The sequence below is a fragment of the Sphingomonas sp. CFBP 13733 genome, from assembly GCF_014841795.1.
Taxonomy (GTDB): Bacteria; Pseudomonadota; Alphaproteobacteria; order Sphingomonadales; family Sphingomonadaceae; genus Sphingomonas; species Sphingomonas aerolata.
The window spans coordinates 1-57671 of record NZ_JACYUP010000003.1; the positions used below are offsets into that span (position 1 = coordinate 1).

The 57671-nt window shown below is 67.5% G+C and carries 51 protein-coding genes, 1 tRNA gene and 1 pseudogene (1 of these 53 running past the window's edge); 27 read left to right on the plus strand and 26 right to left on the minus strand.

Going from position 1 to position 57671, the window contains the following annotated elements; all coding sequences use genetic code 11:
- Window positions 1-174: 174 nt before the first annotated feature.
- The 5 genes from mqo to IFT71_RS08495 all read right to left on the minus strand — a co-directional run bounded on the left by mqo (window position 175) and on the right by IFT71_RS08495 (window position 4527).
- The gene (mqo, locus tag IFT71_RS08475) at window positions 175-1908 is read right to left on the minus strand and encodes a malate dehydrogenase (quinone) (protein ID WP_192140296.1); all 1734 of its coding nucleotides are present in this window, start codon (window positions 1906-1908) and stop codon (window positions 175-177) included.
- A gap of 404 nt (window positions 1909-2312) precedes the next feature.
- Window positions 2313-2705 (minus strand): hypothetical protein, encoded by a 393-nt coding sequence (locus tag IFT71_RS08480; protein ID WP_042467029.1) that lies wholly within the window; start codon window positions 2703-2705, stop codon window positions 2313-2315.
- Window positions 2706-2746: 41 nt separating this feature from the next.
- Window positions 2747-3205, minus strand: a complete 459-nt coding sequence (locus tag IFT71_RS08485) for a hypothetical protein (RefSeq protein ID WP_042467030.1) — start codon at window positions 3203-3205, stop codon at window positions 2747-2749.
- A 33-nt stretch (window positions 3206-3238) separates the two neighbouring features.
- Window positions 3239-4252: a sigma factor-like helix-turn-helix DNA-binding protein gene (locus IFT71_RS08490; protein ID WP_192140298.1), complete on the minus strand. Its 1014-nt coding sequence runs from the start codon at window positions 4250-4252 to the stop codon at window positions 3239-3241.
- Window positions 4253-4440: 188 nt separating this feature from the next.
- Window positions 4441-4527 (minus strand) — tRNA-Tyr (locus IFT71_RS08495).
- Between the two features lie 126 nt (window positions 4528-4653).
- Between IFT71_RS08495 and IFT71_RS08500 the strand changes: the two genes are divergently transcribed.
- Window positions 4654-6303: a M20/M25/M40 family metallo-hydrolase gene (locus tag IFT71_RS08500; protein WP_192140300.1), complete on the plus strand. Its 1650-nt coding sequence runs from the start codon at window positions 4654-4656 to the stop codon at window positions 6301-6303.
- Window positions 6304-6324: 21 nt separating this feature from the next.
- Complete coding sequence (rlmB, locus tag IFT71_RS08505; protein WP_166746262.1) at window positions 6325-7071, plus strand: 23S rRNA (guanosine(2251)-2'-O)-methyltransferase RlmB; 747 nt, start codon at window positions 6325-6327, stop codon at window positions 7069-7071.
- A 36-nt stretch (window positions 7072-7107) separates the two neighbouring features.
- On the opposite strand, the gene IFT71_RS08510 is transcribed toward rlmB, so the two are convergent.
- On the minus strand, window positions 7108-7425 hold the full coding sequence (locus IFT71_RS08510; RefSeq protein ID WP_031396278.1) for a 2Fe-2S iron-sulfur cluster-binding protein: 318 nt from the start codon (window positions 7423-7425) through the stop codon (window positions 7108-7110).
- A 72-nt stretch (window positions 7426-7497) separates the two neighbouring features.
- Here IFT71_RS08510 and IFT71_RS08515 point away from each other — a divergent pair, with 72 nt between their 5' ends.
- From IFT71_RS08515 to IFT71_RS08550, 8 genes are all read left to right on the plus strand, one after another.
- Window positions 7498-8121: a DNA-3-methyladenine glycosylase family protein gene (locus IFT71_RS08515; protein WP_192140302.1), complete on the plus strand. Its 624-nt coding sequence runs from the start codon at window positions 7498-7500 to the stop codon at window positions 8119-8121.
- Window positions 8122-8327: 206 nt separating this feature from the next.
- Window positions 8328-9635 carry an Nramp family divalent metal transporter gene (locus IFT71_RS08520; RefSeq protein ID WP_192140304.1) on the plus strand — a complete coding sequence of 436 codons (1308 nt, stop codon included), beginning with the start codon at window positions 8328-8330 and terminating at the stop codon, window positions 9633-9635.
- Between the two features lie 130 nt (window positions 9636-9765).
- Window positions 9766-12192, plus strand: a complete 2427-nt coding sequence (locus tag IFT71_RS08525) for a glycogen/starch/alpha-glucan phosphorylase (protein WP_342212622.1) — start codon at window positions 9766-9768, stop codon at window positions 12190-12192.
- On the plus strand, window positions 12189-14351 hold the full coding sequence (glgB, locus tag IFT71_RS08530; protein ID WP_192140306.1) for a 1,4-alpha-glucan branching protein GlgB: 2163 nt from the start codon (window positions 12189-12191) through the stop codon (window positions 14349-14351). The genes IFT71_RS08525 and glgB overlap by 4 nt, the downstream gene beginning before the upstream one ends.
- A 59-nt stretch (window positions 14352-14410) precedes the next feature.
- Entirely contained in the window at window positions 14411-15673 is a 1263-nt protein-coding gene (glgC, locus tag IFT71_RS08535) for a glucose-1-phosphate adenylyltransferase (protein ID WP_031396272.1), read from the plus strand.
- Between the two features lie 43 nt (window positions 15674-15716).
- Entirely contained in the window at window positions 15717-17162 is a 1446-nt protein-coding gene (glgA, locus tag IFT71_RS08540) for a glycogen synthase GlgA (RefSeq protein WP_192140308.1), read from the plus strand.
- On the plus strand, window positions 17159-18778 hold the full coding sequence (locus IFT71_RS08545) for an alpha-D-glucose phosphate-specific phosphoglucomutase (RefSeq protein WP_192140310.1): 1620 nt from the start codon (window positions 17159-17161) through the stop codon (window positions 18776-18778). Before glgA ends, IFT71_RS08545 begins: the two co-directional genes overlap by 4 nt.
- Window positions 18779-18843: 65 nt before the next feature.
- Complete coding sequence (locus IFT71_RS08550; RefSeq protein ID WP_192140312.1) at window positions 18844-19698, plus strand: HpcH/HpaI aldolase/citrate lyase family protein; 855 nt, start codon at window positions 18844-18846, stop codon at window positions 19696-19698.
- Between the two features lie 7 nt (window positions 19699-19705).
- On the opposite strand, the gene IFT71_RS08555 is transcribed toward IFT71_RS08550, so the two are convergent.
- The 4 genes from IFT71_RS08555 to IFT71_RS08570 are packed head-to-tail and all read right to left on the minus strand — an operon-like array spanning window position 19706 to window position 23272.
- On the minus strand, window positions 19706-20296 hold the full coding sequence (locus IFT71_RS08555) for an ABC-type transport auxiliary lipoprotein family protein (RefSeq protein ID WP_446740760.1): 591 nt from the start codon (window positions 20294-20296) through the stop codon (window positions 19706-19708).
- An 8-nt stretch (window positions 20297-20304) separates the two neighbouring features.
- Window positions 20305-21267 (minus strand): MlaD family protein, encoded by a 963-nt coding sequence (locus tag IFT71_RS08560; RefSeq protein WP_031396265.1) that lies wholly within the window; start codon window positions 21265-21267, stop codon window positions 20305-20307.
- Window positions 21267-22163, minus strand: a complete 897-nt coding sequence (locus IFT71_RS08565; RefSeq protein ID WP_031396264.1) for an ABC transporter ATP-binding protein — start codon at window positions 22161-22163, stop codon at window positions 21267-21269. The genes IFT71_RS08560 and IFT71_RS08565 overlap by 1 nt, the downstream gene beginning before the upstream one ends.
- Window positions 22163-23272, minus strand: a complete 1110-nt coding sequence (locus tag IFT71_RS08570) for an ABC transporter permease (RefSeq protein ID WP_031396263.1) — start codon at window positions 23270-23272, stop codon at window positions 22163-22165. The genes IFT71_RS08565 and IFT71_RS08570 overlap by 1 nt, the downstream gene beginning before the upstream one ends.
- Window positions 23273-23334: 62 nt before the next feature.
- Between IFT71_RS08570 and IFT71_RS08575 the strand changes: the two genes are divergently transcribed.
- Window positions 23335-24015 (plus strand): HAD family hydrolase, encoded by a 681-nt coding sequence (locus IFT71_RS08575; RefSeq protein ID WP_192140316.1) that lies wholly within the window; start codon window positions 23335-23337, stop codon window positions 24013-24015.
- 9 nt (window positions 24016-24024) lie between these two features.
- On the opposite strand, the gene IFT71_RS08580 is transcribed toward IFT71_RS08575, so the two are convergent.
- Genes IFT71_RS08580 through IFT71_RS08590 form a run of 3 tightly spaced genes read right to left on the minus strand, consistent with a single transcriptional unit; the run spans window position 24025 to window position 29727 of the window.
- A complete protein-coding gene (locus IFT71_RS08580) occupies window positions 24025-25293 on the minus strand; it encodes a DUF445 domain-containing protein (RefSeq protein WP_192140318.1) in 1269 nt (422 codons plus the stop codon).
- Window positions 25294-25350: 57 nt separating this feature from the next.
- The gene (locus IFT71_RS08585; RefSeq protein WP_031440559.1) at window positions 25351-28506 is read right to left on the minus strand and encodes an efflux RND transporter permease subunit; all 3156 of its coding nucleotides are present in this window, start codon (window positions 28504-28506) and stop codon (window positions 25351-25353) included.
- A 6-nt stretch (window positions 28507-28512) separates the two neighbouring features.
- The gene (locus IFT71_RS08590; protein WP_031440560.1) at window positions 28513-29727 is read right to left on the minus strand and encodes an efflux RND transporter periplasmic adaptor subunit; all 1215 of its coding nucleotides are present in this window, start codon (window positions 29725-29727) and stop codon (window positions 28513-28515) included.
- A 217-nt stretch (window positions 29728-29944) separates the two neighbouring features.
- On the opposite strand from IFT71_RS08590, the gene IFT71_RS08595 reads away from it, so the two are divergent.
- Window positions 29945-30685 (plus strand): SIMPL domain-containing protein, encoded by a 741-nt coding sequence (locus IFT71_RS08595; RefSeq protein ID WP_192069628.1) that lies wholly within the window; start codon window positions 29945-29947, stop codon window positions 30683-30685.
- Window positions 30686-30751: 66 nt separating this feature from the next.
- Here the strand turns inward: IFT71_RS08595 and IFT71_RS08600 are convergent, their stop codons facing one another.
- The 3 genes from IFT71_RS08600 to IFT71_RS08610 form a co-directional block, all read right to left on the minus strand.
- Window positions 30752-31009 carry a GlsB/YeaQ/YmgE family stress response membrane protein gene (locus IFT71_RS08600; protein ID WP_031393003.1) on the minus strand — a complete coding sequence of 86 codons (258 nt, stop codon included), beginning with the start codon at window positions 31007-31009 and terminating at the stop codon, window positions 30752-30754.
- Between the two features lie 102 nt (window positions 31010-31111).
- Window positions 31112-31411 (minus strand): CtrA inhibitor SciP, encoded by a 300-nt coding sequence (sciP, locus tag IFT71_RS08605; RefSeq protein WP_031393004.1) that lies wholly within the window; start codon window positions 31409-31411, stop codon window positions 31112-31114.
- A gap of 102 nt (window positions 31412-31513) precedes the next feature.
- Window positions 31514-31741, minus strand: a complete 228-nt coding sequence (locus IFT71_RS08610) for a hypothetical protein (protein WP_031393005.1) — start codon at window positions 31739-31741, stop codon at window positions 31514-31516.
- A 136-nt stretch (window positions 31742-31877) separates the two neighbouring features.
- On the opposite strand from IFT71_RS08610, the gene mnmA reads away from it, so the two are divergent.
- Together mnmA and IFT71_RS08620 are read left to right on the plus strand one after the other, a co-directional pair.
- The gene (gene mnmA / locus IFT71_RS08615) at window positions 31878-33002 is read left to right on the plus strand and encodes a tRNA 2-thiouridine(34) synthase MnmA (RefSeq protein ID WP_192140320.1); all 1125 of its coding nucleotides are present in this window, start codon (window positions 31878-31880) and stop codon (window positions 33000-33002) included.
- A gap of 15 nt (window positions 33003-33017) precedes the next feature.
- Complete coding sequence (locus IFT71_RS08620; protein WP_192140322.1) at window positions 33018-33266, plus strand: UvrB/UvrC motif-containing protein; 249 nt, start codon at window positions 33018-33020, stop codon at window positions 33264-33266.
- A 121-nt stretch (window positions 33267-33387) separates the two neighbouring features.
- On the opposite strand, the gene IFT71_RS08625 is transcribed toward IFT71_RS08620, so the two are convergent.
- The 3 genes from IFT71_RS08625 to pdxH are packed head-to-tail and all read right to left on the minus strand — an operon-like array spanning window position 33388 to window position 35741.
- Window positions 33388-34179 carry a PhzF family phenazine biosynthesis protein gene (locus IFT71_RS08625; protein WP_031440564.1) on the minus strand — a complete coding sequence of 264 codons (792 nt, stop codon included), beginning with the start codon at window positions 34177-34179 and terminating at the stop codon, window positions 33388-33390.
- A 39-nt stretch (window positions 34180-34218) separates the two neighbouring features.
- Entirely contained in the window at window positions 34219-35166 is a 948-nt protein-coding gene (locus tag IFT71_RS08630) for a cation diffusion facilitator family transporter (RefSeq protein WP_037529981.1), read from the minus strand.
- Window positions 35163-35741 carry a pyridoxamine 5'-phosphate oxidase gene (pdxH, locus tag IFT71_RS08635; RefSeq protein WP_192140324.1) on the minus strand — a complete coding sequence of 193 codons (579 nt, stop codon included), beginning with the start codon at window positions 35739-35741 and terminating at the stop codon, window positions 35163-35165. The genes IFT71_RS08630 and pdxH overlap by 4 nt, the downstream gene beginning before the upstream one ends.
- Before the next feature lie 114 nt (window positions 35742-35855).
- Between pdxH and ku the strand changes: the two genes are divergently transcribed.
- From ku to IFT71_RS08655, 4 genes are all read left to right on the plus strand, one after another.
- Complete coding sequence (ku, locus tag IFT71_RS08640) at window positions 35856-36755, plus strand: non-homologous end joining protein Ku (RefSeq protein WP_192140328.1); 900 nt, start codon at window positions 35856-35858, stop codon at window positions 36753-36755.
- A 65-nt stretch (window positions 36756-36820) separates the two neighbouring features.
- Entirely contained in the window at window positions 36821-39322 is a 2502-nt protein-coding gene (ligD, locus tag IFT71_RS08645) for a DNA ligase D (protein ID WP_192140330.1), read from the plus strand.
- A 237-nt stretch (window positions 39323-39559) separates the two neighbouring features.
- The gene (locus tag IFT71_RS08650; protein WP_192140332.1) at window positions 39560-42067 is read left to right on the plus strand and encodes a circularly permuted type 2 ATP-grasp protein; all 2508 of its coding nucleotides are present in this window, start codon (window positions 39560-39562) and stop codon (window positions 42065-42067) included.
- Window positions 42064-42966 carry a transglutaminase family protein gene (locus tag IFT71_RS08655; RefSeq protein ID WP_192140334.1) on the plus strand — a complete coding sequence of 301 codons (903 nt, stop codon included), beginning with the start codon at window positions 42064-42066 and terminating at the stop codon, window positions 42964-42966. The genes IFT71_RS08650 and IFT71_RS08655 overlap by 4 nt, the downstream gene beginning before the upstream one ends.
- A 117-nt stretch (window positions 42967-43083) precedes the next feature.
- Here IFT71_RS08655 and IFT71_RS08660 read toward each other — a convergent pair whose 3' ends face one another.
- The gene (locus IFT71_RS08660) at window positions 43084-43230 is read right to left on the minus strand and encodes a hypothetical protein (protein ID WP_156360378.1); all 147 of its coding nucleotides are present in this window, start codon (window positions 43228-43230) and stop codon (window positions 43084-43086) included.
- Window positions 43231-43325: 95 nt separating this feature from the next.
- Here IFT71_RS08660 and IFT71_RS08665 point away from each other — a divergent pair, with 95 nt between their 5' ends.
- The 6 genes and pseudogenes from IFT71_RS08665 to IFT71_RS08690 all read left to right on the plus strand — a co-directional run bounded on the left by IFT71_RS08665 (window position 43326) and on the right by IFT71_RS08690 (window position 48022).
- Entirely contained in the window at window positions 43326-44258 is a 933-nt protein-coding gene (locus tag IFT71_RS08665; protein WP_192140336.1) for a DnaJ C-terminal domain-containing protein, read from the plus strand.
- A 7-nt stretch (window positions 44259-44265) separates the two neighbouring features.
- Complete coding sequence (locus IFT71_RS08670) at window positions 44266-45231, plus strand: YihY/virulence factor BrkB family protein (RefSeq protein ID WP_342212624.1); 966 nt, start codon at window positions 44266-44268, stop codon at window positions 45229-45231.
- Window positions 45228-46031, plus strand: coding sequence for an enoyl-ACP reductase FabI (fabI, locus tag IFT71_RS08675; protein ID WP_342212625.1), 804 nt, complete (start codon window positions 45228-45230; stop codon window positions 46029-46031). Before IFT71_RS08670 ends, fabI begins: the two co-directional genes overlap by 4 nt.
- A gap of 77 nt (window positions 46032-46108) precedes the next feature.
- The coding region (locus IFT71_RS08680; RefSeq protein WP_244654848.1) for an endonuclease domain-containing protein at window positions 46109-46441 on the plus strand (333 nt) is incomplete at its 3' end.
- 1 nt (window position 46442) lies between these two features.
- Window positions 46443-47507, plus strand: a pseudogene (gene aroC, locus IFT71_RS08685) (chorismate synthase); the annotation flags it as partial.
- A 56-nt stretch (window positions 47508-47563) separates the two neighbouring features.
- Window positions 47564-48022 carry a hypothetical protein gene (locus tag IFT71_RS08690; RefSeq protein ID WP_192140347.1) on the plus strand — a complete coding sequence of 153 codons (459 nt, stop codon included), beginning with the start codon at window positions 47564-47566 and terminating at the stop codon, window positions 48020-48022.
- Between the two features lie 71 nt (window positions 48023-48093).
- Here the strand turns inward: IFT71_RS08690 and IFT71_RS08695 are convergent, their stop codons facing one another.
- From IFT71_RS08695 to IFT71_RS08710, 4 genes are all read right to left on the minus strand, one after another.
- On the minus strand, window positions 48094-49383 hold the full coding sequence (locus IFT71_RS08695) for an adenylosuccinate synthase (protein ID WP_031440105.1): 1290 nt from the start codon (window positions 49381-49383) through the stop codon (window positions 48094-48096).
- A 30-nt stretch (window positions 49384-49413) separates the two neighbouring features.
- The gene (locus tag IFT71_RS08700; protein ID WP_192140349.1) at window positions 49414-50514 is read right to left on the minus strand and encodes an ATP phosphoribosyltransferase regulatory subunit; all 1101 of its coding nucleotides are present in this window, start codon (window positions 50512-50514) and stop codon (window positions 49414-49416) included.
- 39 nt (window positions 50515-50553) lie between these two features.
- A complete protein-coding gene (gene serA / locus IFT71_RS08705) occupies window positions 50554-52131 on the minus strand; it encodes a phosphoglycerate dehydrogenase (protein WP_192140351.1) in 1578 nt (525 codons plus the stop codon).
- Between the two features lie 102 nt (window positions 52132-52233).
- Window positions 52234-53388, minus strand: a complete 1155-nt coding sequence (locus tag IFT71_RS08710; protein WP_192140353.1) for a phosphoserine transaminase — start codon at window positions 53386-53388, stop codon at window positions 52234-52236.
- A 233-nt stretch (window positions 53389-53621) separates the two neighbouring features.
- On the opposite strand from IFT71_RS08710, the gene IFT71_RS08715 reads away from it, so the two are divergent.
- Entirely contained in the window at window positions 53622-54287 is a 666-nt protein-coding gene (locus IFT71_RS08715; protein ID WP_192098542.1) for an extensin family protein, read from the plus strand.
- A gap of 46 nt (window positions 54288-54333) precedes the next feature.
- Window positions 54334-55227, plus strand: a complete 894-nt coding sequence (locus IFT71_RS08720; protein ID WP_056407191.1) for an LOG family protein — start codon at window positions 54334-54336, stop codon at window positions 55225-55227.
- 105 nt (window positions 55228-55332) lie between these two features.
- On the opposite strand, the gene IFT71_RS08725 is transcribed toward IFT71_RS08720, so the two are convergent.
- Complete coding sequence (locus IFT71_RS08725; protein ID WP_031396507.1) at window positions 55333-56037, minus strand: c-type cytochrome; 705 nt, start codon at window positions 56035-56037, stop codon at window positions 55333-55335.
- Between the two features lie 138 nt (window positions 56038-56175).
- Between IFT71_RS08725 and IFT71_RS08730 the strand changes: the two genes are divergently transcribed.
- Window positions 56176-57078: a prephenate dehydratase gene (locus IFT71_RS08730; protein WP_192141173.1), complete on the plus strand. Its 903-nt coding sequence runs from the start codon at window positions 56176-56178 to the stop codon at window positions 57076-57078.
- 1 nt (window position 57079) lies between these two features.
- Here IFT71_RS08730 and nudC read toward each other — a convergent pair whose 3' ends face one another.
- Window positions 57080-57671, minus strand: the 3' portion of a protein-coding gene (gene nudC / locus IFT71_RS08735) for an NAD(+) diphosphatase (protein WP_244654849.1). 314 nt of this gene lie beyond the right edge of the window; only the last 592 of its 906 coding nucleotides appear in the window; its start codon lies off the right edge, out of view; its stop codon occupies window positions 57080-57082.

Sequence of the window (57671 nt, forward strand, 5' to 3'; positions counted from 1 at the left end):
CTTCTTCTCTGCCGTCGCGCTCGCGGCCACCGTCATCTTCTGGCTATGACCAATGAGTCCTGACCCTAGCGGCGTGGATCGGATATGGGGCATTTCCCGCCAGCAGGGCCCGCGTGCGCGCCATAGCTTGCCCCTCCCCGGCAATGCCGGGGAGGGCGCGGTCGAGGACAGCTGTCAGAGGGCGAGGTCGGGGCTGCGGTCCGGCTTGACGCGCATCGCGGCGGGCCGGGGCTTGGTCGCGACATGGACCACCGGCGAGGCGATGGCGAGTTGCAGCGTCTCGGCGGTATTGCCCCAGTGATCGGCGAGCAGTTCGGGATGCTCGTTGAGCTTGATGCCGTAGCTCGGCACGATCTCGCGGATCTTGGCCTGCCAGCCGGCAGTCGACAGCCGGTTCGGAAACACCTTCTTGAGCAGGTCGAGCATGATCGACGGCGCGGTCGACGCACCGGGCGACGCGCCGAGCAGCGCCGCGATCGAGCCGTCCTTCGACGCGACGATCTCGGTGCCGAGCTTCAGCACGCCGCCCTTTTCAGGATCGCGCTTGATGATCTGCACGCGCTGGCCCGCCTGCCACAAGCGCCAGTCGCCGTCCTTGGCGCCGGGGAAATATTCGCGCAGCGCCTCCATCCGGTCGGCATCCGACATGATCAGCTGCCCTGCGAGATATTCGACCAGCGCGAAATCGTCCCAGCCGACCGCGACCATCGGCCGGAAATTGTCGATCGTCACCGATGCCGGCAGATCGAAATAGGACCCCTGCTTCAGGAACTTGGTCGAGAAGGTCGCGAACGGTCCAAACAGCAGCGCCTGCTTGCCGTCGAGATAGCGGGTGTCGAGATGCGGGACCGACATGGGCGGTGAGCCGACCGCGGCCTTGCCGTAGACCTTGGCGAGATGGCGGTGCGTGATCTCGGGCTTGTCCGCGACCAAGAAGGAGCCGCCGACCGGGAAGCCGGCATAATCGTCCGCCTCGGGGATGCCCGACTTCTGCAGGATCGGCAGTGCGCCGCCACCCGCGCCGGCAAAGACGAAGCGCGCATTGATGACCTGCTTGTCGTCGGTCTTCATGTCGCGCGCGGTGACTTCCCAGCCGCCCTTGGCGTTGCGCTCGAGCGACCGGACCTCATGCCCCGTCGTCAGCGTGAAGTTCGCCTGCTTGTCGAGCGCGGCGATATATTGCCGAGTCACCGCACCCCAGTCGCAATCCGTGCCGAGCGGCGAGCGGGTCGCTGCAAGCGGCAGCGACGCGTCGCGGCCCTGCATCATCAGCGGCACCCATTTGGCGATCTGGGCGCGGTCGGTGGAGAACTCCATGCCCGAGAAGAGCGGACTGGCGCCCAGCGCTTCCCAGCGCTTGCGCAGGAAGGCGACATTGGCGTCGCCCCAGACGAGGTTCATGTGCGGGGTCGAGTTGATGAACGTCCGCGGTGCGCCGAGCATGCCGGCCTTGACCTGGTGGCTGAGAAACTGGCGCGTGACCTGGAACTGCTCGTTGATCTCGACCGCCTTGGCGATCTCGACACGGCCGTCGGCCGCATTGACCGGCGTGTAGTTGAGTTCACACAGCGCCGAATGGCCGGTGCCCGCGTTGTTCCAGCCGCCCGAGCTCTCTTCGGCGACCTTGTCGAGCCGCTCGACCAGCTCGATCGTCCAGCTCGGCTCGAGCTGGCGCAGCAGCACGGCGAGCGTCGCGCTCATGATGCCGCCGCCGATCAGCAGCACGTCGACCGAGCGTTCCGTCGTCGCGGCCTGCGCCGACGACAGGGGGACCATGGCGGAGGACCCCGCGACGCCCGCAACGATCGCCGAGCCTAGAAGATTGCGGCGCGTTACGCCCGTGCCGGCCGCCGGAGCGTCGCCTGACTGCTCGGCGGTCCGCGTGTCGTCGTTCGATCCAATTCGCACTATGATGCCTTTTTCGTTACCGCCTGCCCGCCCCCGATCCCGGCCCCCGAGGGGCGGAGACGGCTAAGGGCGCATCGCCGGATGATGGATGGGCTGCGCAGGATCGGCCGAAAGACGCACAGAAGCGATCGACCGAGCACAACCGTTGCTCAAAGTCCTCGCCCATTTGCCGGAATTTATTGGGAGGCCCGCAAACCAGTAAAATTGACGGGTATCCGAGACTTACATGCCATCGCAGGCGCAATTTTTCAAGCTTTGGATGGCGGATGGCCGGATCGGGGCCCGCCATGCGCGCCGGATCGAGCCGTGCGGCAGCGGCCGCGAAGACGCCCGGTCGGCGCCGGCCGCAGGCATCTTGTTCGTTCGTCCGTCAAGCTCGACCGGTCACCCGGCCGGCATGAGGATCAGCAATCCACCAGACCCGCGAGCAGATCGCTCATCCGCTGACGCCCGACGACCGACAGCTGGATATGCGATCGTCGACCGTCATTCTTGTCGCGGGTCCGCAGGACGAGACCCGCCTCCTGCAGGATCGCAAGGTAGCGCAGCGCCGTCGCCGAGGGCGCCCGCGCGCCGATGCACACCGCGGACACGCTGAGCTGACGCCCCTCGTGATGCGAGATGAACAGGTCGAGCAGCATGTCCCAGGCGGGTTCGGAGAACAGGTCCGCACCGAATGCCGCGTCGCGCTGGCGACGCAGTTCGTACAGATGCTTGGCAGCGCTCACCAGGCGGGCGGGATCGACGGCGGCGGGTGCAAGAGCCGGCCCGGGCCGTGCGCCGTTCAAGAGTCGCATGAAAGGAATGGCATAAGACATTTAAAGCCTCAGATGCAGGGCTAAGGAAGGGTCGGGTCCTGGCGGCTCCAGTCGAGATCCCAGCCTCGCGACCGGACCCGTCTGGCATGCCGCATCGTTCCGACGGCGAGCAGCAGGACGATGGGGTAGCTCCACATGACCGACAGGACCGCATAAGCGAGCCGGATCACGTCGGGGTTGATCGCCCGGGCCAGATGCGCCCCGGTCCCCAGTGCATGGAGCGCGGTGACCCAGGCCGGCCAGAACCGATCGGCGTGCAGCGTGATGGCGATCATCACGCCGAGCAGGACGATGTCGACGGTCATGATACCGATCTCGACGTCGACGAACTCGCCTGCGCCAAGCTGGTGAAACATCCGCGTGGCCAGTGCCGCGAGCAGCAGGGCAAGCCCGGTCAGCCGCTCGGGGGCACCGCCACGCCAGAATGCATAGCCGGTCGCCGCCAGTTGCAGCGCGTTGAAGATCCAGACGCGGTCCACGTTATCGGGTCAAGCGATCCACCGGCCGCGTCGTCAGGCGGCAACGACGAGGTGCAGTCGCGCATCGTCGCGCAAAGCCCCTTCGTTGGGCGGACACTCGCCCTCGTCACCATAGGCATAAAAGGCACCGAGGCCGATTTCGCTGCGTACCGCGACCAGCGCCCGGTGCGCGTCGACGAAGCGCTGGCGGGCCTTGATCAGATCGGACGATGCATCCGCGACGAGTTGCAGCGCGGCGATCCCGGTCGCGACCGGCAATCTTGCCGCCGCACGCTGCTGCAACAAGGTCGCGACGCAGGAAGCAGCGAGCGACGCGGCCTGGTCGACCGCTGCCTCTGCCTTCAGAAAGTCCGCGGTAACCCTGTCGGTTGCCTGACGACGTTCCTTCAACATGTCGAATTTCCCACCCCAGCGCGACGAATGCTCAACCCGGGGAGAGGCGGCGCTGCCGCGAACCTGCCTGAACAGGCTCGTCATGGTCATCGTCATCGTCACCAGCGCCACCGTGGTGATCGCCAGCAACGCCATGAGCCCGACCAGTCGGATCAGCCTGTCCCCCTTGGACAGGCGGTTCCGCGCCGCTCCCTCCGGTCCGCCTCCGGGCGTCATCCCCATGAAGCGGCGGACGAGCCCCCATGGATCGTCCTGGCCGACCTGTGGCGGATGCGACGGCGCGCGCGCTACGTCGATTGGTTCGGATGGGAGCCGATCATACGTCGCGACCAGCAGGTCGGACGACGGCGTTGGCGACGTCCCGTCCTCCGTCCTGTCGTTCGCAGCGCGGGGCGCGGGCGTGGCGGAGGGCATGACGCGGGGCTCTGCGGGCGCGTCGATATCCCCGGCGGTTTCGTGCCGTTGCAACAGCCGCGCAGCCTCGAACCGCGACCCCGCGCCCAGCACCTGAACCGCGCGTTCGATCCGCTTGTCGATCGCCGACGGCGACACGCCGAGCAGCGCTGCGATCTCCTTCGAATTGTGATGCGTCAGGACCAGTCGAAGACAGGCCCGTTGCGCTTCGGTCAGGAGATCAATGCGGCTGGCAGACATAGACCTACATTAACCGCAATTCCGCGGTTAGGCATCCCTGTTTGAGGCGCGCCGAATGCCGTCGCGGGACGCGTTTTCGCGCATAATGTCCGCACGACATCCCGGCACAGATCTGAAGGTTGTGAGGTTCGCGCCTGGCCTTGCTACCGGCGAAGGACCAAAGCTTGGACGGTGATACCGCAAAGCTTTGGTGGACAGGGCTGGATTCGAACCAGCGTACGGGAAACCCGGGCAGATTTACAGTCTGCTGCCTTTAACCACTCGGCCACCTGTCCAAAGGGGCCACTCTTTCGAGCGAGGCGGCTCAATGGCGAAGCTTGTCGGTGCTGTCAACGCGGGTTGCGCCAACTTCCGCCCCCGCATAGCCTTTCATGCATAAAAAATTGCCCAGGGGGACCTTCATGCACCAATCGCGTCCGTGCCGACTTGCCATTTTCGCCGCAACCGTAACGATCATCGCGCTCAGCCCCGCGGCCGCCAAGGAGCGTGGCGGCACCGCAAAGCCTGATCAACCCATGGTCAACCGCATCATCGACGAAGGGACCAATCACAGCCAGGTCATGGTGACAGTCCAGCATCTGACCGACGTGATCGGCCCGCGGCTCACCAATTCGCCGTCGATGCGCACGGCGGAGGCGTGGACGCAGCGCCGCTTCGCCGACTGGGGCCTCACGAATGTCCACAAGGAAGGGTTCGCATTCGGTCGCGGCTGGTCGATCGAACGGTCGAGCGTGCGGATGACGACCCCGCGGGTGGTGCAGCTGACCGCGATTCCCATTGCCTGGACTCCCGGCACGAACGGCACCGCGCTGAGCGCGCCCGTGATCGTCGCACCGATGGCGCGCGAGCGCGACTTCGCGAAATGGCGCGGCAAGCTCAGCGGCAAGATCGTGATGCTCACGCGGCCCGGCACCGGCGACGAACCCGCCGAGCCCGCGTTCAGGCGACTGAGCGGCGAGGATATCGCCAGGCTCGACCGGTTTCAGCAGCCGAATTACGACCCCGATGCCGCCGACCGCCGAATGAAGCGGCTCGATTTCTCGAAGAAACTCGATGCGTTCCTGAAGGGTGAAGGCGCGGTCGCGACCGCGACGATGGCCTATCACGACGGCAAGCTGGTCAGCGGCGAAGGCTATCTGTTCGGTGTCGGCGACACGCCTGCGCTGCCGGGCGTGCAGATCGCCGCGGAGGATTACCGCCGCCTCGCCCGGCTTGCCAAGGCAGGCCCCGCCCCGACGCTCGAGATCGTCAGCGACGTCCGCTTCGACGACAGCGATGCGCAGGCGTACAACATCATCGCCGACATTCCCGGGACCGATCCGAAGGCCGGCTATGTCATGGCGGGCGCGCATCTCGACAGCTGGGTCGCCGCGGACGGTGCCGCCGACAATGCGGCGGGCTCGGCGATGATCATGGAGGCCGCACGGATCCTGGCCGCAACCGGCGTCCGCCCGAAGCGGACGATCCGGTTCGCGCTCTGGTCGGGCGAGGAGCAGGGCATTCTCGGTTCGATGGCCTATGTCACCCGCCATCTGGCGACACGCGGCAGCCCCAACGACCCGCCGCAGACCGGGATGCAGAGCTATTACGGCTTTTCGCAGAAATGGCCGATCACCCCGCTGCCGGGCCATGCCGACCTCGCCGCCTATTTCAACATCGACAATGGCTCGGGCAAATTGCGCGGGCTCTATGCGGAAACCAACCCCGCGGTCGTGCCGATCTTTCGCGACTGGCTCAGCCCGTTCGCATCGATGGGCGCGTCGAACGTCGTCCTGCGGCCGACCGGCGGCACCGATCACGTCTTCCTGCAACAGGTCGGCGTGCCGGGGTTCCAGTTCATCCAGGATCCGCTCGATTATGGCAGCCGGATCCATCATACGTCGGCCGACACCTTCGATCACCTGAAGGCCGAGGACATGCGCCAGGCGTCTATCGTGCTCGCATCGGTGTTGCTCAGCGCGGCGAATGCGGACAAGGCGCTGCCACGCACGCCACTGCCGACCAAGCCGGTGGTGACCGACCCTTATGGATATAGCGATGACGATGACTGATATGATGACGGGAGCGCTCTGATGGCAGCACGCAAGGGCCACCGGCCGAGCAAGGCCCCCGCGGGGCGTCCGCGCTTCTGGGGCAAGCATGCGGTGGGCGCAGCGCTCGCCAATCCCGAACGCACGGTGCGCAAGATCATGGGCACACGCGAGGCGCTGGCCGGGTTCGACCTGCCCGCGGCCGTGCCGGTGACCTTCGCCGAGGCCACCGATCTCGCGCGACTGGTGCCGGGCGACGCCCCGCATCAGGGCGTGGTGATCGAGGTCGAACCGCTCGAGGACATGTGGCTCGCCGACCTGCTCGAGCATGGCAAGGACGACAACCGTCCGCTCGTCATCCTCGACGGCGTGACCGATCCGCACAATGTCGGCGCGATCCTCCGCTCGGCGGCGGCGTTCGATGCGCTCGGCATCGTCACCCCCGACCGCAACGCACCGCCCGAATCGGGCACGATCGCACGCGCCGCGTCGGGTGCGCTCGAGACGGTGCCGTGGATCCGCGTGGTGAACCTCGCCCGCGCGCTCGAGGAAATCGCCGAAGCCGGGTTCTGGCGTATCGGCCTGACCGGCCATGCGACACAGACGCTGTCCGAGGCGATGGGCACGCAGCGCATCGCGATCGTGCTCGGTGCCGAGGGCGAGGGCATGCGCAAGAACACCGAGGATCACTGCGACGAACTCGCCAAGCTCCCCATCTCGGAAAAGGTCGAGAGCCTCAACGTCTCGAACGCCGCCGCGATCGCGCTCTACGCGGTCACGACGCGCTGAACGTCCCCCTCTCCCCCGCGGGGGAGAGGGACCGGATCAATCCTCGGCGGCGATCCGGACCTTCAACCCGTCGAGCGCGTCGGTCATGTCGATCTGGCACGACAGCCGCGAATAGTCGTCGCGGTCGCTGGTCGAATCGAGCAGGTCGTTCTCGTCCTCGCTCATCGGCTTGAGTTTGGCCGCAAATTCCGGGTCGACATGGACGTGGCAGGTGGCGCAGGAGCAGCAGCCGCCGCACAAAGCGAGGATCTCGTCGATCCCGGCGTCGCGGATGACTTCCATGACCGAAAGACCCGTTTCGCCCATGAGCTCGCGTTCTTCCCCGTCCCGCGTCACGACGATAAGCTTGGGCATGCTGTCCTCCGAAAAACCGTGCGCGGTCCATGCCGCGCGCCGCCGCCCCGATCAAGCTGCAAGGTTCGCGTCATGGGCCTGAACGCCGACCAGTTGCAGGCTGCCATGACCGCGCTGTGTGCGATCGAACCCGCCTTCGCGGTGGCGGTCGCGAACAAGGGCCACCCTGCCCCGCGGATCAGCGAGCGCGGCTTCGCGACCTTGCTTCGCACCATCCTCGGCCAGCAGGTCAGCGTCGCCTCCGCGCAATCGGTCTGGAACAAGCTCGACGCGCTTGTCGGCGGTGCCGCGGACCCCGCCAACATCGCCGCCGCCAGCGACGAAACGCTGCGCAGCGCGGGGCTGTCGCGGCAGAAACTCGGCTATGCCCGCAGCCTCGCCGACGAGGTGACGAGCGGCCGCCTCGACCTGACGAACCTGCCCGCCGACGACGAGGAGGCGATCGCCGCGCTGGTCCGGGTCAAGGGAATCGGCCGCTGGTCGGCGGAGATCTACCTGCTGTTCGCCGAGGGCCGCACCGACATCTGGCCCGCGGGCGACCTCGCGGTCCAGATCGAGATCGGCCGCATCCTCGGCCACGACGCCCGCCCGAGCGAGAAGCTGACCCGCGAACTCGCCGAAGCCTGGCGCCCGCACCGCGGCGCGGCAGCGATCTTCCTCTGGCACCATTACCAGGCCGACATGAAGGTCGTCTGAGCGCGGCCTTGCACGAGGCCATGCACCCCCTCCCGTCATCCTGACGAAAGTCAGGATCCAGAGCCCAGCAGCCCGGCGCTCATAACCCTGGATCCTGACTTCCGTTAGGATGACGGGAGCAAGAAGAGCCGCGCGCCGCCCGCCCGATACCCGCCTGCCAACCGAACCGCTTGTCCCCCCCGCTCCCATCCGGCAAAGCACCCGCGATGCCGCCGCCCAGCTCCGCCCTCGCCCATTCGCTGTCCGACAGCTATCGCACCGTCGCGATCCCCGAAGGCGCGCCGTTCTGGCGGCGGCTGTTCGCGTTCGTCGGGCCGGGCTATCTCGTCGCGGTCGGCTATATGGATCCGGGCAACTGGGCGACCGACATCGCCGGCGGCTCGGCATTCGGCTACACCCTCCTGTCGGTCGTTTTGCTGTCCAATCTGATGGCGATGGTGCTTCAGGCGCTGTCCGCACGGCTCGGCATCGTCGCCGGGCTCGATCTCGCCCAGGCCTGCCGCGCGCATTATTCGAAGCGCGTTTCGGTCGTGCTCTGGTTCCTGTGCGAGATCGCGATCATCGCCTGCGATCTGGCCGAAGTGCTCGGCACCGCGATCGCGCTCAAACTGCTGTTCGGTCTGCCGCTGGTCTGGGGTGTCGTGCTCACCGCGCTCGACGTGTTCCTGATCCTCGCGCTGCAACGCTTCGGCTTCCGTAAGCTCGAGGCGTTCATCGTCGCACTGCTCGTGATCATCGCCGGCTGCTTCATCTTCGAGCTGTTCCTCGCGCGGCCCGACATGGCGGGCGTGCTCGGCGGGCTGGTGCCGACGACCGAGATCGTCACCAACCCGGCGATGCTCTATATCGCGATCGGCATCCTCGGCGCGACGGTGATGCCGCACAACCTCTATCTCCACTCGTCGATCGTCCAGACGCGCGCGTTCGCGGCGACCGAGGCGGGCAAGCGCGACGCGGTGACGATGGCGACGATCGATGGCACGATCGCGCTCGGCCTCGCCTTCTTCATCAACGCCGCGATCCTGATCCTCGCGGCCGCCACCTTTCACGTCGCGGGGCGCACCGACGTCGCCGATATCGACCAGGCGCATGCGCTGCTCGCGCCGATGCTCGGCATGGGGGCTGCGAGCGTCGTGTTCGCAGTCGCACTGCTCGCCTCGGGCCAGAATTCGACCGTGACGGGCACGCTCGCCGGCCAGATCGTGATGGAGGGATTCCTCGACCTGCGCATGCCCGTCTGGGCGCGGCGGCTCGTCACGCGGCTGCTCGCGATCATCCCCGCGGTATTCGTGGTCGGCGCGGCGGGCGATGCGGGTGCGACGCGGCTGCTGGTGCTGAGCCAGGTCGTGCTGAGCCTGCAGCTCCCCTTCGCGGTCGTGCCGCTCGTCAAGTTCACCGGGGACGCGCGAATCATGGGATCGCTGGTCAGCCCGGTCTGGCTGAAAGCGCTCGCCTGGGTCATCGCCGCGGTCATTATCGGCCTCAACGCGACGCTGCTGATCGGCATGCTCTGAGATAAACTGACATGGATCAGGGGATGCACGGCTAACTGGCCGATCGCGTCCCGCGACCTCGCAAGTCCGCGTGACAAAGGTGTCCGCGCGGCTAGGATCACCGGTGACGACAACGAGATCCGGAATTCGCGTGACCGCAAACCCCGCCCTGCAGCGCTCCGTCCAGACGCTGGCCGATTCGATCCTCGACACGCTCGTCCACCGGATCGGCAAGGATGCGCAGGCCGCGCTTCCGCACGACTGGCTCGCGGCAACGATCCTCACCGTGCGCAACGACATCGTTGAACGCTGGATGGCGTCGACTAAGGCGGCGCATGCGGCGGGTGCCAAGCGCGTCTATTATCTCAGCCTCGAATTCCTGATCGGCCGGCTACTGCGCGATGCGGTGACGAACCTGCAACGCAGCGGCGAGGTGTCGCGGGCGCTCGCGCTGCACGGCGTCGACCTTGCCGCGCTTGAGGAGATCGAGCCCGATGCGGCACTCGGCAATGGCGGGCTCGGGCGGCTGGCGGCGTGCTTCATGGAGAGCATGGCGAGCCTCGCGCTCCCTGCTTACGGCTATGGCATCCGCTATGTGAACGGCATGTTCCGCCAGCGGATCGACGATGGCTGGCAGGTCGAGATGCCCGAAAGCTGGCTCGCGCACGGCAATCCCTGGGAGTTCGAACGCCGCGAGAGCGCCTATTTCATCGGCTTCGGCGGCGAGGTGATCGCGACCGACAGCGGCCAGGTTCACTGGAGTCCCGCCGAGGCGGTCGAGGCGATGGCGGTTGACACCCCCGTCGTCGGCTGGCGCGGCGAACACGTCAACACGCTGCGGCTGTGGACCGCGCGCGCGTTCGATCCGATCAAGCTCGACCGGTTCAACGCGGGCGACTTTTCCGGTGCGCTCGCCGACCAGCTCCGCGCCGAGACGCTCACGCGCGTGCTCTATCCCAATGATTCGACCGCCGCGGGGCAGGAACTGCGGCTGCGGCAGGAGTATTTCTTCTCGTCGGCCTCGATCCAGGACATCGTCCGCCGCCACATCCAGTATTTCGGCGACATCCGCACGCTGCCCGACAAGGCCGCGATCCAGCTGAACGACACGCACCCCGCGGTGTCGGTCGCCGAGCTGATGCGGCTGCTGATCGACCATCACGAATTCGCGTTCGACGAGGCATGGAAGATCACGCGCGCGACCTTCGGCTACACCAACCACACGCTGCTGCCCGAGGCGCTGGAGAGCTGGCCGTTGCCGCTGTTCGAGCGGCTTCTGCCGCGCCACATGCAGATCGTCTACGCGATCAACGCAAGGCTGCTGCGCGAGGCACGCGGGGTCACAGGGATAGACGACCGCGCGATCGCCGCGATCAGCCTGATCGACGAGGGTGGCGAGCGGCGCGTGCGGATGGCGAACCTCGCCTTTGCCGGATCGCACAGCGTCAACGGCGTCGCGGCGCTGCATACGCAGCTGATGAAGAAGACGGTCTTCGCCGATCTTCACCGCCTCTATCCGACGCGGATCAACAACAAGACCAACGGGATAACCCCGCGCCGCTGGCTGCAGCAGTGCAATCCGGGCCTCACCACGCTGATCCGCGACGCGATCGGCGACGGCTTCCTTGATGATGCCGAACGGCTGATCGATCTCGATGTTTTTGCCGACGATTCCGCGTTCAGGGAGCGGTTTTGGGCGGTGAAGCGTTCGAACAAGGTGGCACTGGCAAATCATATCAAGGGCAGCATGGGGTTGCGCATAGACCCCGACGCGCTGTTCGACGTGCAGATCAAGCGCATTCACGAGTATAAGCGCCAGCTGCTCAACATCATCGAGACGGTCGCGCTGTACGACCAGATCCGCAGCCATCCCGAACGCGACTGGACGCCCCGCGTGAAGCTGTTCGCGGGCAAGGCGGCGTCGAGCTATCACAACGCGAAACTCGTCATCAAACTGGCGAACGACGTCGCGCGGCGGATCAATTCGGACCCGTCGGTCGGTGGACTGTTGAAGGTCGCGTTCCTGCCCAACTATAATGTGTCGCTCGCGGAGCAGATCATCCCCGCCGCCGATCTCAGCGAACAGATCTCGACCGCGGGGCTCGAGGCGTCGGGCACCGGCAACATGAAGTTCGCGATGAACGGCGCGCTGACGATCGGCACGCTCGACGGCGCGAATATCGAGATCAAGGACCGGGTCGGCGACGACAACATCTTCATCTTCGGGATGACCGCGGACGAGGTCGAGGCGAAGCGCGCATCGGGCTATGATCCGCGCAGCGTGATCGACGGGTCGAACGAGCTCTGCCAGGCGGTCTCGGCGATCGCCTCGGGCGTATTCTCGCCCGATGATCGTCAGCGCTACGCCGGACTGATGGGCGGACTGTACGAGGGCGACTGGTTCATGCTCGCCGCCGATTTCGACAGCTATGCCACCGCGCAGCGCAGCGTCGACACGCGCTGGAACGATCGCGACGCTTGGGTCGCCTCGACCGTGCGCAACGTTGCGCGTGTGGGCTGGTTCTCGTCGGACCGGACGATCCGTGAATATGCCCGCGATATCTGGACGGTAATGTGAAGCCACCCGAAGGCGCCATCGTTGCCCTGCTGGAGGGGCGTCACGACGATCCCTTCTCGCTCCTTGGCGTGCATGCCGGCCCCGGCGGCACGTTTGCGCGCGCCTGGCTGCCGGGTGCGACGACCGCCGAGGCGCATGCGCTCGACGGCACGACGCTCGGCACCCTCCCCCGGATCGACGATCGCGGCCTGTTCGAAGGCCCGATCGACGGCGATCCGCAACCGGTGAAATATCACGCCGAGGGCGGCGGCACGGACTGGTGGGTGACCGACCCGTACAGCTTCGGTCCGGTGCTCGGCCCGATCGACGACCTGCTGATGGCGGAGGGCAATCACCACCGCCTCCATGATAAGTTGGGCGCGCACCTGATCGAGCACGAAGGCGCGCCGGGCGTGCATTTCGCGCTCTGGGCCCCCAATGCGCAGCGCGTCTCGGTGGTCGGCGACTTCAACGACTGGGATGGCCGCCGCCATGCGATGCGCAGGCGCGGCGATGTCGGCGTCTGGGAGATCTTCATCCCCGACATCGCCGAATATCGCGCGTATAAATACGAGATCGTCGGCCCCGACGGCCGGCTCCAGCCGCTGAAAGCCGATCCCTTCGCCTTTGCCAGCGAGCTGCGTCCCGCGACCGCATCGATCACCCGCACGCTCGCGCATGAATGGGCGGATACGAGCCACCGCAAACACTGGGCCTCGGTCGATCCGCGCCGCGTGCCGATCAGCATCTACGAGGTGCATGCCGGATCGTGGGACCGCGATGCCGAGGGCTGGTTCCTGACCTGGGATGCGCTCGCCGACCGGCTGATCCCCTATGTGGTCAAGATGGGCTTCACGCACATCGAGTTCATGCCGATCAGCGAACACCCCTATGATCCGAGCTGGGGCTATCAGACCACCGGGCTCTATGCGCCGTCCGCGCGGTTCGGCGATGTCGAGGGGTTCGCGCGGTTCGTCGACGGTGCGCATCTGGCGGGGATCGGCGTGCTGCTCGACTGGGTGCCTGCGCACTTCCCGACCGACGCGTTCGGGCTCGCGCACTTCGACGGTACCGCGCTCTACGAACATGAAGACCCGCGGCTCGGCTTCCACCCCGACTGGAACACCGCGATCTACAATTTCGGGCGGCGCGAGGTGTCGTCCTTCCTCGTCAACAACGCGCTGTTCTGGGCCGAGCGCTATCATATCGACGGGCTTCGCGTGGATGCGGTCGCGTCGATGCTGTACCGCGATTATTCGCGCGAGGCGGGCGAATGGATCCCCAACGACACCGGCGGGCGCGAGAACTGGGAGGCGGTCGCCTTCCTGCGGGACATGAACCGCGCGGTGTATGGCCAGCATCCCGGCATCTTCACGATCGCCGAGGAATCGACCTCATGGCCGGGCGTCTCCGCGCCGGTCGGCGACGACGGCAAGAGCGGCGGCCTGGGCTTCGGGTTCAAGTGGAACATGGGCTTCATGCACGACACGCTCCAGTACATGGCGCGCGATCCGCTGCACCGGAAGCATCATCACGGCGAGATCAATTTCGGCCTCGTCTATGCGTTCAGCGAGAATTTCGTCCTGCCGCTCAGCCATGACGAGGTCGTCCACGGCAAGGGATCGCTGCTGACCAAGATGCCCGGCGACGACTGGCAGCAATTCGCCAATCTGCGCGCCTATTACGCGTTCATGTGGGGCTATCCGGGCAAGAAATTGCTTTTCATGGGGCAGGAGTTTGCGCAGCGCCGCGAATGGTCCGAAGGCCGCGCGCTCGACTGGTGCCTGCGCAACAGCCGCAGCCATGAGGGCATCCGCAACCTCGTCCGCGATCTGAACATAGTCTATCGCGACAAGCCCGCGCTTCACGCGCGCGATTGCGAGGCCGACGGCTTCGAGTGGCTGATCGCCGACGACGCCGCCAATTCGGTCTTCGCCTGGCTGCGCAAGGCGCCCGGCGCGAAACCGGTCGCCGTCATCGCCAACATGACGCCGATCGCGCGCGCGCCCTACCGCATCCCGCTGCCGCTCGACGGTCGCTGGTGCGAGATCATCAACAGCGACGCGCATGAATATTGGGGCAGCGGGCTCGGCAACCTCGGCGGCGTGGTCGCGGAGGACGGTGCGGCTTGGGTCACCTTGCCCCCGCTCGCGACGATCATGCTCGAGTTTGAGGGCTGAGACGGAACAAGCCGCGGGTAACGGGGCGTTATACGGCGGACGATTAGGGAGAGACGGACATGGTTGAACGGCGGGGACAGCCACTGGCGCGCGACGCAATGGCGTATGTGCTGGCCGGTGGTCGCGGCAGTCGGTTGATGGAGCTGACCGATACCCGCGCAAAACCCGCGGTATATTTCGGCGGCAAGGCGCGGATCATCGATTTCGCTCTGTCGAATGCGATCAACTCGGGCATCCGCCGGATCGGCGTCGCGACCCAGTACAAGGCGCATTCGCTGATCCGCCATCTTCAGAGCGGCTGGAACTTCCTGCGCTCCGAACGCAACGAGAGCTTCGACATCCTGCCCGCCTCGCAGCGGATCAGCGAGTTTCAATGGTATGAGGGCACCGCCGACGCGGTCTACCAGAATATCGACATCATCGAGAGCCACGCCCCCGAATACATGGTCATCCTGGCCGGCGATCACATCTACAAGATGGATTACGAGCTGATCCTGCAACAGCATTGCGAGACCGGTGCGGACGTCACGATCGCCTGCCTCGAAGTGCCGCGGATGGAGGCGGTCGGCTTCGGCGTGATGGCGGTCGACGAGCATGACAATGTCACCGCGTTCGTCGAGAAGCCAGCCGATCCGCCCGCGATCCCGGGCAATCCGGACATCGCGCTGGCGTCGATGGGGATCTACGTCTTCCATACCAAGCTGCTGTTCGACGAATTGCGCCGCGATGCCGAGACGCCGGGATCCGCACGCGATTTCGGCAAGGACATCATCCCCTACCTCGTCAAGCACGGCAAGGCGGTCGCACATCGCTTCTCCGACAGCTGCGTCCGCTCGGGCAGCGAGGTCGAGGCCTATTGGCGCGACGTCGGCACGGTCGACGCCTATTGGGAGGCCAATATCGACCTCACCGACGTGGTGCCCAAGCTCGACCTCTACGACCGCAGCTGGCCGCTCTGGACCTATTCGGAGGTCACCCCGCCGGCCAAGTTCGTCCATGCCGATGATGGACGCCGCGGCGAGGCGGTGTCGAGCCTCGTTTCGGGCGACTGCATCATCTCGGGATCGTCGATCCACCGTAGCCTGATCTTCACGGGCACGCGTGCGCACAGCTATTCGATGCTCGATCAGGCGGTGATCCTGCCGCATTGCGAGATCGGCCGCGGCGCGCGCCTGTCGAAGGTTGTGGTTGATCGCGGCGTCGTCATCCCCGACGGGCTCGTCGTCGGGGAAGATGCCGAACTCGACGCGCAGCGTTTCCGCCGCACTGACAGCGGCGTGGTGCTCGTAACCAAATCCATGATCGACCGGCTGATCGCGTGAGGGTGTATACGACGCTTTCTCGATCAGGACAGGGGCCCGGCTGATGCGTGTTCTCTCGGTAGCGTCAGAAGCCTATCCGTTGATCAAGACCGGTGGCCTTGCGGATGTCGTCGGCGCGCTGCCCGCGGCGCTTGCGCGTCACGGCGTCGCGATGACGACCTTCCTTCCCGGCTATCCCGCGCTCACCGCGGTCATGCGGACGGCAAAGGTCGTCCACCGCTACACCGACCTGCTCGGCGTCGAGGCGCGGATCCTCATGGCGAACATCGGCGACCATCCGCTGCTGATCCTTGACGCGCCCGGCCTGTTCGCGCGCGGCGGCGGTCCGTATGGCGACACGACCGGCGCCGACTGGGTCGACAACTGGCTGCGCTTTGCCGCGTTCAGCCGGGCCGCCGCCGACCTCGCCTCGGGCGTCGTCGACGGCCAGCAGTTCGACATCCTCCATGCGCATGACTGGCAGGCGGCGATGGCGCCGGCCTATCTGCGCTACGCCCCCGGTCCGGGCGCGCCGGCGAAGACGATCGTCACCATCCACAATATCGCCTTCCAGGGCCGCTATGGCGCAGAGATCTTCGCCGACCTCGCGCTGCCCGACGCGGCGTTCGCGCTCGACGGGATCGAATATTATGGCGGCGTGGGCTTCCTGAAGGCCGGGCTCGAGGCTGCCGATGCGATCACCACGGTCAGTCCGACCTATGCCGCCGAGATCCGTCGCGGCGAATTCGGCATGGGCCTCGAAGGGCTGATCAACGTCCGTGCCGATCGACTGACGGGGATCGTCAACGGCATCGATCCCGCGGTCTGGAACCCCGCCACCGATGCCGCGCTGCCGTCGCGCTACACCGCGCGCACGCTCACCCGCCGCCGCATCAACAAGCGTGCGGTCGAGACGCTGTACGGCCTCGACACCGGCGACGGCCCGATCTTCACCGTCATCAGCCGGCTCACTTGGCAAAAGGGCATGGACGTCCTCGTCGCGGCGATCGACGAGCTGGTGGCGCTCGGCGGCCGGCTCGCACTGCTCGGGTCGGGCGATAGCGCGCTCGAACACGCCTTTGTCGCCGCTGCCGAGCGGCATCCGGGCCGGGTCGGCGTCCGCATCGGCTATGACGAGCCGGTCTCGCATCTGCTCCAGGCGGGTGCCGATGCGATCCTGATCCCGTCGCGGTTCGAACCCTGCGGCCTGACGCAACTCTACGGGCTGGCTTATGGTTGCATCCCCGTCGTCGCGCGCACCGGCGGCCTGGCCGACACGGTGATCGACGCGAACGAGGCGGCGGTCGCCGCAGGCGTCGCTACCGGTATCCAGCATGACGGCATCACGCCCGAAGCGCTCAGCCATGCGTTGCGCCGAACGATCGCGCTCTATGCACGCCCCGATCGCTGGGCCATGTTGCAGCGCAATGCGATGCGCGCGGACTTCTCGTGGGACGAGAGTGGCCGGCGTTATGCGACCCTGTATTCGAGCCTCGTGGAGCCGACATGATCCGTACCGTTACAAGCACGCCCTATACCGACCAGAAGCCGGGCACATCCGGTCTGCGCAAGAAGGTGAAGGTCTTCCAGCAGGCCAATTATGCCGAAAACTTCGTCCAGTCGGTGTTCGACGTGGTCGAGGACAAGGCCGGCGCGACGTTGGTGATTGGTGGCGACGGCCGCTTCCTCAACCGCGAGGTGATCCAGGTCGCGATCCGCATGGCGGCCGCGAACGGCTTTGGTCGCGTGATCGTCGGGCGTGGCGGCATCCTGTCGACGCCCGCCGCCAGCCACATGATCCGCAAACGTGGCGCGATCGGCGGGCTGGTCCTGTCCGCCAGCCACAATCCCGGTGGTCCCGACGAGGATTTCGGGATCAAGTACAACATCGCCAATGGCGGTCCCGCGCCCGAATCGATCACCGACGCGATCAACGCGCGCACGCTCGAGATCGACCGCTGGCTGACCGTCGACGCGGCCGACATCGATCTCGACCAGGACGGTGAGGTCATGGTCGGCGACATGCCCGTCGAGGTGGTCGATCCGGTCGAGGACTATGCCGCGCTGATGGAGACGCTGTTCGACTTCGACGCGATCCGCGCTGCCAAGCTGACGATGGCGTTCGACGCGATGAGCGCGGTCACCGGGCCCTATGCGACCGAGATCCTCGAACGCCGCCTGGGCTTTGCCGCGGGCACGGTGCGCAATGGCACCCCACTGCCCGATTTCGGTGGGCATCACCCCGACCCCAACCTCGTCCACGCGCATGAGCTGTACGAGACGATGATGGCGCCCGACGCCCCCGATTTCGGTGCGGCATCGGACGGCGATGGCGACCGCAACCTGATCATCGGCCGCCACCGCTTCGTAACCCCGTCGGACAGCCTCGCGATGCTGGCGGCAAACGCGCACCTCGCCCCCGGTTATGCGGGTGGCCTCAAGGGCATCGCCCGCTCGATGCCGACCAGCGCGGCCGCCGACCGTGTCGCCGAGGCGCTCGGCATCCCCGCGTACGAGACGCCGACCGGCTGGAAGTTCTTCGGCAACCTGCTCGATGCCGGCATGGCGACGATCTGCGGTGAGGAAAGCGCCGGGACCGGCTCCGATCATGTCCGCGAGAAGGACGGCTTGTGGGCCGTGCTCCTGTGGCTCAACATCCTTGCCGTCCGCGGCGAGAGCGTCGACGCGATCGCGCGCGATCACTGGGCGAAGTACGGCCGCAACTATTACGCCCGCCACGATTACGAGGGCATCGAGACCCCGCGCGCCGACGCGCTGATGGCCGCGTTGCGCGCCAGCCTCGCCACCCTGCCCGGCAAGCAGTTCGGTGATCTCACCGTCGAGACCGCGGACGAGTTCGCCTATACCGACCCGACCGACGGCTCGATCAGCCGCAACCAAGGCGTCCGCATCCTGTTCGCGGGCGGCAGCCGCGTCGTGTTCCGTCTCTCGGGCACCGGCACCACCGGCGCGACGCTTCGCGTCTATCTCGAACGCTATGAGCCCGTCGGCGGTAATCTCGACCGCGAAACCGGCGACATGCTGGCGAGCATCGTCGCGGCGGCCGAGTCGATCGCGGGGATCGCGCAGCACACCGGCCGCAGCGCACCCGACGTCGTCACCTGATCGCGTCGCCCGCGGCAGGCAGGCCGGGGTTCAAACCCCGGCCATAGTCTTCTAGGCTGGGCGTCATGATCCTTCGCCGTCGCCGCAGCGCGCTCTACATGCCCGCCTCCAACCCCCGCGCCATCGCCAAGGCCCGCAGTCTGGCCTGCGACGTCGTGATCCTCGACCTCGAGGATGCGGTGGCGCCCGACGAGAAGGCGGCGGCGCGCGACCGTGTCGTAGCCGAGGTCGGCACGGGGGGTTTCGGCACGCGCGAACTGGTGGTGCGGATCAACGCGCTCGATACCCCATGGGGTGCCGACGACATCGCCGCGCTACGCGGTATCGGCGTCGATGCGGTGCTCGTGCCCAAGATCTCCGGCGCCGTCGATCTTGCCGACGTCCGCGCCGCACTGGGTACCGACGGGCCACCGATCTGGGCAATGATCGAGACCTGTGGCGGCGTGCTCGAACTCCCGGCGATCGCTCGTGCGGCCGCGGGATCGCGGCTCACCGCGCTGATTGCCGGCACCAACGACCTCGCCAAGGAGCTGCGCTGCCGCCCGGGCGTCGATCGAATGCCACTCATCCCCGCGCTGATGGCGATCGTGACGGCCGCGCGCGCGGCCGGGCTGGTGGCGCTGGACGGCGTCTGCAACGCGCTCGACGATCCGGCGCGCCTCGCCGCCGAAGCCGAACAGGGCGCTGGTCTCGGCTATGACGGCAAGACGCTGATCCATCCGGCGCAGATCGCGGCGGCGAACACCGCGTTCGGCCCCACCCCCGACCAGCTCGAATGGGCGCAGACGGTGGTCGCGGCGTTCGCGGACGGCGCCACTGCGGACAAGGGCGCGATCCGGCTAGACGGTCAAATGGTCGAACGACTTCACCTCGCCGAAGCTGAGGCGATGCTCGCACAGGCGGGTCAGCCCGCGGGCTGACCCTGGCTCAGCGCGGGCGACCGACCCAGTCCGCGACCTGCTGTGCGACGCTATTGGCCGCGGTGTTGATCCCCGCCGCCGCGGACGGCGCATCGATCGCCGCGACCGGGACGCGCGCCTCGAAGCGACGCTTCTCGACCGACTGCATCCCTGCCCGCGTCAGCGAGGCATCGAACGTCACGACCGCCTCGCGCGTCGTCGCGTCGAGGCCGAAATTGCGCAGTTCCCCGCCCAGCATTGCACTCGGATCACCGACGGCCTGGACCGTCGACAGCACGACCATCCCGGTGCGCGCCGCGACCGTGTCGGACATCAGTCGCGCGAACAGTCGCGCGGGCGGCTCGGCCCATTGCGCGTCCTTCACATAGGCGATCGACGTTGCGGTCGCCTGCACCGGCACGCGCGCGGTCGCCAGCGCTTGCGGCACGGTCGGCACCTGCAGTGTGATCGACTTCGACGTCGCCGAATTCTGGTTCTGCCCGACCGCGACCGCGGACTGCGCCGTCAGCGTCAGCAGGGTCGGCGGCGGTGCGGCACCAAAGCTGATGCAGGCGCTGAGCGGCAGCGCCGCGAGGAGGATGAACAGCGGTGTCTTCATGGCGGTCATCACTTACCCTTATAGTCCGGAAGCTTCTGCTGCCCGACGAGCGAGCCTGCCCCCTGCTGGTCGACACGTTCGGCGACCGAGGACAGCGCCGCGGCGGTGGTGCGCAGATCGTGGACGAGGCGGTTGGCTTCGGGAATTGTGGTCTTCGAGAAGGCCTGCAGCCCGGGCCGCGCGTCGCCGATCGCCGCGTTCAGCGTTTCGGCGCTGGTCTGTGCCGACTGGATCGCCTTGTTCAGATTGGCCATCGCCGGTTTCACGTCTTCGGAGAGCACCCCGTTGGTGGTCTGCGCGAGCACGCCGAACTGCTGCGCGGCATCGCCCGCCTGCTGGATCGCGACCCGCGTCTGCGCCAGCGTCGCGGCGATTTCCGGCCCGCGATCGGCCAGCGCATCGGTCAGGCGATTGGTGTTCTCGAGGATCCCGGCGATCGACGCCTGGTTACGATCGGTCAGCAGTCCGGTCAGCCGCTCGGTCAGCGTCGACAGACGCTCGAGCAACTGCGGCGCCGAATTGAGGATCGCGCCAAGGCCACCCTGCTTGGTCGGGATGACCGGCACGCCGTACGGGCATGGCTGGCCGTTCGAATCCGGGCAGCCGACCGCGGGCGCACCCTTGCGCGCGCCATCGAGCGATACCTGGCTGACGCCGGTGAACCCGACGCCCGAGATGGACGCGGTCGTGCCCTGGAGCACCGGCGTCTCCTCGTTCACGCTGATGCGGACGCGCACGAACTGCGGGTCGTTCTTCCACAGCGAGATCGACTTCACCTGCCCCGATGGCACGCCCGAAAAGGTCACAGCGGAGCCGCGCGCCAGACCATCGACCGACTGGCGGAAGAAGATGTCATATTCCTTCTCTTCCGTGCCACCGAGCCGCGCGATCCACACGGTGAACAGCGCGAGCATCGCCAGCAGGATCAGCACGACGGCGCCGACAAGGACATGGTTCGAACGGGTTTCCATCAGAGCGTCCTTGCTTCTTTCTCGGCATATGTCGCGTCGGCGTCGTCCGGCGCGGACTGCTTGGACTGGACTTCGGTCGGGTGGGCATCGGCAACCGCGTCGGCGCTGCGATGCGCCTCCTTGGTCGCCACCGCGGCGCGGCCGCGCGGTCCCTTGAAATATTCCTCGATCCACGGATGGTCGAGCGCGAGCAGTTCGTCGATCGTGCCGACCGCGATCACCTTCTTGTCGGCGAGCACCGCGACCCGGTCGCAGATCGCGTAGAGCGTATCGAGGTCGTGCGTGATCAGGAAGACGGTCAGGCCCAGCGTCTTCTGCAACGACTGAGTCAGCGAATCGAACGCCGCCGCGCCGATCGGGTCAAGCCCGGCGGTCGGCTCGTCGAGGAACAGCAGCTCGGGGTCGAGCGCGAGCGCGCGCGCGAGCCCGGCGCGCTTCTTCATGCCCCCCGACAGTTCGGCGGGAAACTTGTTCGCGGCATCCGCGGGCAGGCCGGTCATCACGACCTTATACGCGGCGATCTCGGCGAGCAGCGCGGGCGGCAGGTCGGGATAGAATTCGCGCAGCGGCACTTCGACATTTTCGGCGACCGTCAGCGTCGAGAACAGCGCGCCACCCTGGAACAACACGCCCCAGCGCTTGCGGATCTCGGTCGCCTCGGTCTCCTCGCGGCCGATATTCGATTCCCCGAACACCGTGATCGCGCCCTCGGCGGGCGTCTGCAGCCCGATGATCGAGCGCATCAGCACCGACTTGCCGGTCCCCGACCCGCCGACCACGCCGAGGATCTCGCCACGCCGGACGTCGAGGTCGAGACCGTCATGCACGACCGAATCGCCGAACTCGTTCCTCAGCCCCTTTACGGAGATAATGCTGTCGTCAGTCTTGCGGGCCATCAGTCCCAGCCGATCCAGGTGAAGAATACCGCGAAGAACGCGTCGAGCACGATGACGAGGAAGATGCCCTGCACCACCGCCGAGGTCGTGCGCAGCCCGACCTGTTCGGCGTCGGCCTCGACCTGCATGCCCTGGAAACAACCCGCGACCGCGATGATCGCCCCGAACACCGGGGCCTTGATCAGCGCGATGTACAGATCGGTGATCGGCACGACCTCGCGGATCCGGGCGATGAAGGTGACGGGCGGGATGCCGAGCTGGATCCAGCACAGCAGCCCACCGCCGATGATCGCGATCAGCGACGCATAGAAGGCGAGCAACGGCATCATCACGATCGCCGCCAGCACGCGCGGCAGGACCAGCGCCTCCATCGGCGACACCCCGATCGTCCGCATCGCGTCGATCTCTTCGGTCAGCTTCATCGTGCCGAGCTGCGCCGCAAAGGCGGAGCCCGACCGGCCCGCGACCATGATCGCGGTCATCAGCACGCCGAGTTCGCGCAGTGTCAGCCGCCCAACCAGATTGATCGTGAACACCTCTGCGCCGAACTGGCGGAGCTGGACCGCACCCTGCTGCGCGATGACGACGCCGATCAGGAAGCTCATCAGCCCGACGATGCCGAGCGCGGCGATGCCGACGACCTCGAAGCGCTGGACGACCGCGTTGAAGCGGAAGCGCTTGGGGTGGCGAATGACGCTGCCAAAGGCGATCGTCGTCGCGCCCAGAAAGGCGAGCAGGCCGAGCATCGTCCGGCCGGTCAGGACGACTGCGTCGCCGATCTCGCCCAGCACGCGCTTTACCGAACCGACCGGCTTGCCGCGTGCCGCCAGCGGCTGGTCGGAGGCGACGACCTGGTCGAACAAATTCTGGCCGTCGGCATCGAGCCCGTCGATCGTCGCGTCGTTGCGTGCGGCGAAGCGGTGGACGATCCAGGCGCCGATCGTGTCGATCCGGTCGACCTGGCTCAGGTCGACCCGCTTGATCGACGCGGCATCAACAGCCTCGAGCCGATCGGGAAGATTTCCGATGTTGGCGAGCGACAGATCGCCGGTGAAGCGAAGCGTACCCGTGTCGGCACCGTCCTGCTGAAAATCGGCCATCGCGCTCATCGGCGGCACCTTTGCGGCAAACGGACTGGATCGGCAAGACGAATGCTGTGTAAGCCGGCCCAATGACCCAGCTTCTCGCCATCTACGACATGGACAAGACGATCACCCACGCGCCGACCTGGACGCCGTTCCTGATCCACACCACGCGGACCGGCGGCGCGCCGTGGCGACTCGCGCTGGTGCCGGTCGCGGCGCTCGCGGCGGCGGGATATCTCGCCAAACTGATGAGCCGGGGCCGCCTGAAGCACATCATGCAGCGGATGATGCTCGGCAAGACGCTGACCCCGGCGCAGGAGCGTCGTGCCGCCGAGGCGTTCGCCGACCGCGTGATGCGCAACGGTGTCTTCGCCGCCGCGCTCCGTCAGATCGAGGCGGATCGCGCAGCGGGATACAGGCTGGTGATGGCGACCGCTTCCTACCGCTTCTACGTCGAGTCGATCGCCGAACGGCTCGGCTTCGATGCGGTGATCGGTACCGAGAGCCTGCGCGACGCGAACGGCCATCTGCTCGCCGGCATCGACGGCGAGAATTGCTACGGCCCCGCCAAGCTCGCGATGATCGAGCGCTGGATGGCGCGTGAGGGGATCGCGCGGCACGATGCGCATGTCCGCTTCTATTCGGACCATGTCTCCGATGCGCCGACCTTTGCCTGGGCCGACGAGCCGTTCGCGGTCAACGCGCATGGTCCGCTCCGCCTGCTGGCAAAGGCAAAGGGCTGGCCGATGCCCGACTGGGAGCGATAACCGGGGCGACTAGAGGATCCGGTCGACGGTGTGGATCACCAGGCCGACGAGGCCGCCCACGATCGTGCCATTGACGCGGATATATTGCAGGTCGCGACCCACCGCATTCTCCAGCCGGCTGGTGATCGTCTCCGCATCCCAGCCGCGTACGGTCTCCGACACGAGCCGGACGATCCCGTCGCCATAATCCGCCGCGATGCCGACGACCGCGCGGCGGACGAACCGGTTGATCGTATGCGACAGCCGCGGATCGTGGAGCAGCGTCTCGCCGAGCTGGCGCAGCACGTCGCCTAGCTTGCCCGCCATCGCCCGCTCGGGATCGCGCGCGATCGCCAGCAGCGCGCCGCGCGCCTGCTCCCACAGACCGTCGAGCCAGCGCTGCATCGCGGGGTTATCGAGCAGGTCGTTCTTCATCGCCTCGACCCGCTCGCGCATGCGGCGGTCATATTGCAGGTCCCAGGCCAGCCGCTCGAGCGCTTCCTCCGCTTTTAGCCGCAACGGGTGCTGGGGATCCTCTGCCATCTCCGCGAGCAGGCGGTCGAACCCGTTGATCAGCTTGTCCGCGACCGTGGTGTCGAGCCCCGTCCAGCGCAGGATCGAACCCGACTTCTCATGCACCATCGCGCGGACGAGATGGTCGTTCGCGGCGAGCGTGACCGATGCCCAGCGGATCGCCGCCTCGAGCAGCGGGGCGTGACGACGTTCGGCGATCGCGGCCTTGAGCAGCTGGCCGAGGATCGGCGATATCTCGGTCTGGCGCAGCCTTGCGCGGATGCCGGCCTTCACCATGCCGCCGAGCCGCGCGGGGTCGAGGCCTTCGAGAATCTGCGCGACCAGCTTCGACGCGCCCGACCGGAACCGTCCCCCTGCCCCTTCGGGCGGATCGGTCAGCCAGTGTGCGATCGCGCCCGCGACGTCGAGCCGCCGCATCCGGCGCGAGATGACCGAGGGTAGCAGGAAGTTGTCGCGCAGGAATATCGCGAGGGTGTCACCGATCCGGTCCTTGTTCCGCGGGATGATCGCGGTGTGCGGGATCGGCAACCCGAGCGGATGGCGGAACAGCGCGGTGACTGCAAACCAGTCCGCGAGTCCGCCGACCATCGCCGCCTCGGCAAAGGCCCGGACGAAGCCGATCGCAGGGTGCCGGTCGACCAGCGCGCGGCTGATCAGGAACACGACCGCCATAAGCACCAGCAGCCCGGTCGCGACGATCCGCATGCGAATGAGAGCCGGGTTGGTTGCTTCCTTGGCCGGGCGCACGCGGGAATTCGATGTCATGTCCGAAACAATCCCCGAGCGCAGGGATAGTTCACCCGTGAGGTGTCACGCCGGCGATCATTCCGCCGGCTGTGTTCCGCCATCGCCGTCGCGAAAGCCGATCTTGGGCGATGCGGGTCCGAGCGCCGGCGCGTTGGGGCCGGCGATCCCGACCACTTCCGCGCCGTCGTCGCCGGGCCGGAAGGTGAGCAGGCGACGACCCAGTCGCGGCCCTGCCCAGCGCTCGATCCCGACCGCGATGCTGAACGTCGCCGGCACGATCAGCAGCGTCAGCACGGTCGACATCACTAGACCGCCGATCACCGTGATGCCCATGGGCGCGCGGAACGATCCGTCGCCGCCGATCGACAGCGCGGTCGGCACCATGCCCGCGACCATCGCGACCGTGGTCATGACGATCGGCTGCGCACGCTTGTGCCCGGCATCGACGATCGCCGTCCAGATATCGACGCCCTTGCCCATCTCCTCGAGCGCGAAGTCGATCAGCAGGATCGAGTTCTTCGCGACGATCCCGAGCAGCATCAGCAGCCCGATATAGACCGGCATCGAGATCGGATGACCCGTAACCCACAAGGCGAGCAGCCCGCCGAGCGGCGCGAGGATCAGCGAGCCCATGTTGACGAACGGCGGCAACAGACGGCGATAGAGCAGCACGAGCACCGCGAAGACGAGCAGCACGCCCGCCACCACCGCGACGATGAAGTTGCTGATCATCTCGGCCTGCCACTTGGCCTGGCCGAGCACGAGTTCGCTCACCCCGATCGGCAGCGCGTTCATCGTCGGCAGCGCATGGATCTGCTTCTGCGCATCGCCGCTGATCACGCCGGGCGCGAGATCCGCACCGATCGACAGCTGGCGCTGCTGGTTGACGCGATCGATCTTGGTCGGCCCCGAGCCCAGCCCGATATCGGCGACGAGGCTGAGCGGCACCGATCCGCCCGTCGCGGTGGCGACCGGCAGGTTCTGGATCGTCGCGAGGCTCGTCCGCGCATTCTGGTCGAGCGCGACGCGGATCGGGATCTGGCGATCGCTGAGCGAGAAGCGCGCGCTGTTCTGGTCGATATCGCCCAGCGTCGCGATGCGGATCGCACTCGACAGGCCCTGCGTCGTCACGCCGAGATTGGCGGCGAGATCGAGCCGCGGGCGGATGACGATTTCAGGCCGCTGCAGATTGCCCGCGACGCGCGGCGCGACGAGCGACGGCAGTTTCGCCATCTCGGTCACGATCTTCTGCGCGGTCGCGTCGAGCTTGACCGGGTCGTCGCCGCCCAGCGTGATCGTCACGTCGCGATTGCTGCCGCCCCAGCCAAACTGCGACCGGAACGACACACGCGCATCGGGGATCGCCGCGAGCTGCGGCGCGAGGCTCCGCTCGAACGCGGTGCTCTTCATCGAGCGATCGTCCTTTAGCGTCGCGGTGACGCGGCCATTGCCGACCGCGGTGCGCGCATAGACCGATGCGACATCGGGTTGCGCCTGGAGGATGCTCGCGACCCGGGTCACGACCGCCTGAGTCTGCGCCAGCGTCGTGCCGGGGACCATGTCGATCGTCGCGGTGCTGGTGTCGCTGTCGCGCGGCGGCTGGAAGGTCGAGGGCAGGACGAAGAACATCGCGATCGTGATCGCGGTCGCGGCCGCACCCGCCACGACCGGCAGCCAGCGGTGCCGCAGCGTGAAGCGCAGCGACGCCATGTACCAGTCCATCAGCTTGCCTTCGCCGTGGCTGGCGGTGCCGTGCGCCTTTAGGAAATAGGCTGCGATCATCGGCGTGATCAGACGCGCGACCGCGAGGCTCATCAGCACCGAGGCAACCACGGTCAGACCGAAATTCTTGAAGAACTGGCCCGAGATACCCGGCATCAGCCCGACCGGCAGGAACACCGCGACGATCGACATCGTCGTCGCGAGCACCGCCAGCCCGATCTCGTCGGCGGCGTCGATCGACGCCTGATAGGCGGATTTGCCCATCCGCATGTGCCGGACGATGTTCTCGATCTCGACGATCGCGTCATCGACCAGCACGCCCGCGACCAGGCTGAGCGCGAGCAGCGTCATCTGGTTCAGCGTGAAGCCGAGCAGATCCATGAACCAGAAGGCGGGAATCGCCGACAGCGGAATGGCGAGCGCGGAAATGATCGTCGCGCGCCAGTCGCGCAGGAACAGGAACACCACGATCACCGCGAGCACCGCGCCCTCGATCATCGCGTCGATCGCGCTGTGATATTGCTCCTCGGTATATTTCACGCTGTTCGAGCGCAGTACGAAATGCACTGCCGGGTTGCGCTTCTCCAGCGCCTCCAGCTTCTTGACCGCGTCGTTGAACACGGTGACGTCGGACGCGCCCTTGGCACGCTGGAAGTCGAAGCTGATGACCTGGCGACCGTTGATTGCCGCCGCGGTCCGCTGCTCTGCATAAAGGTCGCGGACCTGCGCGATGTCCGCCAGCCGCACGGTCCGCCCGCCGACCGAGATCTGCGTCTGGCCAAGGTCATAGGCGTTCTTGGCATTACCGAGCACGCGGACCGACTGTTCGGATCCGGCGATCTCCGCGCGGCCGCCCGCCGCGTTCAGATTGACCTGACGCAGCTGCGCGTTGACCTGGCTCGCGGTCAGGCCCTGGCTCTGCAGCTTGACGGGATCGAGGATCACGCGAATCTCGCGGCTCACCCCGCCATTGCGGTTGACCGCGGCAAGCCCCGATACCGATAGCAGCTCCTTCGCCACGGTATTGTCGATGTACCAGCTGAGCTGTTCGACGGTCATGTCGCTGGCGATCGCGGAGTAGCTCGCAATATCCTCGTCGGTGGTGTTGGCGCGGAACACCTGCGGCTCGAGGATCCCCTCGGGCAGGTCGCCGCGGATTTGCGCGATCGCGTCGCGCACGTCGTTGACCGCGCGGTCGATCGGCGTGCCGATATTGAGCTGGATGACCGTCTGCGACGTGCCTTCGGTGACCGTCGAGCTGATCTGGTCGATGCCCTGCAGCGTCCGCACCGCCGCCTCGACCCGCTGCGTGACCTGGGTTTCCAGTTCGGTCGGCGCCGCGCCCGGCTGGCTGATGACGACGATCGCGATCGGGAAGTCGATATCCGGATCGTTGTTCACGTCCATCCGCATGAAGCTGACGATTCCCGCCAGCGTCAGCGCGAGGAACAGCACGATCGGCGGTACCGGGTTGCGGATCGCCCAGGCCGAGATGTTGCGGAAACCCATGGTGCGTCAGCCCCGTTTGCTACTGGTGGGTGTCGTCGTCGCGCTGGTCGTCGCCTTGGTCACGGGCTTGACCTTCTGCCCCGGTGCGAGGAACCCGCCGGCCGATTGGACGACGCGTTCGTTGCCCTGCAGCCCGCCTGCGATCGTCACCGCACTGTCGGAAACCTGACCGATCTTCACGTCGCGGCGCACCACCTTGTCGTCGGGACCGACAACATACACGAAACTGCCCTTGTCGTCGCTCTGCAACGCCGAGTCGGGAAGCTGCGGTGCGACCGTCGCGCCACCGACGATCGACGCCGCGGCGAACCCGCCCGGGCGCAGCGCGGGATCATAGGCGAGCGCGATTCGCGCGACGCCTTGGCGCGTCTGCGGGTCGATCACCGGCGACACCTGCCAGACCTCACCCTTATACCCCTTGGCCGACCCGACCGGCGTGACGGTCGCGCGCGCGCCGACCGGCAGGCCGAGCAGATCGCTTTCGGCCAGCGCCGCGCGCATTTCCATCTGTCCGCCCATCGCCATGCGGAACAGCACGCCGGTCCCCGAGCTGACGATCTGCCCGGGCTCGACGCCACGGGTCAGCACGAGGCCGGCGGCCGGTGCACGGATGTCGAGTCGCCCGTTGCGCGCGCGGGCCTCGCCGAGCGACGCCTGCGCCACCTTCACGCGCGCCGCCGCCGCATCACGCGTCGCCGCCTTGCGCTGGAGATCCGCCTTCGAGATGAACCCGCGATCGACCAGCTGCTGCGCGCGGTCGAGCTCCGCCTGCGCGATCGTCTCGTCCGACCGCGCCACGGTTACGGATGCCGACAGCGATGCCGCGGTCTCGGTCTGGACCGAGCGGTCGACCGTCGCGAGCACCTGCCCCGCCGCGACCCACTGGCCCGGCTCGACCAGCACGCGCGTGATCATGCCGCCCTCGCCCGCGACGCCGACGGGCATCTCGCGCCGCGCGGCCAGCGTACCGGTCGCGGCGATCACGCGGTCGACGGTCTGGCGACCGGGCACGATGACGGTGACGCTCGGAATCTGCTCGGTCGGCGCGCCGGGCGCCGCCGCATCCTTCTTGCCCGATCCGAACGCGAACCAGGCGATGGCCAGCGCGGCGAGGATGACGACCACCGCGATGATGATGTTGCGACGGGTATGCGACGGCGGCGTCTGATCCGTCAGCACCTGCTGCGGCTCGCCGCCGATCGTCCTGGCTTCGTAGTTCATGCGCGCGCTATCCCCGTCCCGACCCGAATCCGCCGGACCACTCGCCAGCTGTATTATATAAATAGATCACCGTGCTCAAGCCCCCCGGCACGCCGCGCAGCCAAATGTCAGACATGACCAGGATCGCACCTGTCTGCAAGCTGCACGCGATGTTCAGCCTGCGTTGACCCGGCTTCGATCAATCGCGAAAGCAGGCTGACTTACAGGGAGACACGATATGACCAGGTTCACCATGATCGCGACGCTGGCGGCGGTGCCGCTTGCCGCCGCGATCCCCGCCGCCGCTTCGGCACAGGCGCAGGCGTCGACGGTCGAACCGATGGTCCCCGCGACCGGGACCGTGCTCGACGTCAGCGCCGAGGGCCGCACCACGCGCGTGCCCGATGTCGCGACGATCCGTGCGGGTGTCGTCTCGCAGGCGACGACCGCCGCGGCTGCGCTGGCGGACAATGCGCAGCGGATGAACCGCGTGCTCGCGGCATTGAAGAAGGCCGGGGTCGCGCCGCGCGACATCGCCACCGCGACGGTCGGGCTCGCGCCGCAATATCGCTATGCCGACAACCAGCCGCCGGCGGTCACCGGCTATCAGGCGACCAACAGCGTCTCGATCCGCTTCCGCGACGTGGCGAAGTCGGGCGCGATCCTCGATGCGCTGGTCGCCGAGGGCGCGAACCAGATCGACGGGCCCAATCTGTCGATCGACCAGCCTGATGCGGCGCTGGACGAGGCCCGGGCCGACGCGGTCAAGCGTGCGCGCGCCCGCGCCGAGATCTATGCGCGGTCGGCCGGCATGCGCGTCTCGCGGATCGTCTCGATCACCGAGAATGGCGAGAATGCCGGTAACCCGAACCCGCCGGTGTTCATGGCGCGCGCCGCGATGGCCAAGGACAGCACGCAGATCGTCGCGGGCGAGAAGGACGTCACCGTTTCGGTCTCGGTCCGCTTCCTGCTGAACTGAGCGCACAGAAAAAGGGCCGCCCGGTTGCCCGGACGGCCCTTTTTCAACGCTGTGTAACGACCGCTCTTAGCGGACGCTGCCGCGGCGCACGAGGTTGACGATCGCGAGCAGCACGATCGCGCCAAGCAGCGACACGATGAAGGAGGTCAGCGTCAGCGGTGCGCTGTTGATCGAGCCACCCGACAGGATCAGGCCGCCGATGAAGGCGCCGACGATGCCGACGATGATGTTCAGGAAGATGCCCTGCTGCGCGTCAGTGCGCATGATCATGCTGGCAATCCAGCCGATGACGCCGCCGATGATCAGCCAAAGAATGATACCCATTTTACTTTCCCTCCGTTGTTCCCGTAGCCGGGCGATGGCGGAAAGACGTGCGAGCACGGACGTTTGTTCCGCCCGCGTTTTGATTATGTAGGCTGATTCGGGTCAGTATTTTTGCTGCCTTTCGTACAGCGACTTATAGTGCTGGATCCGCGTCACGCGCAGGCCTGGCATCCCGGACCGGTCGATCGCGCGCTGCCATCCGGCAAATTCCTCGACCGTCAGTCCATAGCGGTCGCAGACCTCGTCGACCGACAACAGACCGCCATTGACCGCGGCGACGACCTCGGCCTTGCGGCGTACGACCCACCGCGTCGTGCTGGGCGGCGGCAGCGAATCCAGCGTCAATTGCTCGCCAAGCGGTCCGATGACCTTGGCAGGGCGGAACTTCTGGTTCTCGATCATTTACAACCTCTGATCGGGGCGGGGGCCCCCTCTCGATACGTGGCTACGACCCGTAGCCAAGGGAGTTGAAGAATGGCTGAAACGCCGCGGTAAACGCCGCGGTCATTCCTGTTTCCATCGCGTCAAGGCATCCGCCATTGGCCCGTTGAACGCCCCGTGGACGGGGGCGAACAGCTTGGGATCGATCGCACCCCGCGAAAACCCGGCCTGAACCGCCGCGGTCGGGCTCGCCGCCTGACGCGCGGCGATCCCGACGATCAACACCGCCAGGTCACCGGGCAGAACGGTCAGCTCGGCCTCTCGATCGAAACGGGGGAAGCTCAGATCCAACGCGACACTCGCAAAACACCAACTAGAGGTTCCGTCTAAACGCCGGGGAATGAAAACGAGGTAAAGTTCGGGACAAAGAGTTGTCGCGCCTGTCGCTTTTTTTGCAACGCCTCGTCGCAGAGACTATGGTGTACCGATGGAACAGGCGGATTTTCAGCTCGGCGGCGCGACACCAGGGTCGGGGTCGCTGGCCGGTCGACGGATCGTCGTCGCGATGTCGGGCGGGGTCGACAGCTCGGTCGTCGCGGCGCTCGCGCATGCGACCGGCGCGGAGACGATCGGCGTGACGTTGCAGCTCTACGACCACGGCGAGGCGGTCGGCCGCGCGGGCTCGTGCTGCGCGGGCCGCGACATTCGCGACGCGCGCGCGGTCTGCGACCGGCTGGGCATCGCGCATTACGTCTTCGACCATGAATCGAGTTTTCGCGAACAGGTCGTCGACACCTTTGCCGACGCTTATCTCGCGGGGCGCACGCCGATTCCGTGCGTCCAGTGCAACATGGGACCCAAATTCACCGACCTGCTGAAGCTCGCGCGCGATCTCGGCGCGGACTGCCTGGCGACCGGCCATTATGTCCGCCGCGTCGAGGGGACGCAGGGCGCCGAACTCCACCGCGGCGCGGATCCTGCCCGCGACCAGAGCTATTTCCTGTTCGCGACGACGCAGGTGCAGCTCGACTATCTGCGCTTCCCGCTCGGCGGCCTGCCCAAGGCGCGCGTGCGTGAGATCGCGGCCGAGCTTGGCCTCGGCGTCGCGGCCAAGCCCGACAGCCAGGATATCTGCTTCGTCCCCGACGGCGATTACGCCGGACTGGTCAAGAAGCTGCGCCCGGAGGCGGATACCGCGGGCGATATCGTCGATATCGGCGGCATGAAGCTCGGCGAGCATCGCGGGCTGATCCACTTCACCGTCGGCCAGCGTCGCGGACTGGAGATCGGCGGCAGCCCCGAGCCGCTCTATGTCGTGCGCGTCGAACCCGACACGCGGCGCGTCGTGGTCGGTCCGCGCCGTGCGCTCGCGGTTTCGGCGGCGCAGCTGAGCGACATCAACTGGCTCGGCGACGATTTCACCGGGCCGCTCACCGCCAAGGTGCGCTCGATGGCCAAGCCCGTCCCGGCCCGCCTGATCGGCGACCGCGTCGTGTTCGACTCACCCGAATATGGTGTCGCACCGGGACAGGCGACCGTCCTCTATGCCGGCGACCGCGTGCTCGGCGGCGGCTGGATCTCGTCGACCGAGGCGGCACTCGCCGCCGCCTGACGCGTTGAACGCGGTATGGATATCGACGACCTGCGCCGCCAGATGGAAGCCGCCGCCGCGGCGATGGACTTCGAGACCGCGGGGCGACTGCGCGACCAGATCAGCCTGTTGCGCGGCGGCGGCACGGTCGCAGACACCGCGGGACTGACCCGCCAGCAGCCCGGCGCGATGGGTCTGGGCACCAGCCAGCAGCGTCTGACGCCGCCGCCCGGCTGGGTGAGGCCCAAGAAGCCTGACCCGATGACCAAGGGCCGCAAGCGCTAGCCGCCACGCCGCTCCCCAACCCGTCATCCTGACGAAAGTCAGGATCCAGGGTGACGGGGCGAGACGATCCTGGCTCTGGATCCTGACCTTCGTCAGGATGACGGGCTGATTTATACCGTGATCACGGCAGCAGGAACGTTCCCTCGATCACCGTCACGCACGCACCGCCAAGCACCACCCGGTCGCCTTCGAGCCGGCACGTCAGCCGCCCCCCGCGCGCGCTTGCCTGGAACGCGGTGAAACTGTCGCCCAGCGTCTGCGCCCAGTACGGCACCATCACCGCATGCGCCGACCCCGTCACCGGATCCTCGTTGATCGCATAATAAGGCGTGAAGACGCGGCTGACGATCGCGGTCGCGGATCCCTTCGCCGCGACGATCGCGACGATAGGAAACTTCGCCAGCGCGACGAAATCGGGCTTCAGGTTGCGGACGATCGCCTCGTCCTCGACGATCACCAGCGCATAGCCCTTGTCGTGCCACAAGGTCTCGACCGGCGAATCGATCGTCAGTGCCGCGACGATCTCCGGCATCGCCTTCGGCGCGGGCGCCCAGGCGGGCAGCTCAAGCGTGTATCCGCCATCCGCGCAGGCGACCTCGAGGATCCCGGCCTGCCGCGTCGCGAACCGGACCCGGTCGCGCGCGCTGTCCGACGACAGCACGAAATGCCCGCTCGCCAGCGTCGCATGCCCGCACAGCGCGACCTCTGCGCCCGGCGTGAACCAGCGCAGGTCGAAATCGACGCCCTCTTCGGCGGAGGGGACGATGAACGCGGTCTCGCTCAGGTTGTTCTCCTGCGCGATATCCAGCAGCACCGCATCGTCGAGCCACGCGGACAACGGCATCACCGCCGCCGGGTTGCCCGCAAAGGCCGTGTCGGCGAACGCATCGATCTGCGCGAACGGTATTCTCATGCTGCTACCCCTATACCCGCTTGCCAAACCCCAGCGGGTTTAAACCCGCTTGCCAAACCAATGCGGCGTCACGTCCGCCTCGACCAGCGGATTGTCGGTATCGACATGCCCCTCGGGATCGAGGTGGATCAGCACTTCGACCTTGGGGAAGGCGGTGCGCAGGTTGCGCTCGACCGCCTCGACGATGTCGTGGGCATGCGCGACGGTCAGGTCGCGCGCGACCTCCATGTGAAACTGCGCAAAATCATGGCTGCCCGACCGGCGGGTGCGGAAATCATGGATGCCGCGGATACCGGGCTGGCGCGCCGCCACGTCGAGGAACTGCGCACGCAGATCCTCGGGCCATTCCTTGTCCATCAGCTGGTCGATCGCATTCGACGATGCCGAGAAGGCACCCCAGGCGAGCCACAAGGCGATGACGATGCCGAAGATCGGATCCGCCCCGCTCCACCCCAGATACTGGTCGAGCACCAGCGCGACGATCACCGACCCGTTTAGCAGCACGTCCGACTGGTAATGGACATTGTCTGCGAGGATCGCGACCGATCCGGTCTGGCGGATGATCCGGCGCTGATAGGCGAGCAGGAACACCGTCGCGACGATCGCGACGACCGACACGCCGATACCGAAATCGGCGCCCGTGGTCGGCTGCGGATCGTTGAACGCGAGGATCGCGCGCCAGGCGATGCCGGCCGCCGACGCGGTGATCAGCATGACCTGGAACAGCGCGGCGAGCGCCTCCGCCTTGCCGTGGCCGAAACGGTGATCATGATCGGCCGGCGTCGCCGCCAGCCGCACGCCGTAAAGCGTGACGAGGCTCGCGAGCAGGTCGAGCGCGGTATCGGCCAGCGAGCCGAGCATCGCCACCGATCCGGTCGTCCACGCCGCAAAGCCCTTCAGCAGCAGCAGGAAACACGCCATCGCGACGCTGGCGAGCGCCGCGCGCGTCGCCAGCGGGATCACCCTGCGGCGTTCGTCCTGGGTCATGGGAACAGCAATCCTTCGGTCCAGCCTTCACCGTCGCGCACGAACAGTCGCCGCTCATGTAGGCGGTGTTCGCGGTCCTGCCACAGCTCGATGCGATCGGGCGCGATCCGGTACCCGCCCCAGTGCGGCGGCCGCGGCACGTCGCTGCCCTCGAACCGCGCATGCGCCTCGGCAAAGCGGCGTTCGAACGTGTCGCGCGTGTCGAGCGGGCGCGATTGCTCCGACGCCCATGCCCCGAGTTGCGAATCACGGCCGCGCGTCGCGAAATAGGCGTCCGATTCCGCATCGCTCACAAGGCTGACGCGCCCCTCGATCCGGACCTGCCGGCGCAGCGACTTCCAGTGGAAGAGCAACGCCGCATGCGCGTTCGCGGTCAGCTCGCCCGCCTTGCGGCTCTCGCGGTTGGTGTAGATGACGAAACCGTCGGGGCCATGCCCTTTCAGCAGCACCATCCGCACCGACGGACGTCCCTGCGCATCCGCAGTCGCGAGGGCTACAGCGTTGGAGTCGTTGATTTCTGTCTGCCTGGCCTCGGCGTACCAGGCCTCGAACAGCGTGATCGGGTTGTCGGACATGGCAGCGCCATAGCGAAACTTGGCGGGCCGCGAAACAGCGCACGGCACGTGGGGTTACGGAACGACTCGCGACGCCGACGATTGAATCGGTTTCGCAACGAAGGAAACCGCACCGTGGCAGCGCGCGCCTATTGGCAGGGACAGATCCGGCTCGCGCTGGTCTCGATCCCGGTCGAGATCTACTCCGCCACCAAATCGGGTGCGGCGGTCTCGTTCAAGCAGATCCACGAACCCTCGGGCCAGCCGATCCATTACGACAAGGTCGTCACCGGCGTCGGCCCGGTCGACGCGGACGAGATCATGAAGGGCTATGAGGTCGAAAAGGGCGAATATGTCCTGCTCGACCAGGACGAGATCGACGCGGTGAAGCTCGAATCGAAGAAGACGCTCGAATTGACCCAGTTTGTCGATGCGAGCGAGATCGACGTGCTCTATTATGAGAAGCCCTATTTCGTCGTCCCCGCGGACGATCTGGCGGAAGAGGCGTTCATCGTTTTGCGCGAGGCGCTGCGCCGCACGAAGAAGGTCGGGCTCGGCCAGCTGGCGATGCGCGGCCGCGAATATGTCGTCAGCCTCAAGCCGTGCGGGCGCGGCTTGGTGCTCGAGACGCTGCGCTACGCGGACGAGGTGCACAAGGCGCAGGGCTATTTCCGCGACATCCCCGACGACAAGCCCTCCGAGGAGCTGCTCGAACTCGCCGAGGCGCTGATCGAGAAGCGCAGCGGCGACTTCCACCCGCAGGACTTCCATGATCGGTATGTCGACGCGCTGAAGGACCTGATCGAACGCAAGCGCAAGGCGAACGGCAAGACCATCATCGACGACAAGGACAGCGGCGAGAGCAAGGGGTCGAACGTCGTCGACCTGATGGCGGCACTGAAGAAGTCGATGGAGAAGTCGGGCGGCACGGCCGCGGCTGCGAAGAAGGCGCCCGCCAAGAAAGCCCCGGCCAAGACCGCGACCAAGACTGCGACCAAGACTGCGACCAAGACCCCGGCCAAGAAACGTGCGTAACGCCCCCTGGTGTGCCCCCGCGAAGGCGGGGACCCAGCCTGGGCTCCCGCCTTCACGGGAGACCGATGGTGGCTGACACCCCCGACCCCCTCGCGCTCTACAACGCCAAGCGGGACTTCGCGAAGACCGCCGAACCCGCCGGCACGCTGACCCCCGGCAACGGCAACAGCTTCATGGTCCAGAAACACGACGCCACCCGCCTCCACTGGGACCTGCGCCTGGAGATCGACGGCGTCCTCAAAAGCTGGGCGGTCACCCGCGGCCCTAGCCTCGACCCGGACGAAAAGCGCCTCGCGGTCCGCACCGAGGACCATCCCTTGAGCTACGCCACGTTCGAAGGCGCGATCCCCGCGGCAGAATATGGCGGCGGCACGGTGATGCTGTGGGACCGCGGCACCTGGGCCCCGATCAAGGGCAAGTCGGCGAAGGACCTCGACAAGGGCCATCTCCACTTCGTCCTCGATGGCGAGCGGATGAAGGGCGAATGGCTGCTGATCCGCCTGAAACCCCGCGCGAAGGAAAAGCGCGAGAACTGGCTGCTCCGCAAGATCGACGACGCCGCGGCGGGCGGCACGGATACGCTGGTCGACGAAGCGCTGACGAGCGTTTCCACGGGGCGTACGATGGCGGAGATTGCAGAGGGGAAGAAGCCGGCACGCGCGAGCAAAGCAGCCCCTCCCCCGTCATCCAGGCGAAAGCCGGGATCCAGAGCGAAAAGCGTCGCGGCGGATACTCCGGATCCTGGCCATCGCCAGGATGACGGCACGCTTCCCGAATTCCGCGAGCCCCAACTCTGTACGCTCGTCGACGCCGTCCCCACCGGCACCGCGTGGCTGCACGAGGTCAAATATGACGGCTACCGCGCGCTCGTCGCGGTCGCGAACGGCAAGGCCAAGGTCTTCACCCGCACCGGGCTCGACTGGACCGACAAGTTCGCGAGGATCGCCGCCGCCGCCGCGAAGCTCCCCGTAAAATCGGCGCTGATCGACGGCGAGATCGTCGCCTTCAAGAACGGCCACCCCGATTTCTCGACGCTGAAGGACGCGATCTCCAACGGCGGCGACATGACGCTGTTCGCGTTCGACCTGCTCGAAGTCGACGGCGAAGACCTGACCGGCCTGTCCAATCTCGACCGCAAGGCACGCCTCGAACCGCTGGTCCCCGCCGACGAGGATCGCCTGCACTATTCGGACCATGTCGTCGGCGCGGGCGAGCAACTGTTCGAGACGATGTGCCGCGAGGGCCTCGAAGGCATCGTCTCGAAACGCGCCGACGCGCCCTATCAGGGCAAGCGGACCAAGACGTGGCTCAAGGTCAAATGCACGCACCGTCAGGAATTCGTGATCGTCGGCTGGCTCCCGTCCGACAAGAAGCGCGGCTTCAAGTCGCTGCTGCTCGGCGTCCGCGACGGCAAGACCTATCGCTATGCGGGCAAGGTCGGCACCGGCTTCGACCAGGCGCTGATGGACGATCTGCGCGGCAAGCTCGATGCGCTCGACCGCAAGACCCCGACCGTCGAGGCCCCGAAAGCCGCGGTCCGCGGCGCGCACTGGGTCACGCCGAAGCTCGTCGCGGAAATCGCCTTTGCCGAAACCACCCCCGACGGCGTGCTGCGCCATTCGAGCTTCATCGGCCTGCGCGAGGACAAGGCGGCGAAGGACGTTGTCGCCGAGACCCCCGCCCCGCTCCCCGATGCTGCGCCTGAGACCACGATAAAGATCACCAACCGCGACCGCGTGATCTTCGACGAGTCCGACGTCACCAAGGGCGATCTCGCCGACTATTATGCCGCGCTGTCGGGCCTCATCCTCCCCTTCGCGGGCAACCGCCCGACCAGCCTCGTCCGCTGTCCGCAAGGCCGATCGCGTGCCTGCTTCTTCCAGAAACACGATGCCGGCAGCTTCGGCGACGCGGTCCATCAGGTACCGATCCGCGAGAAGGATGGATCGACCGAGGACTATCTCTATGTCGACGACGCCGACGGGCTGGTCGCCTGCGTCCAGATGGGGACGATCGAATTCCACGGCTGGGGATCCTCCAACGAGACGCTCGAAAAGCCCGACCGGCTCGTCTTCGATCTCGACCCCGACGAGGGGCTCGACTTCGATGATACCAAGAAGGCCGCGGAGTTTCTGAAATCGCAGCTCGCCGAACTCGGCCTCGTCAGCTTCGCGATGCTGTCGGGCGGCAAGGGCGTCCATGTCGTCGTGCCGCTCACCCCCAGGGCGGAATGGCCCGCGGTCAAGGATTTCGCCGACCGCTTCGCCCGCGCGCTGGCGAGTGCCGAGCCCGACCGGTTCGTGGCATCGATGGCCAAGGCCAAGCGCAAGGGCCGCATCTTCATCGACTGGCTGCGCAACCAGCGCGGCAGCACCGCGGTGATGCCCTATTCCGCCCGCGCCCGCGCCGGCGCCCCGGTCGCCGCGCCAGTGTCGTGGAGCGAATTGCGCGACATCGACACCGCCGCCCGCTGGGGCGTGCGCGACGCCGAAGAGCTGATCGCACGCGCCGGCTCGCGCGGGTTGAAGGGCTGGGGCGTGGCGGACCAGGTCCTGCCGGATTTCTGAAGGCGCGGCAGCCTCCCCTAACCCCCGCACTCCACCCCGGCGAAGGCCGGGGCCCAATTGGGGGACGCCCGTGATAAAGGGTAGCAAGCCGTTACGCCCCTCCAACCAATTGGGCCCCGGCCTTCGCCGGGGTGGCAGCGGCGCAAAACCCGCCCCGCAGACACGCTTTTAGGTTGCGCCGCACCAGCGAAAGGTGAAACACCCGCCGCCACTATTCGAAGGCATCAAGGCATGGAGATGGCGACGCAATCCACGCCCCCGACCGATACGGCGCAATCGAGCGCCTATGACGCGACACGCCATGCCGAGCGCTGGATTGCCGACTATTGCGCGCGCAGCACCGCCGCCGACATGCTCTGCCCCGCCGCCGACGGCAGCATCGACCCTGCCTGGACCGCGACCTTCGCCGAGCTCGCGATGGTCGCCTCGGACGATCTCGGCCATGTTCGCGAACGCGTCCAGCGCCACGCGGTCGACATCGGCACCGGCTTCCGCATCGCCGACGAACCCGACGAGCGCCCCTGGCCCGTCTCCCCCGTCCCGCTCCTGATCGAGGCGGACGCGTGGGCGCGGATCGCCGCGGGCGTCGTCCAGCGTGCGACGTTGATGGAATCGGTGATCGCCGATCTGTACGGCGAGGGAAAGCTGGTCGCCGACGGCCATATCCCCGCCGCGCTCGTCACCGGCAGCCCGTTCTTCCTGCGGCCGATGGTGGGGCTCGATTCGCCCGGCGGCCGCCATCTCGATTTCATCGCGATCGATCTCGGCCGCGGGCCCAGTGGCGAATGGCGCGTGCTCGCCGATCACCTGCGCGCACCCGCGGGCGCGGGCTATGCGCTCGAGAACCGGCTCGCGGTCGGCCGCACGCTCGGCGGGTTGCAGGCGCGGTTGAACGTCCAGCGTCACGCGCCGTTCTTCGCCGCGTTCCGCGCGGGGCTGGCGGCGATGTGCAAGCGCACCGATCCGCGGATCGGGCTGCTCACCCCCGGCCGGTTCAACCCGAGCTATCCCGAACAGGCGCATCTCGCGCGCTATCTGGGGCTGCTGCTCGTCGAGGGCGCGGATCTCGCCGCGCTCGAGGACAAGCTTTATGTCCGCACGATCGGCGGGCTGAAGCGGATCGACGCGTTGTGGCGCCGGCTCGATCCGCGGCTGCTCGATCCGCTGGCATTCGACACGCATTCGCAGATCGGCGTGCCCGGCCTGATCGACGCCTATGCCGCGGGCAATGTCGTGCTGTCGAACGCGCCCGGCTCCGCGGTGCTCGAAGCCCCCGCCTTTTCCGCCTTCCTGCCGCAACTCGCGCGCACGATCCTCGGCGAAGACCTGCTGCTCCCCAACATCGCAACCTGGTGGTGCGGGCAGGACGCGGCGCGCACCGCGGTCGAGGCCGATCTCGACCGGCTGCTGATCGCCCCTGCCTATCACACCCGCCCGCTCGGCCTGCCGAACGGCGCGACCGCGGGTGCCGACATCACCGGCGCCGACCGTGCTGCGCTGCTCGCCGACATGGCCCGCCGGCCGCAGGATTATGTCGGGCAGGAGATCGTTCGCCTCTCGACGATGCCCGTCGTCGTCGGCGACACGCTCGAGCCGCGCCCGTTCACGCTGCGCGTCTTTGCAGCACGCGGCGGCGACGGCGAATGGACCGTGCTGCCTGGCGGGTTCGCGCGGATCGGCGAGCATCCCGACGCACGCGCCGCGGTGATGGGCGAGGGCATCTGGTCCGCCGATGTCTGCGTCTATGGGCCCGAGCCGGTCGCACCCGTCTCGCTGCTTACCGCGCCCGATTCGCTCCACGTCCGCCGCAATCCCGGCACGCTGCCCAGCCGAGTCGCGGACAATTTCTACTGGCTCGGCCGCTATCTCGAGCGCGGCGAGGCGTTGCTGGCCGCGATCCGCGTGATGCTCGGCAATTCGATCGACGCGGACGGCGGCGCAGTGCTGTCGGCGCAAACCGTCGGCAAGCTTGTCGGGCTGATCGTCGGCAGCGGTGCCGCACCGCATCCCCCCGCGCTGCGCCGTGCCGACCTGACCGCGTTCGCGCGCACCGCGATGGAGGACGAGGGCTGGCAGTCGGTCGCGACGATCAACCGCCATGCGCGTGCGATCGGCGAGGGATCGCGCGACCGGCTGTCCTCGGACATGGTCCGCCTGCTCGAGGCGCCCTTCCCCACGCATCGCGGGATGCTCGAGCGCGCCGGTTCGCTCCAGCGCCGCTATGCCGCGATCGCCGGGCTGTCCGCCGAGCATATGGGACGGACCGCGGCATGGCGGTTCCACGATCTTGGCCGCCGGATCGAGCGCGCGATGGCGATGGCGCGCGCGATCCGGCTGTTCGGCATGCCCGGCGCCTCGCCCGACGACCTGTCGGTGCTGCTCGACCTCGCCGACAGCCAGATCACCTATCGCCAGCGCTATCCCACGGGAATCGCGCGCGTGCCGGTCATGGATCTCGTCGCGCTCGACCCCGGCAACCCGCGCAGCCTCGCCTTCTCCGCCGAGCGCATCGCTGCCCGGCTCGCCGAGCTGCCGGTGCTGAGCGACGACGAGATGGCCGAACCGCAACAGGCACAGGCGACCGCACTCATGGCGATCGTGATGACCGCGACCGCCGCCGAGCTGGACGCGGATACGCTGGGCGACGTCGAACGCCGGCTGGCGGGTGTGTCCGACGCGCTGGCGAGACGCTATTTCCTGCAGGGCGCAGAACCGCTCCGCACCAGCGAACTGACGCTCGCATGATCTACGACATCCGCCACGTCACCACCTTCGACTATGGCGCCAGCGTCAAGTTCGCGCGCTGCAACCTCCGGCTGAAGCCCATCGACTGGCCCGGCCAGCGGCTCGACGCCTACACGCTGTCGGTGCATCCCGCGGGACGCGTCAGCCCCGCGCGCGCCGAGGCGGGGCTCGCCAACGTCACCCGGCTGGTGGTCGACAGCCCGGTACGCCACCTGACGATCGAAAGCCGGTCGCGGATCACGGTCGACCGGCTCGTCCCCGTCCCCGCCGCCGGCGACCCGACGCTCGCCGAGATCGCGGCGTTGGCGCGCGCGAGCACTGACCTCTCCGCGGCGAGCCCCGCCACCTATCTCTATCCCTCGCCGCTGATCCCGCTCGACCATGCGATCGCCGATTATTGCGCGGCCGATCTCGACCCCGCGCGCGGCGCGCTGGAAGCAGGGATCGCGCTCGCCCGCCGGATCCAGCGCGAATTCGTGTTCGATGCGGACGCGACGCTGGTCGACACCCCGCCGCACGAGGCGTTTCTCCACCGCAAGGGCGTGTGCCAGGATTTCGCGCAGATCATGATCACCGGCCTGCGCGCCGCCGGCCTGCCTGCCGCCTATGCGTCCGGCTATATCCGCACCATCCCGCCCGCGGGCCAGCCGCGGCTGGTCGGCGCGGACGCGACGCATGCCTGGGTCCTGCTGTGGTGCGGGCCGGTGCATGGCTGGGTCGGGATGGATCCGACCAACGGCATCTGGATGGCCAGCGACCATATCGTCATGGCGGTCGGCCGCGATTATGCCGAGATCGCGCCGGTCGACGGCGTGGTGCTGGGCTCGGGCGCACAGAGCATGGACGTCAGCGTCGACGTCGCTCCGCTGGACGAGGCACCAGTCCGGGTCGCCGGGTAACCTTCTCCACGGTCGTCATCCCCGCGGAGGCGGGGACCCATATACTCGTACGGTTGCGATAGTCTCGCAGGATTGCCGGTATGGGTTCCCGCCTGCGCGGGAATGACGAGACGCGCGTCAGTCCTTCCCCTCATGCGGGTTCGGATAGGATCCGCCGCCACTCTCGCCGCCCTTGTCCTTGGCCGGCGCGTCGTTCACCCCGTCCTTCTGCTTGGCACCGTCATCGCCCTCGGGCACGCCCTGCATCGGTTGCTTGTCAGCCATCATCGTCTCCTCTCGCCCGCCAAACGCACGGCACGGGAATTGCGTTGCGCCCGCCGCGGCCCCACATAGACGCGCAAGACAGAGTGGGGACCTAAGTGGCCGATCCGTACAAGACCCTGGGCGTTGCCCGCGACGCGAACGAAGCCGACATCAAGAAGGCGTATCGCAAGCTCGCCAAGGAGCTTCATCCCGACCGCAACAAGGACAATCCGAAGGCATCGGAAAAGTTCAGCCAGGTCACCAACGCGTACGACCTGCTGAACGACAAGGACAAGCGCGCGCGCTTCGATCGCGGCGAGATCGACGGCGACGGAAACCCCGCTGCGCCGTTCGGTTTCGGCGGAGGCGGCGGCGGACGTCCTCAGCCCGGCGGCGGCTTTCGCAGCGAAGGCTATGAGAGCGGCGGCCCCGACATGAGCGACATCTTCGAAGGGCTGTTCGGCGGCGCCCAGCGCAGCGGTGGCGGCGGGTTCGCGAGCGGCTTCGGTCGGCGCCCGCAGCCCAAGGGCGAAAACGTCGCCTATCGCCTGCAGGTCCCGTTCGTCGACGCGGCGACGCTCGAGCCTCAGCGCGTCACGCTCTCCGATGGCAAGACGCTCGATCTGAAACTGCCCGCAGGCGTCGAGAGTGGCACGCAGATGAAGCTCGCGGGCAAGGGCGAGCAGGGCCCGGGCGGCGCCGGCGACGCGATCCTGACGATCGACGTCCAGCCGCACCGCTTCTTCACGCGCGACGGCGACGACGTCCGCATCGACCTGCCGATCAGCCTCGCCGAGGCGGTACTCGGCGGCTCGATCAAGGCGCCGACGGTCGAAAAGCCTGTCATGCTGACGATCCCCAAAGGCACGACCTCGGGCAAGACGCTGCGCCTCAAGGGCAAGGGCTTCCACAAGAAGACCGGTGGCCGCGGCGATCAGCTTGTCACGCTGATCATCGACATTCCGGCCGACAACAAGGCGCTCGTTGACTTCGTCGAGGGCTGGGCAAAGAGCAATGCCGGGAACCCGCGGGGGGCCATGGGCGTCTGAACGCCTTGTGAACGACAGCAATCTTACGCCCGAGGCGCGCGCCCACGACCATGGCGGCGCGCGCAGGCGCCTCAATCGCGGCATGGCGAAGGTCAAGCCGGGTAGCCACGCCTTCGAGGTCGTCAAGCGCGCCGCGGTCGGCGTGTTCAACGACGGCTTCATCCACGCGGGCAACCTCGCCTATCTCGCGCTGATGACGGTCTTTCCGTTCTTCATCGTGGCGGCTGCTATCCTGTCGCTGTTCGGCCAGAGCACCGAGACGATCCGTGCGGTCGAATCCTTCCTCCATGTTCTGCCCCCCAACGTCGCCGACCTGTTGCGCAAGCCGATCGCCGACGTGCTCGCCGCGCGCACCGGCTCGCTGCTGTGGCTCGGCGCGCTGGTCGGGCTGTGGACCGTCGGCAGCTTCGTCGAGACGATCCGCGACATCTTCCACCGCGCCTACGGCATCAAGGCGACCGCACCCTTCTGGAAATCGCGTCTCGGATCGTCCGCGGTGATCGTCGGCTCGGTGATCATGGCGCTGCTCTCCTTCCTGGTACAGGGCATCCTGACCGCGGCCGAACAGTTCATCTACCGCCTCGTCCCCTTCGCGCAGGACGCCGCGGGCTGGGTCGGCCTGTCGCGTCTAATCCCCGCGCTGCTGATGTTCGGCGCGCTGTACTTGCTGTTCTACTCGGTGACGCCGTCGCGCTATCGCTATTCGAAATGCCGCAAATGGCCCGGCGCGCTCTTCACCGCCGTCTGGTGGATCAGCGCAACCGCATTGCTGCCGATCGTCCTGTCGAGCCTTGGTGGCTATGACCTGACCTATGGCAGCCTGGCGGGCGTCGTCATCATGCTTCTGTTCTTCTACGTCATCGGTCTGGGGCTGGTATTCGGGGCGCATTTGAACGCGGCACTGGCGGAACCCCTCGAAACAGCGCTAGAGCAACCGGCTGACGAGGTAGAGGCGAAGGCGAGAACGGCGTGAACGGTTTGATGGCGGGCAAGCGTGGGTTGATCATGGGGCTGGCGAACGACAAGTCGCTGGCCTGGGGGATCGCCAAGAAGCTGTCCGAGGCCGGCGCGGAGCTCGCGTTCAGTTATCAGGGCGAGACGATGGAGAAGCGCGTCCGCCCGCTCGCCGAGCAACTGGGCGTCGCGCGGCTGTTCGACTGCGACGTCTCCGACATGGGCGCGCTCGACACGACCTTCGCCAAGCTCGGCGAGGAATGGCCGACGATCGACTTCGTGGTCCATGCGATCGGCTTTTCGGACAAGAACGAGCTGCGCGGGCGGTTCGTCGACACCAGCCTCGACAATTTCCTGATGACGATGAACATCAGCGTCTATTCGTTCGTCGCGGTCGCGCAGCGTGCGGCGAAGATGATGAACCCGGGCGGCTCGATGCTGACGCTCAGCTACTACGGCGCCGAGAAGGTCATCCCGCATTACAACGTGATGGGCGTCGCCAAGGCCGCGCTCGAGACGAGCGTGCAGTATCTCGCAGTCGATCTCGGCCGCGACAATATCCGCGTCAACGCGATCTCGGCGGGCCCGATCAAGACATTGGCCGCCAGCGGGATCGGCGACTTCCGCCTGATCCTGAAGTGGAACGAGCTCAACTCGCCGCTCAAGCGCAACGTGACGATCGACGATGTCGGCGGCGCGGGGCTGTACCTGCTCAGCGACCTGGCATCGGGCGTCACGGGCGAAACCCACCATGTCGACGCCGGCTACAACGTGATCGGCATGAAGGCCGAAGACGCCCCCGACATCGCACTGGTGTAAACGGCAGAAGCACAGACTACCCCCTCTCCCTTCAGGGGAGAGGGAGGGGCCCGTGCGAAGCATGGGAGGGTGAGGGGATGAAACGGCCACCCGGTGTCGCAGCGCGAGATCGTCAACGCGATGCACGCAAAGCGCCCACCGAGCCCGAACATCGCCTCTGGCAAATCCTCCGCAACCGCCAGCTGGCCGGCCTCAAATTCCGCCGCCAAGTCTGGATTGGTCCCTATATCGTCGACTTTCTTTGCGCCGAGATTGCGCTCGTCATCGAAATCGACGGTGACACGCACGCGTCCGCCGATGCGCAGGCCTATGACAAACGGCGAACCGCGTTATTAGAAGCCGAAGGCTACCGGATATGCCGGTTCGGGAATGATGACGTGATGACGAATATCGATGGTGTTGCTGCGGCGNAGCGTGAACAGCTTCGGGCGGATGTTCCGCTTCACCACCTGGGGCGAGTCCCACGGACCCGCGCTCGGCGCGGTGGTCGACGGCTGCCCCCCCGGCATCCCCCTCACCGAAGCCGACATCCAGCCCTGGCTCGACAAGCGCCGCCCCGGCACCTCGCGCTTCACCACGCAGCGGCGCGAGCCCGACGCCGTGCGGATCCTCTCGGGCGTGTTCGACGGCCGCACCACGGGCACGCCGATCAGCCTGATGATCGAGAATGTCGACCAGCGCTCGAAGGACTATTCGGACGTCGCCAAGGCCTATCGCCCCGGCCACGCCGACTATGCCTATGATGCCAAATACGGGTTTCGCGATTATCGCGGCGGCGGCCGCTCATCCGCGCGCGAGACCGCGGCGCGCGTCGCCGCCGGCGCGGTGGCGCGGCTCGTCGTGCCGCAGGTCCGCGTCCGCGCCTGGGTCGAGGCGATTGGCGGCGACGCGATCGACCCGACGAACTTCGACGACGGGCAGATCGACGAGAACCCGTTCTTCTGCCCCGATGCCGAAGCGGCGCTGCGCTGGGAAGCGCTCGTCGACACCGCGCGCAAGGCGGGATCGTCGCTCGGCGCGGTGATCGCGTGCGAGGCGACCGGCGTCCCCGCGGGCTGGGGCGCGCCGCTTTATGCCAAGCTCGACGCCGAACTCGCCTCGGCCTGCATGAGCATCAACGCGGTCAAGGGGATCGAGATCGGCGACGGGTTCGCCGCCGCCGCGTTGTCGGGTGAGGCCAATGCCGACCCGATGCGACCGGGCGTGGAAGGGCCTGAATTCCTCGCCAACCATGCCGGCGGGATTGCCGGCGGCATCGCCACCGGCCAGCCGATCCGCCTGCGGGTCGCGTTCAAGCCGACCAGCTCGATCCTCACCCCCGTCGAGACGATCAGTCCGTCCGGCGAGGCCGCGACGATCGCTACCAAGGGCCGCCACGACCCCTGCGTGGGCATCCGCGGCGTGCCCGTCGTCGAGGCGATGGTCGCACTCGTCCTTGCCGATCAGGCGCTGCTCCACCGCGGCCAATGCGGCTGACCCGGGAACATAAGTCGAACCGAAACGCTGTGTCTCCAACACGATAGGAGAGAAACATGCGTATTCTGACCTCGATCGCAGCGGCAGCCCTGATCCTTCCGGCCGCCGCCATGGCCCAGACCACCGGCGGTACCGCAGGTGGCACGATGGGCGGTACCATGGGTGGCGGCACCACCGGCGGCGCGATGGGCGGCATGTCCACGGGTTCGACGGCGCAGTCGGGCACCACGGCCACCGATTCCGCGACCCAGACCCGCACGCAGCGCGGTACCCGCGCCCGTAGCCGCACGCGCGGCACGACGGGTACGACGACCGGTACGACCACGGGTCCCGATACGGTGACCGGCACCGGCACCACGACCGGCACGACCTCTGGTTCGATGTCGACCGGCAGCACCGGCCCGGGCACCATGGGTGGAACGATGGGCGGCACGGCCGCAAGTGGCACGATGGGCGGCACCATGGGCGGCTCGGCAACAACTGGCGGCACCGTGGGCGGCACCCCGCCGCGCTGAGCCACACGGGCTGATCCCCAAAAAAAAGGCCGGGCAATCGCCCGGCCTTTTTCGTGTCAGCGACCGTCGCCTCAGTCGGAGAACGGATCCCGCACCAGGATCGTGTCCGCCCGCTCCGGGCTGGTCGAGACCAGCGCCACCGGGCAACGGATCAGCTCCTCGATACGCCGGATATACTTGATCGCCTGCGCCGGCAGATCCGCCCAGCTGCGCGCACCGGCGGTCGTTTCCTGCCAGCCTTCCATCGTCTCGTAGATCGGCTCGACCAGCGCCTGGTCGGCGGCATGCGCCGGGAAATAATCGAGCGTCTCGCCGCGCAGGCGGTAGCCGGTGCAGATCGACACCGTCTCGAACCCGTCGAGCACGTCGATCTTGGTCAGCGCGATCCCCGTGATGCCGCCGACCGCCGCCGACTGGCGCACCAGCACCGCGTCGAACCAGCCGCAACGACGCTTGCGCCCCGTCACCGTCCCGAACTCATGCCCGCGCACGCCCAGCCGCTCGCCGGTCTCGTTCTCGAGCTCGGTCGGGAACGGCCCCGACCCGACCCGCGTCGTGTACGCCTTGGCGATCCCGAGCACGAACCCGACCGCGCTTGGCCCCAGGCCCGAACCGCCCGCCGCAGCGCCCGCAATCGTGTTCGACGAAGTAACGAACGGATAAGTGCCGTGATCGACGTCGAGCAGCACGCCCTGCGCACCCTCGAACAGGATCCGCTTGCCGGCCGAGCGCGCCGCGTTCAGGTCGCGCCACACGGGCTTGGCGAACGGCAGGACGAAGCCGGCAATCTCGCGCAGCTCGGCGATAAGCGCCGCACGGTCGATCGGCGGCTCGCCGAACCCGGCGCGAAGCGCATCGTGATGCGCGGTCAGACGGTCGAGCTGCGGCCCCAGATCGTCGAGATGCGCCAGGTCGCACACGCGGATCGCACGGCGACCGACCTTGTCCTCATAGGCCGGGCCGATGCCGCGACGCGTCGTCCCGATCTTGCCCGCGCCGCTCGCATCCTCGCGCAGACCGTCGAGATCGCGGTGGAACGGCAGGATCAGCGCGCAGGTATCGGCGATGCGCAGCGTCTCGGGCGTCGCGACGACACCCTGTGCGCCGAGCCGCGCGATCTCGTCCTTGAGCGCCCAGGGATCGAGCACCACGCCATTGCCGATGAACGACGGCGTGCCGCGGACGATGCCCGACGGCAGCAGCGATAGCTTGTACACATTCTCGCCGACGACGAGCGTGTGGCCGGCATTGTGACCGCCCTGGAACCGCACGACCATGTCGGCACGCTCGGCGAGCCAGTCGACGATCTTGCCCTTGCCTTCGTCGCCCCATTGCGCGCCGATGACTGCTACGTTGGCCAAACTCTATCTCCTGAGAATTACCCGCAGCGCCTACAGCGCGCGGGGCGCATCCGCCACCCAAAGATGCGTGCAGACCTGCGCTTCGGGGGTATCGCCCGCGTCGAGCGCAGCGACCGTGACCCAGCCCTGCGCCCGCATCGCCGCACCATCCGCCGCCGGCGTACCCAGCGGCAGGAACAGCCGGCGACGATCGACCCTGACGACCCGGTCGACCAGCGGGTCGGCGAACAGCGAGAAGCCCGTTGCCGCTTCCTCGGCACCGCTTTCATGCACCACGGTATAGGTGCCGCCACGCCCGACCTCGCGCGCGCTGCCGTCCGCGAACAGCGAGAAGCCGAGCCAGGTCTGATATTCGAACCCGTGCCGCTCGGTCGGGTCGAGCGTCAGCGCGACGCGGCCGTCAAGCGCCGCGGCGATCCGCGTGAGCGCGTCGAGCCGCGACGCGAGCGCGCCCGTCGTATCGAACATCCGCAGCCGCTCCATCGCCGGCGCGAATGGCCCCGCCGCCTCGATCAGCGGCAGATAGGCGGGCGCAAGCGCGGCGACCGCGCCGGCATCCTTGGCATCGAGCCGGTCGCGCAGCGTCGCGACCTGGTCAGGCGCGACCGGCAGCGGGCCCGCCGCCAGCGTCGACACCAGATCGGGCAGCGTGAAATCGATCGACGCGCCGCGGACCTCGGCCGCACCGAGCATGTCGACCGCGACCGCCACGACCTCCTGCGCGGCGGCGACCGAATCGAGCCCGATCAGCTCGCAGCCGATCTGCCGCGTCTCGCGCGCGGGCGCGAGCTGCGACGCGCGCAGTTTGAGCACCGAGCCGGCATAGCTCAGCCGCACCGGCCGCGGGTGATGCCCCATCCGCGTGGCCGCGATCCGTGCGACCTGCGCGGTGATGTCGGGACGGATCGCGAGCGTACGCTGCGACACCGGATCGACGAACCGCACCGCATCGTGCAGCCCGCCCGCCTTTAACCGCATCTCTAGCCCATCAGCAAATTCGGCCAGCGGCGGATCGACGCGCTCATAGCCGTGCAGGCGTGCAGCCTCGAGCACACGCGCTTCGAGCGCGGCTGCCGAATCGGCGAAGGGGGGCAGGCGGTCTCGAAAACCTTCGGGGAGCAAAGCAGTCATGCGCGTGCCTCTAACCACTTCGCCCCCCGTTCGCGAGCCTTAGAAGTTGAGACCCATCGCGGTCTTAACCCCCGGCAGCGCGCGCACCTTCGTCAGCAGCTCCGGCGTCACCGCCTCGTCGACCGACAGCAGCAGCACCGCCTCGCCGCCCGCCTGGCGGCGGCCGAGATGGAAGGTGCCGATATTGACCCCCGCCTCGCCCAGCGCCGTCCCGAGACGACCGATGAACCCCGGCGCATCCTCGTTGACGACATAGAGCATCGGCCCCGCCAGATCCGCCTCGATCTTGATCCCGAGCAGTTCGACCAGACGCGGCGCCGAATCGCCGAACAGCGTGCCCGCGACCGAGCGCTCGCCATCCTCGGTCCTGACCGAGACGCGCAGCAGCGTGTGGTAATCCGCCTCGCGCTCGGTCCGCACCTCACGCACCTCGAGCCCGCGTTCGCGCGCCAGCACGGGCGCGTTGACCATGTTGACGGTGGCGGTCTGCGTCTGGAGATAGCCCGCCAGCACCGCGCTGGTGATCGGCTTGGGGTTCAGTTCGGCCGCCGCGCCCTCGGTATGCACCGAGATCCGCGTCACCGCGCCATGAGTCAGCTGTCCGACCAGCGCACCGAGCTTTTCCGCCAGCGCCATGTACGGCTTGAGCTTGGGCGCTTCCTCCGCCGACAGCGACGGCATGTTGAGCGCGTTGGTGACGCCGCCCGACATCAGGAAATCGGCCATCTGCTCGGCGACCTGGATCGCGACATTGACCTGCGCCTCGGTCGTCGACGCGCCGAGATGCGGCGTGCTGATGAAGTTCGGCGTGTTGAACAGCGGCGAAGCCTTGGCGGGCTCCTCGACGAACACGTCGAGTGCGGCGCCGCCGACCTGGCCCGAATCGAGCGCCGCCTTCAACGCGACCTCGTCGATCAGCCCGCCGCGCGCGCAGTTGATGATCCGCACGCCCTTCTTGGTCTTGGCGAGCGCGTCGGCCGAGAGGATGTTGCGCGTCTGGTCGGTCAGCGGCGTGTGCAGCGTGATGAAGTCGGCGCGCGCGAGCAGCTCGTCGAGCGTGACCTTCTCGACGCCGATCTCGATCGCGCGCTCAGGCGTCAGGAACGGATCGAACGCAACGACCTTCATCTTGAGCCCGCGCGCACGGTCGGCGACGATCGAGCCGATATTGCCCGCGCCGATCAGCCCGAGCGTCTTCGACGTCAGCTCGACACCCATGAAGCGGTTCTTCTCCCACTTGCCCGCCTGGGTCGAGGCGTCGGCTTCGGGCAGTTGGCGGGCGAGCGCGAACATCAGCGCGATCGCATGCTCGGCGGTGGTGATCGAGTTGCCGAACGGCGTGTTCATCACGACGACGCCCTTGGCCGATGCGGCGGGGATGTCGACATTGTCGACGCCGATGCCCGCGCGGCCGACGACCTTGAGGTTGGTCGCGTGCTCGAGGATCTCCTTGGTGACCTTGGTCGAACTGCGGATCGCGAGACCGTCATAGTCGCCGATCATCGCCATCAGTTCGGCGGGCGTCTTGCCGGTGATCTCGTCGACCTCGACGCCGCGCTCGCGGAAGATCTGGGCGGCGCGGGGATCCATTTTGTCGGAAATGAGGACTTTTGGCATGTGCTGTACCTTCGCTAACAGCCGTCATCCCCGCGTAGGCGGGGATCCATAATCACTGACGGCAGAGTATATGGGTTCCCGCCTCCGCGGGAATGACGGACTTCAACCCGCCTTGGCGGTCGCGTAGGCCCAGTCGAGCCACGGCCCGAGCGCGACGATATCGGCCGTGTCGACGGTCGCGCCGCACCAGATGCGCAGGCCCGGCGGCGCGTCGCGGTAGCCCGCCACGTCATACGCCGCGCCCGCCTTTTCGAGCGCGGCGGCCATGGCCTTGATCATCGCCTCGTCCGCACCCTCGACCGTCAGGCAGACGCTCGTCTTCGACCGCGTCGCCGGATCGGCGGCGAGATGGCCGAGCCAGTCGCGCTCCGCCACGATCGTGTCCAGAGCCGCGGCATTCGCGTCGGACCGCGCGATCAGCCCGTCCTTACCCAGCGACTTCGCCCATTCGAGGCTGAAGATCGCGTCCTCGACGGCCAGCATCGACGGCGTGTTGATCGTCTCGCCCTTAAACACGCCCTCGGCGAGCTTGCCCTTCGACACGAGGCGGAACACCTTCGGCAGCGGCCAGGCGGGGGTGTAGCTCTCGAGCCGCTCGACCGCGCGCGGGCCGAGGATCAGCACGCCGTGTGCGCCCTCGCCGCCGAGGACCTTCTGCCATGAGAAGGTCGCGACATCGATCTTGGTCCAGTCGATGTCATAGGCGAACACGCCCGACGTCGCGTCGGCGAACGACAGGCCTTCGCGGTCGTCGGGGATCCAGTCCGCGTTGGGCACGCGCACGCCGCTGGTGGTGCCGTTCCAGGTGAACAGCACGTCGTTCGACCAGTCGACCGAGTCCAGATCGGGCAGCTGGCCGTAATCGGCGCGCACCACGGTCGGGTCGATCTTGAGCTGCTTGACCGCATCGGTCACCCAGCCCTCGCCGAAGCTTTCCCAGGCGAGCGCGGTGACGGGCTTGGCGCCCAGCATCGTCCACATCGCCATTTCGTACGCGCCGGTGTCGGAGCCGGGGACGATGCCGATGCGGTGCGTATCGGGAAGCTTCAGCAGCTCACGCATCAGGTCGATGCTGTACTGGAGGCGGGTCTTGCCGATCTTCGAGCGATGCGAGCGGCCGAGCGAATCGGTGGCGAGCTTGTCCGCGGACCAGCCCGGAGGCTTCGCGCAGGGACCGCTGGAGAAAAAGGGGCGTGCCGGCTTGGTTGCAGGCAGCACAGGCGCACCTGTGGCGGTGGCGTAGGTCGTATCAGTCATGTATCTCTCCTCACAGAGAGCACGCGCGGCGTTGGGACCGCGTGGCCCGTCGCCGGCCCTAACGACGTGGCGCGGCGAGTCAACCATGTCCGCGCATGCGCTTCCGTCGCCACGCTCCCCCGTTCGCCCCGAGCGAAGTCGAAGGGCCGCGCCGCACACGCCCATGCCTCGACTCGCCGCAACGCCGCCCCGCGACGCGTGACAAGCCGGTGCCACGCGGGGATGATGGCCCCATGTACCGCGTCCTTTACCCTGTCCTGCTCGCGCTCGCGCCCATTCTCGCGCTCGCCGCCTGCGGCCGCGCCGATCGCCCCGCCGCGCCGCAACAGACCCGCCCCAACCTCTCGGTCCCGAGCAATCGCGAGACCGCGCAATGCCTCGCTGACCTGCGTCAGCTCCACGTCTCGTTCCAGCTCCTGCCCGACCGCGAAACCGGTCCCGGCTGCGGGCTCGCGGGCACCGTCAAGCTGGTCGATATCGGCGTCCCGGTCGCCAACCTCACCGCGGTCCGCTGCGGCGCGGCGCGCGCGCTGATCGGCTGGACGCGCAACGCGGTCGCCCCCGCCGCCTATCAGATGCTCGGCAGCGAACTCGCGCGGATCGACAGCATGGGCAGCTATGCGTGCCGCAACGTGGTCGGCTCGGCCCGCAACGCGAGCCGCCGCTCGGGCCATGCGGTCGCCAACGCGGTCGATATCGGCGGGTTCGTGCTGAAGGACGGACGACGGATCAGCATCCTGAACGACTGGACCTCGCCCGACCCGCAGGTTCGCCAATTCCTCCAGACGATCCGCGCCTCGGCCTGCAAGCGGTTCGGGACGGTGCTCAGCCCCGATTATAACGCCGCGCACCGCAATCACCTCCACCTCGAGGACGATCGCGCGAATTTCTGCCGCTAGTACACCGGTCTAGCCCTGCGCACGGCTTTCGACTAAATCCGCCGAAATGACAGATACCCGCATTCCCTCACGCGTTTTCGCGAACGCCAGCCAGGACGCTGAAACCGCCCGCGAGATCGTTTCCACGCCGCAGACCCAGCATCCGCATTACCGGCTCGCCTTCCAGGACATGGACTTCCTGCTCCGCGAAGATCTCCGCCCGGTGCGGTTCCAGCTCGAGCTGCTCAAGACCGAACTGGTGCTCGAGGAAGCGAAGATCGCCTCGACCTTCGTCTTCTACGGCTCGGCGCGCATCCCCGAGCCCGCCAAGGCACAGGCGCTGCTCGAACTCGCCAGCGACGAAAAGTCGAAGAAGATCGCCGAGCGGCTGGTCGAGAAGTCGAAATATTACGACGTCGCGCGCGAGCTTGCCGCCAAGGTCAGCGTCCTGCCCCGCGACGAGCGCGGCTGGCGTCAGTTCGTGGTGTGTTCGGGCGGCGGTCCGTCGATCATGGAAGCGGCGAACCGCGGTGCGACCGATGTCGGGGCCGAGTCGATCGGGCTGAACATCGTCCTGCCGCATGAGCAGGCCCCCAACCCGTACGTTACCCCGTCGCTGTCGGTGCAGTTCCACTATTTCGCGCTCCGGAAAATGCACTTCCTGCTGCACGCCCGCGCGCTCGCCGCATTCCCGGGCGGGTTCGGCACGTTCGACGAGCTGTTCGAACTGCTGACGCTGATCCAGACGGGCAAGATCCAGCCGATCCCCGTGCTGCTGTTCGGTCGCCAGTTCTGGGAGCGCGTGGTGAACTTCGACGCGCTGGTCGAGGAAGGCGTGGTCAGCGAAAAGGACCTGTCGATCTTCCGCTATGTCGAGACCGCCGATGAAGCCTGGGCCGCGGTCCAGTCCTTCTACCGCGAGCGCGCTGCGGCCGAAGCCGCAGAGGCCGCAGGAGCCTGACCTTCTGCCCTCTCTCCCCTCGGGGGAGAGGGCCGGGGCAAGGGGCCGCCAGGCGGCGCACACCCCGAAACAGCCCCTCTCCTCACCGAGGAGAGGGAGCCGCGATTACTGCTCCGTCCGCGCACCCTTGCGTGCGGCTTCAGGATCGACCGACGGCGCACCCGAAGCCGCCGTACCGGTGTTCGCGATATCGGCGGTATCGCCGCCGTTCTCGACCGCAGCCTCGGCGGCGTTGGCGGTCGCAGGCTGATCTCCAGCAGCGGCGGGTTCTGCACCGGCGGCAGGCGCTGCCGGCAAGGGCAGGTTCGACCCCTGCTGGTTGAGATACAGGATCACGTTCGCGCGGTCCTCGGCACTGCCCAATCCCGCAAAGGTCATCTTGGTGCCCGGCGCGAACTTACGCGGGCTGGTCAGCCACGCGTTCATCTTGTCGAAGTCCCACTTGCCGCCGACGCCCTTCAGCGCGTCGGTGAAGGCATAGCCGCCCTTGCCCTGCGCGATCCCTTCGCCCAGCGTCGCGTACAGGTTCGGACCGATCCCGTTCGCGCCGCCCTGGTTGATCGTGTGGCACGCGGCGCACTTCTTGAAGACCTCGGCGCCCTTGGCAGCATCGGCGGTCGGCAGCAGCGACGCGATCGCCACCTCGGCAGCGCCACCGCCGGCACCCTCTTCGACGACGCCCTCGATCGCATAGCCCATCTTCTCGGGGCGCTCGCCGTGGAACAACATGCCCCCCACGATCGACAGCCCAAGCGCCGCACCACAACCTGCGAGCACCCAGCCGGCGATCGTATTGGTCCTGTCGTCCATAAAGCGCACCCACCCCTATTTGATTTAGGACAGCCATAGAAAAGCCTGACCGACACCGCAAGCAAACGCTGCGCCCCCTCTTGCGCGGGCGCCGCGCGCCCTTGATTGCATCCGGCCCGCTGGCTACGCGCCGTGGCGATGGAAAACTTCGCCGCCCCCGCCCGTCCGATCGTCGCGCGGATGACCCAAGCCGCGATGGCGGAGCCCGCGCGCGCGGTCGCGTTTCAGGGTGCGCCCGGCGCCAACAGCCATGTCGCGGCGACCGAGGCATTTCCGGACGGCCTGCCGCTGCCCTGTTTCGACTTTGCCGATGCGATCGACGCGGTGAAGGACGGCCGCGCCGACTGCGCGATCATCCCGATCGAGAATTCGCTCCACGGCCGCGTCGCCGATATCCACTTCCTGCTCCCGGAATCGGGGCTGGTGATCACGGGCGAGCATTTCCTGCCGATCCGCCACGCGCTGATGGGCTGTGGTCCGCGCGACGGTATCCGCCAGGCGATGAGCCATCCGCAGGCGCTCGGCCAGTGTCGCCACTGGCTCAAGGCGCACGGTATCGAGCCGGTAAGCTACCCCGATACCGCGGGCGCCGCGGCCAAGGTCGCCGAGCTTGCCAACCCGACGATCGCCGCGCTCGCGCCACCCGCCGCCGCCGCGCTCTACGGGCTCGATCTGCTAGCGACCGACATTGCCGATGCCGATCACAACACGACCCGCTTCGTCACGCTCGCACGCGGCGGCAAGCCACCGGCGGCGCAGGATCCGGCGGGCGGCGACTGGATGACGACGCTGATCTTCGAGGTCCGCAACGTCCCCGCCGCGCTCTACAAGGCGATGGGCGGCTTCGCGACCAACGGCGTCAACATGACCAAGCTGGAAAGCTACCAGCGCAACGGCAGCTTTGCCGCGACCGAATTCTACGCCGATGTGGTCGGCAAGCCAGGCGACGCGAACCTCGACCACGCGCTCGAGGAGCTGGGCTTCCATTCGAAATGGCTCCGCGTGCTGGGCACCTACCGCCAGGCGCGCACGCGCGGCTGAGTCACCCCTTCGCCCAGACGGTCAGCAGGGTGTGCGCGATCGCATAGGGCGGCGGCGGCAGGAACGGCCCCTCCTCGCCGCGCAGCACCGCGCGCACCATCTCGCGCGGCACCCACATCGCATCCTCCAGCTCGTTCACGTCGAGCGTGATCGCGTCGTCGACGGCCTCCGCGACGCACGCGATCATCAGCGACGAGGGAAAGGGCCAGGGCTGGCTCGCGACATAGCGCACCCGCCCGACGCGCACGCCCGATTCCTCGGCGATCTCGCGCGCGACCGCCTCCTCGATCGATTCGCCGGGCTCCAGAAACCCCGCCAGCGCCGAATAGCGCCCCGGCGGCCACCCCTTGCCGCGCCCGAGCAGCGCGCGGCCGTCATGCTCGGCGATCATGATGACGACCGGATCGACGCGCGGGAAATGCTCGGTCGCGCAATTGGGGCATTTGCGCGCCCAGCCTGCGCGGAACATCGCCGTCGCGGTCCCGCACTTCGCGCAGAAGCGGTGCCGGACATGCCAGTCGAGCACGCTGCGCGCCGCGGCATAGGTCGCCGCCTCGCCCGGCGCGAGGCTGCCCAGCACCGCCATCAGCGCG

Coding starts and splice junctions, on each gene's coding strand:
- IFT71_RS08480 (WP_042467029.1), bottom strand. CDS start 2,705: ATGCGACTCTTGAACGGCGCACGGCCCGGGCCGGCTCTTGCACCCGCC.
- IFT71_RS08490 (WP_192140298.1), bottom strand. CDS start 4,252: ATGTCTGCCAGCCGCATTGATCTCCTGACCGAAGCGCAACGGGCCTGT.
- IFT71_RS08500 (WP_192140300.1), top strand. CDS start 4,654: ATGCACCAATCGCGTCCGTGCCGACTTGCCATTTTCGCCGCAACCGTA.
- rlmB (WP_166746262.1), top strand. CDS start 6,325: ATGGCAGCACGCAAGGGCCACCGGCCGAGCAAGGCCCCCGCGGGGCGT.
- IFT71_RS08510 (WP_031396278.1), bottom strand. CDS start 7,425: ATGCCCAAGCTTATCGTCGTGACGCGGGACGGGGAAGAACGCGAGCTC.
- IFT71_RS08515 (WP_192140302.1), top strand. CDS start 7,498: ATGGGCCTGAACGCCGACCAGTTGCAGGCTGCCATGACCGCGCTGTGT.
- IFT71_RS08520 (WP_192140304.1), top strand. CDS start 8,328: ATGCCGCCGCCCAGCTCCGCCCTCGCCCATTCGCTGTCCGACAGCTAT.
- glgC (WP_031396272.1), top strand. CDS start 14,411: ATGGTTGAACGGCGGGGACAGCCACTGGCGCGCGACGCAATGGCGTAT.
- glgA (WP_192140308.1), top strand. CDS start 15,717: ATGCGTGTTCTCTCGGTAGCGTCAGAAGCCTATCCGTTGATCAAGACC.
- IFT71_RS08545 (WP_192140310.1), top strand. CDS start 17,159: ATGATCCGTACCGTTACAAGCACGCCCTATACCGACCAGAAGCCGGGC.
- IFT71_RS08550 (WP_192140312.1), top strand. CDS start 18,844: ATGATCCTTCGCCGTCGCCGCAGCGCGCTCTACATGCCCGCCTCCAAC.
- IFT71_RS08555 (WP_446740760.1), bottom strand. CDS start 20,296: ATGAAGACACCGCTGTTCATCCTCCTCGCGGCGCTGCCGCTCAGCGCC.
- IFT71_RS08560 (WP_031396265.1), bottom strand. CDS start 21,267: ATGGAAACCCGTTCGAACCATGTCCTTGTCGGCGCCGTCGTGCTGATC.
- IFT71_RS08565 (WP_031396264.1), bottom strand. CDS start 22,163: ATGGCCCGCAAGACTGACGACAGCATTATCTCCGTAAAGGGGCTGAGG.
- IFT71_RS08570 (WP_031396263.1), bottom strand. CDS start 23,272: ATGAGCGCGATGGCCGATTTTCAGCAGGACGGTGCCGACACGGGTACG.
- IFT71_RS08575 (WP_192140316.1), top strand. CDS start 23,335: ATGACCCAGCTTCTCGCCATCTACGACATGGACAAGACGATCACCCAC.
- IFT71_RS08580 (WP_192140318.1), bottom strand. CDS start 25,293: ATGACATCGAATTCCCGCGTGCGCCCGGCCAAGGAAGCAACCAACCCG.
- IFT71_RS08585 (WP_031440559.1), bottom strand. CDS start 28,506: ATGGGTTTCCGCAACATCTCGGCCTGGGCGATCCGCAACCCGGTACCG.
- IFT71_RS08590 (WP_031440560.1), bottom strand. CDS start 29,727: ATGAACTACGAAGCCAGGACGATCGGCGGCGAGCCGCAGCAGGTGCTG.
- IFT71_RS08595 (WP_192069628.1), top strand. CDS start 29,945: ATGACCAGGTTCACCATGATCGCGACGCTGGCGGCGGTGCCGCTTGCC.
- IFT71_RS08600 (WP_031393003.1), bottom strand. CDS start 31,009: ATGGGTATCATTCTTTGGCTGATCATCGGCGGCGTCATCGGCTGGATT.
- sciP (WP_031393004.1), bottom strand. CDS start 31,411: ATGATCGAGAACCAGAAGTTCCGCCCTGCCAAGGTCATCGGACCGCTT.
- mnmA (WP_192140320.1), top strand. CDS start 31,878: ATGGAACAGGCGGATTTTCAGCTCGGCGGCGCGACACCAGGGTCGGGG.
- IFT71_RS08620 (WP_192140322.1), top strand. CDS start 33,018: ATGGATATCGACGACCTGCGCCGCCAGATGGAAGCCGCCGCCGCGGCG.
- IFT71_RS08625 (WP_031440564.1), bottom strand. CDS start 34,179: ATGAGAATACCGTTCGCGCAGATCGATGCGTTCGCCGACACGGCCTTT.
- IFT71_RS08630 (WP_037529981.1), bottom strand. CDS start 35,166: ATGACCCAGGACGAACGCCGCAGGGTGATCCCGCTGGCGACGCGCGCG.
- pdxH (WP_192140324.1), bottom strand. CDS start 35,741: ATGTCCGACAACCCGATCACGCTGTTCGAGGCCTGGTACGCCGAGGCC.
- ligD (WP_192140330.1), top strand. CDS start 36,821: ATGGTGGCTGACACCCCCGACCCCCTCGCGCTCTACAACGCCAAGCGG.
- IFT71_RS08650 (WP_192140332.1), top strand. CDS start 39,560: ATGGCGACGCAATCCACGCCCCCGACCGATACGGCGCAATCGAGCGCC.
- IFT71_RS08655 (WP_192140334.1), top strand. CDS start 42,064: ATGATCTACGACATCCGCCACGTCACCACCTTCGACTATGGCGCCAGC.
- IFT71_RS08660 (WP_156360378.1), bottom strand. CDS start 43,230: ATGGCTGACAAGCAACCGATGCAGGGCGTGCCCGAGGGCGATGACGGT.
- IFT71_RS08690 (WP_192140347.1), top strand. CDS start 47,564: ATGCGTATTCTGACCTCGATCGCAGCGGCAGCCCTGATCCTTCCGGCC.
- IFT71_RS08700 (WP_192140349.1), bottom strand. CDS start 50,514: ATGACTGCTTTGCTCCCCGAAGGTTTTCGAGACCGCCTGCCCCCCTTC.
- serA (WP_192140351.1), bottom strand. CDS start 52,131: ATGCCAAAAGTCCTCATTTCCGACAAAATGGATCCCCGCGCCGCCCAG.
- IFT71_RS08710 (WP_192140353.1), bottom strand. CDS start 53,388: ATGACTGATACGACCTACGCCACCGCCACAGGTGCGCCTGTGCTGCCT.
- IFT71_RS08715 (WP_192098542.1), top strand. CDS start 53,622: ATGTACCGCGTCCTTTACCCTGTCCTGCTCGCGCTCGCGCCCATTCTC.
- IFT71_RS08720 (WP_056407191.1), top strand. CDS start 54,334: ATGACAGATACCCGCATTCCCTCACGCGTTTTCGCGAACGCCAGCCAG.
- IFT71_RS08725 (WP_031396507.1), bottom strand. CDS start 56,037: ATGGACGACAGGACCAATACGATCGCCGGCTGGGTGCTCGCAGGTTGT.
- IFT71_RS08730 (WP_192141173.1), top strand. CDS start 56,176: ATGGAAAACTTCGCCGCCCCCGCCCGTCCGATCGTCGCGCGGATGACC.